The 56,274-nt window shown below is 59.9% G+C and carries 52 protein-coding genes, 1 tRNA gene and 2 pseudogenes (1 of these 55 only partly in view); 23 read left to right on the top strand and 32 right to left on the bottom strand.

Features of this window, described 5'->3' with window-relative positions; all coding sequences use genetic code 11:
• On the top strand, positions 1-20 hold the 3' end of the coding sequence (locus CH339_RS11945; protein ID WP_170138502.1) for an alpha/beta fold hydrolase. The gene continues 952 nt to the left of window position 1, outside the view; the window shows 20 of its 972 coding nt (coding positions 953-972); the start codon falls outside the window, past its left edge; its stop codon occupies positions 18-20.
• 31 nt (positions 21-51) lie between these two features.
• On the opposite strand, the gene CH339_RS11940 is transcribed toward CH339_RS11945, so the two are convergent.
• From CH339_RS11940 to CH339_RS11930, 3 genes are all read right to left on the bottom strand, one after another.
• The gene (locus CH339_RS11940) at positions 52-948 is read right to left on the bottom strand and encodes a helix-hairpin-helix domain-containing protein (protein WP_146610161.1); all 897 of its coding nucleotides are present in this window, start codon (positions 946-948) and stop codon (positions 52-54) included.
• Between the two features lie 127 nt (positions 949-1,075).
• A complete protein-coding gene (locus CH339_RS11935; protein ID WP_111434580.1) occupies positions 1,076-2,875 on the bottom strand; it encodes an OmpA family protein in 1,800 nt (599 codons plus the stop codon).
• 295 nt (positions 2,876-3,170) lie between these two features.
• Positions 3,171-4,439, bottom strand: coding sequence for a porin (locus tag CH339_RS11930; protein WP_111434579.1), 1,269 nt, complete (start codon positions 4,437-4,439; stop codon positions 3,171-3,173).
• Between the two features lie 622 nt (positions 4,440-5,061).
• Between CH339_RS11930 and CH339_RS11925 the strand changes: the two genes are divergently transcribed.
• A complete protein-coding gene (locus CH339_RS11925) occupies positions 5,062-6,045 on the top strand; it encodes a 2-hydroxyacid dehydrogenase (RefSeq protein ID WP_111434578.1) in 984 nt (327 codons plus the stop codon).
• Between the two features lie 175 nt (positions 6,046-6,220).
• Here the strand turns inward: CH339_RS11925 and CH339_RS11920 are convergent, their stop codons facing one another.
• From CH339_RS11920 to CH339_RS11910, 3 genes are all read right to left on the bottom strand, one after another.
• Positions 6,221-6,640 carry a GlcG/HbpS family heme-binding protein gene (locus CH339_RS11920; protein WP_111434577.1) on the bottom strand — a complete coding sequence of 140 codons (420 nt, stop codon included), beginning with the start codon at positions 6,638-6,640 and terminating at the stop codon, positions 6,221-6,223.
• Positions 6,641-6,696: 56 nt separating this feature from the next.
• Entirely contained in the window at positions 6,697-8,862 is a 2,166-nt protein-coding gene (locus CH339_RS11915) for a malate synthase G (RefSeq protein ID WP_111434576.1), read from the bottom strand.
• Between the two features lie 173 nt (positions 8,863-9,035).
• Positions 9,036-9,869: an SDR family oxidoreductase gene (locus tag CH339_RS11910; RefSeq protein WP_244669094.1), complete on the bottom strand. Its 834-nt coding sequence runs from the start codon at positions 9,867-9,869 to the stop codon at positions 9,036-9,038.
• Positions 9,870-10,021: 152 nt separating this feature from the next.
• Here CH339_RS11910 and CH339_RS11905 point away from each other — a divergent pair, with 152 nt between their 5' ends.
• The 6 genes from CH339_RS11905 (at position 10,022) to CH339_RS11880 (ending at position 14,754) form a co-directional block, all read left to right on the top strand.
• Entirely contained in the window at positions 10,022-10,282 is a 261-nt protein-coding gene (locus CH339_RS11905; RefSeq protein WP_184443438.1) for a hypothetical protein, read from the top strand.
• 156 nt (positions 10,283-10,438) lie between these two features.
• On the top strand, positions 10,439-10,897 hold the full coding sequence (locus tag CH339_RS11900; RefSeq protein WP_111434597.1) for a DUF305 domain-containing protein: 459 nt from the start codon (positions 10,439-10,441) through the stop codon (positions 10,895-10,897).
• 24 nt (positions 10,898-10,921) lie between these two features.
• Complete coding sequence (locus tag CH339_RS11895) at positions 10,922-11,437, top strand: MgtC/SapB family protein (RefSeq protein ID WP_306461176.1); 516 nt, start codon at positions 10,922-10,924, stop codon at positions 11,435-11,437.
• Between the two features lie 92 nt (positions 11,438-11,529).
• Positions 11,530-11,778 carry a hypothetical protein gene (locus tag CH339_RS11890; RefSeq protein ID WP_146610160.1) on the top strand — a complete coding sequence of 83 codons (249 nt, stop codon included), beginning with the start codon at positions 11,530-11,532 and terminating at the stop codon, positions 11,776-11,778.
• 216 nt (positions 11,779-11,994) lie between these two features.
• The gene (locus tag CH339_RS11885; RefSeq protein WP_111434574.1) at positions 11,995-12,393 is read left to right on the top strand and encodes a glucose dehydrogenase; all 399 of its coding nucleotides are present in this window, start codon (positions 11,995-11,997) and stop codon (positions 12,391-12,393) included.
• Between the two features lie 51 nt (positions 12,394-12,444).
• Positions 12,445-14,754, top strand: a complete 2,310-nt coding sequence (locus CH339_RS11880) for a pyrroloquinoline quinone-dependent dehydrogenase (RefSeq protein ID WP_201240992.1) — start codon at positions 12,445-12,447, stop codon at positions 14,752-14,754.
• Between the two features lie 91 nt (positions 14,755-14,845).
• Here the strand turns inward: CH339_RS11880 and CH339_RS11875 are convergent, their stop codons facing one another.
• From CH339_RS11875 to CH339_RS11865, 3 genes are read right to left on the bottom strand one after another with little or no spacing between them, the layout of a single operon-like run.
• A complete protein-coding gene (locus CH339_RS11875) occupies positions 14,846-15,967 on the bottom strand; it encodes an ABC transporter permease (RefSeq protein ID WP_111434573.1) in 1,122 nt (373 codons plus the stop codon).
• A gap of 2 nt (positions 15,968-15,969) precedes the next feature.
• On the bottom strand, positions 15,970-18,738 hold the full coding sequence (gene rbbA, locus CH339_RS11870) for a ribosome-associated ATPase/putative transporter RbbA (RefSeq protein WP_111434572.1): 2,769 nt from the start codon (positions 18,736-18,738) through the stop codon (positions 15,970-15,972).
• Complete coding sequence (locus CH339_RS11865; protein WP_111434571.1) at positions 18,728-19,801, bottom strand: HlyD family secretion protein; 1,074 nt, start codon at positions 19,799-19,801, stop codon at positions 18,728-18,730. Before CH339_RS11865 ends, rbbA begins: the two co-directional genes overlap by 11 nt.
• Positions 19,802-20,300: 499 nt before the next feature.
• Here CH339_RS11865 and CH339_RS11860 point away from each other — a divergent pair.
• A tRNA-Ser gene (locus CH339_RS11860) sits at positions 20,301-20,392 on the top strand.
• 544 nt (positions 20,393-20,936) lie between these two features.
• Here CH339_RS11860 and CH339_RS11855 read toward each other — a convergent pair.
• The 5 genes and pseudogenes from CH339_RS11855 to CH339_RS11835 all read right to left on the bottom strand — a co-directional run.
• A pseudogene (locus CH339_RS11855) lies at positions 20,937-21,947 on the bottom strand (recombinase family protein); the annotation flags it as partial.
• Positions 21,940-22,299, bottom strand: a complete 360-nt coding sequence (locus CH339_RS24315) for a hypothetical protein (RefSeq protein ID WP_146610159.1) — start codon at positions 22,297-22,299, stop codon at positions 21,940-21,942. The gene CH339_RS24315 and the pseudogene CH339_RS11855, both read right to left, overlap by 8 nt.
• Positions 22,292-22,729 carry a hypothetical protein gene (locus CH339_RS11845; RefSeq protein WP_111434569.1) on the bottom strand — a complete coding sequence of 146 codons (438 nt, stop codon included), beginning with the start codon at positions 22,727-22,729 and terminating at the stop codon, positions 22,292-22,294. The genes CH339_RS24315 and CH339_RS11845 overlap by 8 nt, the downstream gene beginning before the upstream one ends.
• Entirely contained in the window at positions 22,726-23,412 is a 687-nt protein-coding gene (locus CH339_RS11840) for a hypothetical protein (RefSeq protein ID WP_111434568.1), read from the bottom strand. Before CH339_RS11840 ends, CH339_RS11845 begins: the two co-directional genes overlap by 4 nt.
• Before the next feature lie 117 nt (positions 23,413-23,529).
• Positions 23,530-24,009 (bottom strand): hypothetical protein, encoded by a 480-nt coding sequence (locus tag CH339_RS11835; protein WP_111434567.1) that lies wholly within the window; start codon positions 24,007-24,009, stop codon positions 23,530-23,532.
• A gap of 62 nt (positions 24,010-24,071) precedes the next feature.
• On the opposite strand from CH339_RS11835, the gene CH339_RS11830 reads away from it, so the two are divergent.
• A complete protein-coding gene (locus CH339_RS11830; protein WP_111434566.1) occupies positions 24,072-24,323 on the top strand; it encodes a hypothetical protein in 252 nt (83 codons plus the stop codon).
• Between the two features lie 17 nt (positions 24,324-24,340).
• Here the strand turns inward: CH339_RS11830 and CH339_RS11825 are convergent, their stop codons facing one another.
• The 7 genes from CH339_RS11825 to CH339_RS11795 are packed head-to-tail and all read right to left on the bottom strand — an operon-like array spanning position 24,341 to position 29,392.
• Positions 24,341-24,610: a hypothetical protein gene (locus CH339_RS11825; RefSeq protein WP_111434565.1), complete on the bottom strand. Its 270-nt coding sequence runs from the start codon at positions 24,608-24,610 to the stop codon at positions 24,341-24,343.
• Complete coding sequence (locus CH339_RS11820) at positions 24,607-26,016, bottom strand: type IV secretory system conjugative DNA transfer family protein (RefSeq protein ID WP_111434564.1); 1,410 nt, start codon at positions 26,014-26,016, stop codon at positions 24,607-24,609. Before CH339_RS11820 ends, CH339_RS11825 begins: the two co-directional genes overlap by 4 nt.
• Positions 26,016-26,372, bottom strand: coding sequence for a hypothetical protein (locus tag CH339_RS11815; RefSeq protein WP_111434563.1), 357 nt, complete (start codon positions 26,370-26,372; stop codon positions 26,016-26,018). Before CH339_RS11815 ends, CH339_RS11820 begins: the two co-directional genes overlap by 1 nt.
• A complete protein-coding gene (locus CH339_RS11810) occupies positions 26,369-26,746 on the bottom strand; it encodes a hypothetical protein (protein WP_111434562.1) in 378 nt (125 codons plus the stop codon). The genes CH339_RS11815 and CH339_RS11810 overlap by 4 nt, the downstream gene beginning before the upstream one ends.
• A gap of 4 nt (positions 26,747-26,750) precedes the next feature.
• Positions 26,751-27,287: a hypothetical protein gene (locus CH339_RS11805; RefSeq protein ID WP_111434561.1), complete on the bottom strand. Its 537-nt coding sequence runs from the start codon at positions 27,285-27,287 to the stop codon at positions 26,751-26,753.
• Between the two features lie 14 nt (positions 27,288-27,301).
• On the bottom strand, positions 27,302-28,543 hold the full coding sequence (locus CH339_RS11800; RefSeq protein WP_111434560.1) for a hypothetical protein: 1,242 nt from the start codon (positions 28,541-28,543) through the stop codon (positions 27,302-27,304).
• A gap of 21 nt (positions 28,544-28,564) precedes the next feature.
• Complete coding sequence (locus tag CH339_RS11795; protein WP_111434595.1) at positions 28,565-29,392, bottom strand: SprT family zinc-dependent metalloprotease; 828 nt, start codon at positions 29,390-29,392, stop codon at positions 28,565-28,567.
• Between the two features lie 77 nt (positions 29,393-29,469).
• Between CH339_RS11795 and CH339_RS11790 the strand changes: the two genes are divergently transcribed.
• Entirely contained in the window at positions 29,470-30,546 is a 1,077-nt protein-coding gene (locus tag CH339_RS11790; RefSeq protein ID WP_111434559.1) for a hypothetical protein, read from the top strand.
• Complete coding sequence (locus CH339_RS11785; RefSeq protein WP_111434558.1) at positions 30,543-30,959, top strand: ankyrin repeat domain-containing protein; 417 nt, start codon at positions 30,543-30,545, stop codon at positions 30,957-30,959. Before CH339_RS11790 ends, CH339_RS11785 begins: the two co-directional genes overlap by 4 nt.
• 67 nt (positions 30,960-31,026) lie before the next feature.
• On the opposite strand, the gene CH339_RS11780 is transcribed toward CH339_RS11785, so the two are convergent.
• Positions 31,027-31,320: a type II toxin-antitoxin system RelE/ParE family toxin gene (locus CH339_RS11780; protein ID WP_111434557.1), complete on the bottom strand. Its 294-nt coding sequence runs from the start codon at positions 31,318-31,320 to the stop codon at positions 31,027-31,029.
• Between the two features lie 6 nt (positions 31,321-31,326).
• Positions 31,327-31,566: a type II toxin-antitoxin system ParD family antitoxin gene (locus tag CH339_RS11775; protein ID WP_111434594.1), complete on the bottom strand. Its 240-nt coding sequence runs from the start codon at positions 31,564-31,566 to the stop codon at positions 31,327-31,329.
• Between CH339_RS11775 and CH339_RS24685 the strand changes: the two genes are divergently transcribed.
• On the top strand, positions 31,556-31,702 hold the full coding sequence (locus CH339_RS24685) for a hypothetical protein (protein ID WP_170138501.1): 147 nt from the start codon (positions 31,556-31,558) through the stop codon (positions 31,700-31,702). The genes CH339_RS11775 and CH339_RS24685 overlap by 11 nt on opposite strands.
• Before the next feature lie 129 nt (positions 31,703-31,831).
• Here CH339_RS24685 and CH339_RS11770 read toward each other — a convergent pair whose 3' ends face one another.
• Together CH339_RS11770 and CH339_RS24310 are read right to left on the bottom strand one after the other, a co-directional pair.
• Entirely contained in the window at positions 31,832-32,206 is a 375-nt protein-coding gene (locus tag CH339_RS11770) for a helix-turn-helix domain-containing protein (RefSeq protein WP_170138500.1), read from the bottom strand.
• Positions 32,196-32,603, bottom strand: a complete 408-nt coding sequence (locus tag CH339_RS24310; protein WP_146610158.1) for a hypothetical protein — start codon at positions 32,601-32,603, stop codon at positions 32,196-32,198. The genes CH339_RS11770 and CH339_RS24310 overlap by 11 nt, the downstream gene beginning before the upstream one ends.
• A 146-nt stretch (positions 32,604-32,749) precedes the next feature.
• Here CH339_RS24310 and CH339_RS24960 point away from each other — a divergent pair, with 146 nt between their 5' ends.
• From CH339_RS24960 to CH339_RS11740, 5 genes are all read left to right on the top strand, one after another.
• On the top strand, positions 32,750-33,424 hold the full coding sequence (locus CH339_RS24960; protein WP_184443436.1) for a helix-turn-helix domain-containing protein: 675 nt from the start codon (positions 32,750-32,752) through the stop codon (positions 33,422-33,424).
• Complete coding sequence (locus tag CH339_RS11755) at positions 33,417-34,427, top strand: phosphatidylglycerol lysyltransferase domain-containing protein (protein ID WP_111434554.1); 1,011 nt, start codon at positions 33,417-33,419, stop codon at positions 34,425-34,427. Before CH339_RS24960 ends, CH339_RS11755 begins: the two co-directional genes overlap by 8 nt.
• A gap of 152 nt (positions 34,428-34,579) precedes the next feature.
• Entirely contained in the window at positions 34,580-36,019 is a 1,440-nt protein-coding gene (locus tag CH339_RS11750) for an SIR2 family protein (protein WP_244669093.1), read from the top strand.
• A 91-nt stretch (positions 36,020-36,110) separates the two neighbouring features.
• On the top strand, positions 36,111-37,847 hold the full coding sequence (locus CH339_RS11745) for an ATP-binding protein (protein WP_244669092.1): 1,737 nt from the start codon (positions 36,111-36,113) through the stop codon (positions 37,845-37,847).
• Between the two features lie 9 nt (positions 37,848-37,856).
• Positions 37,857-38,069 (top strand): KTSC domain-containing protein, encoded by a 213-nt coding sequence (locus CH339_RS11740; RefSeq protein WP_111434552.1) that lies wholly within the window; start codon positions 37,857-37,859, stop codon positions 38,067-38,069.
• Between the two features lie 388 nt (positions 38,070-38,457).
• On the opposite strand, the gene CH339_RS11735 is transcribed toward CH339_RS11740, so the two are convergent.
• Positions 38,458-39,012, bottom strand: a complete 555-nt coding sequence (locus CH339_RS11735; RefSeq protein WP_170138498.1) for a recombinase family protein — start codon at positions 39,010-39,012, stop codon at positions 38,458-38,460.
• Between the two features lie 186 nt (positions 39,013-39,198).
• Between CH339_RS11735 and CH339_RS11730 the strand changes: the two genes are divergently transcribed.
• The gene (locus tag CH339_RS11730; RefSeq protein ID WP_111434550.1) at positions 39,199-39,576 is read left to right on the top strand and encodes a hypothetical protein; all 378 of its coding nucleotides are present in this window, start codon (positions 39,199-39,201) and stop codon (positions 39,574-39,576) included.
• Entirely contained in the window at positions 39,576-40,328 is a 753-nt protein-coding gene (locus CH339_RS11725; protein WP_111434549.1) for a hypothetical protein, read from the top strand. The genes CH339_RS11730 and CH339_RS11725 overlap by 1 nt, the downstream gene beginning before the upstream one ends.
• 25 nt (positions 40,329-40,353) lie before the next feature.
• Here the strand turns inward: CH339_RS11725 and CH339_RS24680 are convergent, their stop codons facing one another.
• The 3 genes from CH339_RS24680 to CH339_RS11715 form a co-directional block, all read right to left on the bottom strand.
• Positions 40,354-40,527 carry a hypothetical protein gene (locus CH339_RS24680; RefSeq protein WP_170138497.1) on the bottom strand — a complete coding sequence of 58 codons (174 nt, stop codon included), beginning with the start codon at positions 40,525-40,527 and terminating at the stop codon, positions 40,354-40,356.
• 673 nt (positions 40,528-41,200) lie between these two features.
• On the bottom strand, positions 41,201-44,806 hold the full coding sequence (locus CH339_RS11720; RefSeq protein ID WP_111434548.1) for a YobI family P-loop NTPase: 3,606 nt from the start codon (positions 44,804-44,806) through the stop codon (positions 41,201-41,203).
• A gap of 425 nt (positions 44,807-45,231) precedes the next feature.
• Positions 45,232-45,399, bottom strand: a complete 168-nt coding sequence (locus CH339_RS11715) for a hypothetical protein (protein ID WP_201240991.1) — start codon at positions 45,397-45,399, stop codon at positions 45,232-45,234.
• A 565-nt stretch (positions 45,400-45,964) separates the two neighbouring features.
• Here CH339_RS11715 and CH339_RS11710 point away from each other — a divergent pair.
• The 3 genes from CH339_RS11710 (at position 45,965) to CH339_RS24305 (ending at position 52,305) form a co-directional block, all read left to right on the top strand.
• Positions 45,965-46,894, top strand: a complete 930-nt coding sequence (locus CH339_RS11710) for an ArdC family protein (protein WP_111434547.1) — start codon at positions 45,965-45,967, stop codon at positions 46,892-46,894.
• 62 nt (positions 46,895-46,956) lie between these two features.
• A complete protein-coding gene (locus CH339_RS11705) occupies positions 46,957-48,675 on the top strand; it encodes a ParB/RepB/Spo0J family partition protein (protein ID WP_111434546.1) in 1,719 nt (572 codons plus the stop codon).
• A gap of 213 nt (positions 48,676-48,888) precedes the next feature.
• The gene (locus CH339_RS24305; RefSeq protein WP_146610157.1) at positions 48,889-52,305 is read left to right on the top strand and encodes an ATP-binding protein; all 3,417 of its coding nucleotides are present in this window, start codon (positions 48,889-48,891) and stop codon (positions 52,303-52,305) included.
• Here the strand turns inward: CH339_RS24305 and CH339_RS11695 are convergent.
• From CH339_RS11695 to CH339_RS24675, 3 genes and pseudogenes are all read right to left on the bottom strand, one after another.
• Entirely contained in the window at positions 52,302-54,263 is a 1,962-nt protein-coding gene (locus CH339_RS11695; protein ID WP_111434544.1) for a glycosyltransferase, read from the bottom strand. The genes CH339_RS24305 and CH339_RS11695 overlap by 4 nt on opposite strands.
• A 19-nt stretch (positions 54,264-54,282) precedes the next feature.
• Positions 54,283-55,224, bottom strand: a complete 942-nt coding sequence (locus tag CH339_RS11690; RefSeq protein WP_111434543.1) for a tyrosine-type recombinase/integrase — start codon at positions 55,222-55,224, stop codon at positions 54,283-54,285.
• Positions 55,225-55,470: 246 nt separating this feature from the next.
• Positions 55,471-56,274 (bottom strand): annotated as a pseudogene (locus CH339_RS24675) (relaxase/mobilization nuclease domain-containing protein); the annotation flags it as partial.

The raw sequence follows: 56,274 nt of genomic DNA, 5'->3' as shown, positions 1-56,274 counted from the left end.
CAGAGCCGCCGGCGCCCTGAGGCACCGGCGAAGAAAGTTTCCGTTGGCCGATCAGCCCTTGCTGGACGGCACGTCGCCGTCGTCGACCCGCTTGGAAAAGGCGGTGTCGCCGCCTTCCGCCAGCACCTTGGCCTGGCCGATCCAGTCTTCGCGCTCGATGCGGCCGGCAAAGGCGAGGAATGTGCCGACCCAGCGCACTTCCGGCGCGGTCCACGCGGCGATCTGGCGGAAGTGGTAAATCCCGACGTCGTTGAGCTTCTTCTCGTTGACCTTGCCGATGCCGCGAATCCGCTTCAGGTCGTCGGCACCGCCAGCGTCCGGAGACACCAGCCCGGCCGGACGGGCGCCGACCGCGTCGGCCTTTTGTTCCGGCGTTGCGTCGTCCGGCAGCGCCGCGAGCCGCTCCGCCGCCTCTTCGTCGCTCAGGTCCTTGACTTCCGTCCTGGCGGATTTGGCGACCGCCTGGGCCTCGTCCTTGACCTTTCCGGCCACCGATTTGGCGGCCGCACTGACCTTGTCCCTGGCATCCGCCGCCTTCTTTTTGGTGGCATCGGCCGCCGCCTTGGCCTTTTTGGCGGCATCGTCCTTCGCCTTCCTGGCGTCAGCCTTGGCCTTGTCTGCCGCCGCATTCGCCTTCTTTTCGGCGTCGGCCTTTGCCTTTTCGGCGTCGGCCTTGGCGTCCGCCGCCTTGGTCTTGGCGGTGGCGACCGCGCTCTTTGCGCCCGTCTTGGCGTCAGCCGCCGTCTCGGCAGCCTTTTCCCTGACCGTTTCGGCGCCGGCGCTGATCTTGGCCGCGCCACCGGAAAAGGCGCTCGACAGTCCCTTGAAGACGCCGCGGCGCTCAGCATCCTGCGGTTCCCACCAGGCGCGCAGGCGGCAGCCGATGAAAAGGCCGATGAAGACGGCCACCAGCATCAACAGGAAAAGTTGGACATTGTACCAGGTCATGCCTGCCTCCCTCGCTCAGCTATCGCTTTGCGGGCGGCAGAGCCACCAGCCGATACCGGTGCCGACGACAAGTGCGAAGAACAAAAGCAACCAATGATGGGTGATCATGTACCACATGGGCCTCCCCCTATTCCGGAACGATGCGAAATTCGATGCGGCGGTTGAGCGCCTTGCCCTCTTCCGTGTCGTTTGAGGCGACCGGACGGTCCTCCCCGAAGCCGACGGCCTCCAGACGGTCGGCGTCGACGCCGGCACGGACGAGATAGTCGACGACCGCAGCCGCGCGCCAATCGGACAAACGCAAATTGTCCGCCTCGCTGCCGTCGGAATCGGTGTGGCCTTCGATGACGACCCGGCTCTGTGGGCAGCGCTGGGCAACGAAAACAAGATGATCGAGGATGCCGAAGCTGTCACGGTCTATTCGCGTGCTGCCGGTCTCGAAACGGATCCTGTTGCCCCTCAGGATGCTGGAAAAGAGCTGCTGGCATCTTGAGGCGGACACGGGCGTGCCCGGCGCGCGAATGCGCAAGTCATTGAAATTCCCGGAAAAGCCGGCAGGCAACTCCGACAGGAGCCGGTCGCGAACGCTTTCTGCCGCGGCCGCGTGGTAGGCGGCGCCGGACAGCGTCAATTCGTCCGCGCGAATCTCGATCTGCCCCTCGCCGAGCCGCGCAAGGGCATTGAGGCCGGCGCCGGCCGCGTCCAGGAATCGCTCCGGCATGCCCTCACCGGGACGCTGGCGGTCGATCACCGGCACGGCGCCGAAGCGCTGCGACACCAGTTCGCCCAGAGGCTCCTTGGTTGCGGCATCGGGAATCGCGCCGGCAAGGATGAGCGTGTCTTTCGTGCGCCGGGCGATCCAGGTCGCCGGCGGCACCTCGGCAAGGTCAGCATCGCTTTCCGGCAGCGGCGGCAGCGGGCGCAGGAGGTCGACCGTACCGAGCGTCAGGCCGTCCGGCAGTTCCGACGTCAACGCTTTCAGAAGCGCCTCGTGCTCGGGAATTGTCTTCGCCTCGCCCGATATGGAGAGCGTCGTATCCGTCAGCGACACCGTTCCGTGGTCAAGCACCGAGAGCCGATCGAGCGCAAAGGCGACGAAGCCGTCAAAACCGTCCGGCGCCCCGGAGGCATAGCCGGTCGTGTCGTCGAGGCTCGCCCCCCTCAGAGCGCTTTCCGATTTTTTTACAATGGCTTCCCGCTCTTCCTTCGAGCCGACATAGCCTTCCAGAACGACCGCTTCGCCGGTCTTTTTTGCCGACCAGAGATAGGGTTTTGCGGGCGGCGCCAGGACGTCCGTCCGTTCCAGGGTGTAGCCCAGCGGCAGTTCGGTCTTCAGCGTGCGCAGGAGCCGTTCGTAGGTTCCCGCCGTTGCCGCCGTCCCCGACACGGTCACCGCGCGATCGCGGATCGCCACCTCGCCCGCCGTCATGTCCTTCAGGAGATCGAGCCCGAAGCGGGCGGCATTGTCGAGCCCCGGTGGCGCGCCGCTTGCCAGCGGCAAATCGTAGGTCAGTTTTTCGTCGGCAAAGATCTTGCGCACGTCTTCCAGGATACCGTCCCTTGCGCCGCGGCGCGGAACGTAGCCGGAAACGGAGAGTGCGTCTTCCTTGCGGGTCAGGGTCAGGGGATAGGGCGACTGGCCGGGAAGGATGTCCGTCTTGTCGATGACGATGCGCACGCCCCAGACCCGGTCGACCGATTTCAGGGCGAGCAGCAGCGCTTCCTTGCTGGGGGCCGTGCCGGTAAGGGTCGCGTCACGGCCGGACAGGGAGACGTCGGCCCAGGCCTGGGCATCCTGCATCAGCCGACTTTTTGCCCGTGCCGTCAGATCCTGTTCGACATCGCGGAGCAGGACAAGATCGCCCAACGCCGTCAGGAGGGCCGCCGCGCCGATCCCGACAAGGGCGAGTTTCCACGGGTTTGCCATTCCCTCTTCACGCTCCTCTTCGCCCTGGCGAGACCGCCTTGGCCTGGCGCCTCACCGAGCGCTGCCGCGAATGCACGGGCATTGCCACCGCATCCGTCCGGCCGGGGCCGGAAAACCGCCATTCCCGGGAATTCACACTAGTGACTCGGTGAAGGGCCGGCAAGGAAGGCGAGCCTTGAAAAAGCCCGCAAATCGCCGCGCTGGAAGCCGCAAGCAGAGGAAACAGGCGTACCGGCAAAAAAAAGAACCCGGTGGATTGCTCCACCGGGTTCCCAACGATCGGATGATCGTCTGATTAGAAGGTGCGCTGGAAGCGCAGCAGGCCGACGACGTCGTCATGCTCATCGCCCACATCCGGCTCAACGTACTCGTAGTCAACTTCGACGCCGATTTCGAAACCGGAAGCCGGCGACCAAACGAGGTTGCCCTGGATGTCCCACTCGTCGAAGTCGCCGCAGCCACGACGCGGGGCGACGCAGATGCCATCCCACTGGTCGATGTTGGCGTAGGTGACGGTCAGACCGGACGACAGGTTCGGCATCCAGTAGTGGGTGAAGCCACCACCGATCGACCAAGCCTCCGTGGTGACGAAGTCACCGCCGAGACGACGGGCCGCATCATAAGCGGTGCGCCAGCCGTTGGTCGACGGGGTCACGTAGGAGGTGGCACCGTCCGCATAGGCGGCCTGCAGGGCGATCGTGTCACCAGCCGCAATCATCGGCAGGTTGAAGATCACGCCGGCGCCGACTGCCCAGCCGAGCTCGGAGTCGTCACGACCACCGATGCCGTCACGCACGTCGTGCAGAGCGGCCATCACCTGAGCCGAACCCCAGCCCTGGCTGACGTTCAGGTTGGCGACGAGATCCGGCCACCAATGACCGCCGTAGGCGTCCATCGGAACACCAGCCGGGATAGCGCCGGTGGCGGACACGAAGCGCGACCAACGACCATTGAGGACGCCCATACGCGAGTAGGTGCCGTCTTCGATCGAGACCGAGGCCGAGAAGCCGTTGCCGAAGGCAGCGGTGTAGGCCAGCACGTTGGTGTCGGAATCCTGAAGCGAGTTGTCGAGCTTCTCGTAGGTAGCGCCAGTCCAGAACTGGAAGAAGCTGTCCGTACGACCGGCCGTCAGACCGCCCCACTGGATGAAGCCGTAGTCCATGGTGGTGTTGGTGCCGCCGTAGGAGTCAGCGGTCCAGTAAACCTGGGCGTAGGTGCGCAGCAGGCCGAACTCGGTGTTGGTGCGGCTATCCAGACGCAGATAGGCGCGAGCGCGGGTCGAGCTGTAGTTGGCATTGCGGCCACGGGACGAGCCGAACGAGCCAAGAGCGTTGGCCGAACGATCGTAGGTGACCTCGTTGCCCCACACATAGTAGTCGGCGCGGATACGGCCGCCGACGCGCAAGCAGGTCTCGGTGCCCGGGATGTAGAAGAAACCGGTGCCGAACGCGTCGCAGACACGAACGTAGTCAACCGGCTCCGGGGCGACCGGAAGATCCGCCGCCTGGGCCCCAGTGATGGCGAGCGCGCCCGCAGCACCGAGGAGAAGGCTTTTGATTTTCATTTCCTGACCTCCAAAGTCAAAGTTACCGGGAAGAGGTTGATGTCTGTCGACCGAAACCTGTCCCTATTTCCCCGCGAAACTGCCGCCCGCGGTCCACCTGTTCGGTTTATAAGCGTAACGGCACCCAACGCTCATTCGCGTCAGTCGCAGGGTCAACATATCTGAACGTTCTTTCCGATCAACACACAACAGGGCCGGTTTACGGCTTTTGGACCCCTATGTTGCAGGAATGTCACGAGGCGGGGGATGACCTACGTCATTCTGCGTAGGCTTTTACCCTGTTCCGGCGAAAAGCCCCGGAAATTCAATGCCTCAGGACGCTCATTCCCTAACAAAATCCTAACGGAGGAACCACCCGCGGAGCGTAAATTCCGGCTCGAGGCCGGCCGGAAAGGCTTGCTGTTGCCGAATCGCAACATGGGCGGCGCGGGCGGGTTGCCCGCCGTTAAGGAATCGGGGTTGCGACGGGATGGAATCGGACCCGCGACCAGTGCCGGGCATGGGAATCAGGTCCGGGCCCTGCCGCGGCGTCAGCGGGGATCGATTTCCGGGCCGGGCTCGGTCAAGATGCCGTCCGCGCTCCCGGAGTGCCCATATGCCCATCCCGAAAAAGAGGTTGACCATGTCGTCCAGCGCGCCCGCGTCCAAATCTCCCGCCATTCTCGTCACCCGCAGGCTGCCCGACAATGTCCGCTCGCGGCTCGCACGGGATTATTCCGCGGACCTCAACGAGGATGACGGCGTGCTGTCCCGCGACGAGCTGCTTCGGCGGGCGCGGGACGCCGACGCGCTCCTCATCTGCCCGACGGAAAAGATGAGCGCTGAGGTGATCGCCGCCCTGCCGGAGCGGGTGAAGATGGTGTCCTGCTTTTCCGTCGGCGTCGATCACGTCGACCTTGCCGCGGCGGCCGAACGCGGCCTCATCGTCACCAACACGCCCGACGTGCTGTCCGATGCGACGGCTGAGATCGCGATTCTCCTGATGCTCGGCGCGGCCAGGCGGGCCGGCGAAGGCGAACGCCTGGTCCGGGCCGACCGCTGGCACACCTGGAGCCCGACCTTCCATCTCGGCACGGAAATCACCGGCAAACGACTCGGCCTCGTCGGCATGGGGCGCATCGGCCAGATCACCGCGCGCCGCGCGCGCGGCTTCGACATGGAGATCCACTACCACAATCGCCGCCCGCTCGATGCGGAGCTTGCCGGCGATGCCGTCTATCACGAGAGCCTGGAGGAGATGCTGCCGCTCTGCGACGTGCTCTCGATCCATTGCCCGCTGACCGCGGAGACGACCGGGCTCCTCAATGCGGAACGGCTGGCGCTGTTGCCGGACGGGGCGATCGTCGTCAACACCGCACGCGGCGGCGTCGTCGACGACGAGGCGCTGATCGCCGCGCTGAAATCCGGCAAGCTGGCGGCGGCGGGCCTCGACGTCTTCAACAACGAGCCGAACATCCATCCCGGCTACCGGGAGCTGGAGAACGCCTTCCTGTTACCCCATCTCGGCAGCGCCACGGTGGAGACGCGCGACGCCATGGGCTTTCGCGCCGTCGACAATCTCGATGCCTTCTTTGCCGGCAAGGAGCCGCCCGACCGGGTGGCTTGAAGACCGGGGCGCTGCGATGAGGTCAGATTGTCGTCATTGCGAGTGAGCGAAGCGAGCGCGGCAATCCAGGGGCCACGCGCTCCGAGCAAGCGGCTTCTGGATCGCCGCGTCGGCCTAGCGGCCTCCTCGCGATGACGCAGACAGATCGTTCGGGTCTGATTCCAGGCGTCCCGCCCTAAGCCGACGCGAACGCGGCCAGGCCGGCCTCGGCGCATTCCATGTCCTGCTGGGGCGTGCCGGAGGAGAGGCCGATGCCGCCGACCACCTCGCCGTCGACGACGACCGGAAAACCGCCGCCGACCACGGAGATGCGGCCGCCGAGGGCGGTATGGATGCCGAAGACGAGGCTGCCCGGCGTGCAGGCGGCGTTGTATTCGTGCGTCGCCTTCCTTGCGGACGCCGCCGTGAAGGCCTTGTCCATGGAGAGCTGGATGGAATGGACCTTGCCGCCGTCCATGCGCTCAAAGGCGATCAGGTTACCGCTCTCGTCGACAATGGAAATGCACATCGGCACGCCGATCTGCATGGCCTTGTCCCGCGCACCGGCGATGAGGATCTGGGCCTCGGCGTGCGACAGCCGTTTGATGGTCTGCATTTTTCATTCTCCCCTCCCCGGATCGGCGTCCGGATGTTCGATCGCGTTCGGACGGTTCAGCCCTGTTCGGCCTTCTTCTCGCGGCGGCGGGCGTGGAGAATCGGCTCGGTGTAGCCGGACGGCTGCTCGCGTCCCTTGAAGACGAGGTCGCAGGCCGCCTTGAAGGCGACGCCGTCGAAGCCCGGCGCCATCGCCTCATAGGCCGGATCGCCGGCGTTCTGCCGGTCGACGACCTCGGCCATCCGCTTCATGGTCTCCAGCACCTTGTCCTTGTCGACGACGCCGTGGTGCAGCCAGTTGGCCATGTGCTGGCTGGAAATGCGCAGGGTCGCCCGGTCCTCCATCAGGCCGACATCGTGGATGTCCGGCACCTTGGAACAGCCGACGCCCTGGTCGATCCAGCGCACCACATAGCCGAGAATGCCTTGCGCGTTGTTGTCGAGTTCGGCCTTGATCTCATCGTCGGACCAGTTCGGCCGGTCGGCGAGCGGGATGGTGAGGAGGTCGTCGAGCGTTGCCCGGCGCCCGCCCGTGGCGATTTCCTCCTGGCGGGCGGCAACGTCGATGCGGTGATAGTGGGTGGCGTGCAGGGTGGCGGCCGTCGGCGACGGCACCCAGGCGGTGTTGGCACCGGCCTTCGGGTGGCCGACCTTCTGCTCCAGCATCGCCGCCATCAGATCCGGCATCGCCCACATGCCCTTGCCGATCTGGGCCTTGCCGCGCAGGCCGCAGGTGAGCCCGACATCGACGTTCCAGTCCTCATAGGCGGAAATCCAGGTCGAGGCCTTCATCTCGCCCTTGCGGATCATGGGGCCGGCTTCCATGGAGGTGTGCATCTCGTCGCCGGTGCGGTCGAGGAAGCCGGTGTTGATGAAGAACACCCGGTCCTTCGCCGCGCGGATGCACTCCATCAGATTGACCGTGGTGCGGCGCTCCTCGTCCATGATGCCGACCTTGATCGTGTTCGCCGGCAGGCCGAGCACCTCCTCGATGCGCGCGAAGCACGCGCAGGCGAATGCAACCTCGTCGGCGCCGTGCATCTTCGGCTTGACGATATAGACCGAGCCGCGGCGCGAATTGCGCATCGCCGCATCGGGCGACTTGTTCAGGTCGTGCATGGCGATCAGCGTCGTCATCACCCCGTCGAGGAGGCCTTCCGGGATCTCCGCGCCGTCCGCATCGACGACGGCCGGAGTCGTCATCAGGTGTCCGACATTGCGCACCAGCATCAGGCTGCGGCCCTGCAGGCGCACCTCGCCGCCGTCCGGCGCCACATAGGACCGGTCCGGATTGAGCTTGCGCTCGACGGTCCTGCCGCCCTTCTCAAATGTGTCGACGAGATCGCCGCGCATCAGGCCGAGCCAGTTGCGATAGGCGACGGCCTTGTCCTCGGCATCGACGGCGGCGACCGAATCCTCGCAGTCCATGATGGTGGAGAGCGCGGCCTCCAAGACGATGTCGGCAACGCCCGCCGGATCGTCCTTGCCGATCGGGTGGCCGCGGTCGATGGCGATCTCGATGTGGAGGCCGTTGTTCTTGAGGAGAATCGCATCGGGAGACGCGGCATCGCCCCGGTGGCCGGCGAATTTTTCCGGCGCCTTGAGGCCGGTCTCGCCGCCGGGCGTCGTAACGACGAGGGCGCCGCCCTCCACCCGGTAGCCAGTGGCGTCCTTGTGGGAGCCTTTTGCAAGCGATGCGGCGTCGTCCAAAAAACTCTTGGCCCAGGCGATGACCTCGGTGCCGCGCTCTGGGTCGTAGCCGGAGCCTATCTCGCCGGGGATGGCGTCGGTGCCGTAGAGCGCGTCGTAGAGGCTGCCCCAGCGGGAGTTGGCGGCGTTCAGCGCATAACGGGCGTTCATCACCGGCACGACGAGCTGCGGGCCGGCGACCTCGGCGATCTCGCTGTCGGTGTCGGCCGTCTCGACCGAGAACGGCGCGCCTTCCGGCTTCAGGTAGCCGATCTCTTCCAGGAAGGTCTTGTAGGCGGCCGCGTCGTGCTCCTTGCCGCGGCCGCCGGTGTGCCAGGCGTCGATCTCGGCCTGCAAGCGCTCGCGAACCTCGAGGAGTTCGCGGTTCTGCGGGGCGAAGTCGCGGACGAGGCCGACCAGTCCCTGCCAGAATTTTTCCGGTGCAACGCCCGTTTCCGGCAGGGCCTCGTTCTCGATAAAGGCGTGCAGCTCCGGCGCCACCTGGAGGCCGCCGATATCGATCCGTTCGCTCATGTATTCGTCCCGCTTCTCATCATGCCTGCGGCGAAATCCCCGTGTGACGGGAAACCGCGCATCAGCGCTGGTTCAATGATTTTTGCCGGATTGTCAAACCTGAATGCGTGGCGGCGGCACTCGTCGGATGCCGCCGTCCTCGGTTCAAATCGCGCTTTTCGGACCCGCCATGGCTAGCTGGAAACCGGCTCGCCGCCGTTCGGATGCAGCACCTGGCCGCTCATGTAGCTGCCGTCCTCGCAGGCGAGGAACAGGTAGGCCGGCGCCACCTCGTTGGGCTGGCCGGGGCGGCCGAGTGGCGTGTTCTGGCCGAAGGTCTCCACCTTTTCCGGCGGGAAGGAGGCCGGGATCAGCGGCGTCCAGATCGGCCCGGGGGCAACGCCGTTGACCCGGATGCCGCGGTCGGCAAGCTTGGACGCAAGGCCGCGCACCAGGGACAGGATCGCACCCTTGGTCGAGGCGTAGTCGAGAAGAAGGTCCTGGCCGCGATAGGCGGTGACGGAGGTGGTCAGGATGATCGAGGAGCCTTCTGCCAGATACGGCAGCGCCGCCTGGACGAGGAAGAAATTGCCGAAGATGTTGGTATCGAACGTCCGGCGCAGTTGCTCCTCGGAGATATCTTCAACGTGCTCGCGGGCGTGCTGCTCGGCGGCGTTGCCGATGACCACGTCGAGGCGGCCATAGGTCTCCACGGTTTCTTCCACGATCCGCTCGCAGCAAGCCTTGTCGCCGACGTCGCCGCGAAGGAGGATTGCCGTCGACCCCTCCTTTTCCACCAGCTTGCGGGTTTCCTCCGCGTCGCGCCGCTCGTCCTTGTAGGACAGCGCGAGCCTTGCGCCTTCGCGGGCAAAGAGCACCGCGACCGCGCGTCCGATGCCGGAATCGCCGCCGGTGACCAGCGCCACCTTTTCCTTAAGCCGGCCTGCCCCGGCGTAACGGGGCCGGTAGTCGGGCAGCGGATCCATCGAATATTCGTAGCCGGGCTGGCGGGCTTGTGCCGTTCTCATGTTGTTTTCCCTCCCTTTGCAAGGCGGTATTCACCAAACAATTCAGCGGGAAAACGGGCGTTGCCCGGCATTTGTTCCGGGTTTTGGCGGAACCGCCGTTAACTTTGTTGCGTTGACCCAGGGAGACAGCCGGAAGACGAAAGGAATCCGAGATGAGACAACACACCTATCTGACGCTCGCACTGGCGCTGGCCGTGAATGCGGTGTTGGTCGGGATCGCCGTCGTCCTTCTCCACAGCGTTCCGGCGCTGGAGGCGTTTGCCGCCTATCTGCTGCCGATCGGTATCATCGTGGCGATCGCCGCAACGCCGCCGCTGGCCTGGCGCATTGCGCCCTACCTGCAATCCGACAGAGACGAGGACGACCACCACAGATCGTCAGACCACATGCACGCCCATCGCGGCGCCCGATGACGCTGCGGCCGGCGTGCATGCCGTGAGCACCCGGCGGCGCCGGTCCGTCATCGCAGCGACCCGTCGGCCCCTGGCTTCACCCGGCGGGGCGGGCTTTTGGTCTCCAAAGCAACGCCTCTCCTCGCCACAGTCCTTCCCCGCGCAGGAATGCCCGACATGACCAAGTATCTGCGTTTCGCCGCTATGATCGCCACGTCGACAGCGGTCATGCTGGTGCTCATGTATCTCAACACCTACGCCCTCGACCACGTGTTCTGGAGCGAGACGCGGGCCTATATGGCGCTGGTGATGGGGGCGGCGATGGCCATCGTCATGCTCGGCTTCATGCGCGGCATGTATCCGAACACAGGGATCAACATAGGCATCGTCGTCGCGGCGATCGTTGTTTTTGCCGGCGCGCTCTATCTGGTGCGCAGCCAGGACACTGTGGCCGATGTTAGCTGGATGAAGGCGATGATTCCGCACCACTCCATCGCCATACTGACCAGCGAGCGGGCGAACATTTCCGATCCGCGGGTGCGTGAGCTCGCCGACGGCATCATCGAGACCCAACGGCGCGAGATTGCCGAAATGAAGGCGCTGATCGGAGATATTGAGAGCAAAGAAGGCCGCTGACGTCCAAACGACGGAGCGCGCGATGTGATCGATACCATCCCGGCCATATTGAGCAACGGCTTTGCCTCGGCCATTCCGCCGGTCGAAATGGTGGTGCGTCTCGTCGTTGCCGCAGCCCTTGCAGCCGTTATCGGGTTCGAGCGCGAATGGCACGATCGGCCGGCCGGGCTCAGGACCCACCTCCTGGTGGCCATCGCCAGCGCCACCTTTGCGATGATCACGGTCGAGATCGTTCAGTTGCCGCTGTTTTCCGGCGACACCATGCGCACCGATCCGCTGCGCCTCGTCGAAGCGATCACCTCCGGCGTCGCGTTTCTGGCCGCCGGCTTCATCATCTTCCATAAGGGCGAGGTGCACGGCGTGACGACCGGCGCCGGCATGTGGCTTGCGGCCTGCATCGGGCTCGCCTCAGGGCTCGGCCTCTTTGCCCTTGCCTTTCTGGCCTGTATTGCCGGCGCGATCGTGGTCATGCTGTTGCGCCGTCTCGAGGTGCGCCTGAAGTTCAAGGGCCGGCGCTCCAGGAAGACCACCGACGAATAGCCGCCCGTCTCCCGAGGAACGATTTCGGCGTCGGCTCGTTTTTCCCCCGAAGCCGGCACGACATGCGGCCGGGCAATCAGGAGGAGGTTCACATGAGCGAACAGGCCAAAAAGTCCGACCGGACCGAGACGATCAGCGAGACCGATCTTGCCAACGAGCGCATGGGCAACAACCAGCTCCAGGGCAACGACCAGGAAAGCGTGCGCAACCAGCGCCACAGCCAGCCCGACGTGAAGACCGAGACCGACGGCGTCATCGAATCCTTCGAGAAGCTCGACAAGGAAACGCGCGCCCGCCGCGACCTCGGCAAGGGCAACCGCAAGAGCGACGCCGATAGCTGATCGCGGGCATGACCTTCGCGCATCAAGCCGGGCCGACGCCAACGCTTGCGCCGGCCCGATGCCGTCCAGAGACGGTCAAACGTTACAGACAATTCACATTTTCTTCAGGAACATTGCCCGGTCGGGCGCGTTGGCCCTCGCAAGAGCGCTCTTGCTTGGTCGTCCGACTCATTCCTGCGAAGCGCTCCTCCCAATAATCAGAGGCGGGAGAGCCCCATGACCCACGATCCCCACATCCACGTCTATCGAAAGCCATCGCCGGTGGCGAAATGGGCGACCATCGTCCTGGGCGCCGTCCTTGCCCTTTGCGGCGCGATCCTCCTCATCGGCGGCATCTGGCTCGCCAGCCTCGGCGGCTCCTGGTACTACGTCGTTGCCGGTATCGGCCTCCTCCTTTCCGCTTATTTCCTGTTCCGTTTGTCGATCACCGGCGTGTGGATCTACGCCGCCGTGTGGTGCGGCACGGTGCTGTGGGCGTTCTGGGAGGTCGGGACCGACTGGTGGGCGCAGGTTCCCCGCATCATCGCCCCGACGGTGCTGCTGGTGCTCGTCCTGCTGACGATCCCGGCGCTCATCCGCAGGCCCTACCAGCCGCCGGCCGAGACCACGCTCTGACGCGACCGCAAAAAACAATCCGAACCGAACGACCGACCTGAAAGGTGACCCATGTTACCGCTTTCCAATATCTCCCGGATTCTGATCGCCGGCACGCTGTTCGTCGGCGCCGCGGCCGGGGCGGCAAAGTCGCAGACGCCCGAACAGCCGCAATCCCAGACCCAGATGCAGGAGTCCGAGGCACCGGCAACGCCGTCGAGCCCGGATTCGGCTGAGATGCGGCCCGATGAGACCGCGGACACCCCGCCGGTCCCCGCCCCGACCTCCGATGTCGTCGATCCGGCGTCAGGCGACACGACAACCGAAGATGCTACGCCGCCGACCGATGCCGCCGCCCCAGAGGCGAGTGAGACCGGCACGGAACAGCAGGACGCCTCCGATACGCAAAGCGAAGAGACGTCTGCCCCGCAAAGCCTTGCCCGCAGCGCACCGGCAACGCTTCCCGAGGCCGGCGCCGACTGGCCGTTCTATGGCGGCGGTCCGGGCGCCACGCGCTATTCGCCGCTCGACCAGATCACCCCGGACAACGTCTCCAAGCTGAAGCGCGCCTTCGTCTACCGCACCGGCGACATGCCGACCAAGGAGACCAAGGGCAAGTATTCGCCGGAAAACACGCCGCTGAAGATCGGCGGCACGCTCTATATGTGCACGGCCATGAACAAGATGGTCGCCTTCGACGCCGCCACCGGTAAGGAGACGTGGCGCTACGACCCGAAAGTCTCGCCCGACGCCATTCCCTATGGCGCGAGTTGCCGGGGCGTTTCCGCCTATACCAATCCTGATGCGGCCGAGGGCGATGCCTGCGCCACCCGCATCATCGAGGGCACGCTCGATGCGCGCCTGATCGCGGTTGACGCCAGGACCGGCGAACCCTGCGAGGACTTCGGCGAGAACGGTTCCGTCGACCTGTGGGCCGGCATCGGCGAGAAGGTGCCCGGCTGGTACGCCGTCACCGCGCCGCCGGCGATCGTGCGCGGCATCGTCGTCACCGGGGCGCAGGTCAAGGACGGCCAGGCGGAGAATGCGCCGTCCGGCGTCATCCGCGGTTACGATGCGGTCACGGGCGAGCTCGCCTGGGCCTGGGATCTCGGCAATCCGGAGCTGACCGGCCTGCCGCCGGAGGGCGAGACCTACACCCGCGGCACGCCGAACATGTGGACCGCGCCGGTCGGCGACGAGGAACTCGGCTATGTCTACCTGCCGCTCGGCAACTCCGCCGTCGACTACTATGGCGGCAATCGCTCGGACGCGGAGAACGAATACGCCACCTCGCTGGTCGCGCTGGACGTGACCACCGGCAAGCCGGTCTGGCACTTCCAGACCGTCCATTACGATCTGTGGGACTACGACCTCGGCTCCCAGCCGACGCTGGTCGACGTGCCGGTCGGCGGCGAAAAGGTGCCGGCGGTGATCCTGCCGTCCAAGCAGGGCGACATCTACGTGCTGAACCGGAAAACCGGCGACTCGCTGTTCCCGGTCAAGGCGATGAAGGCGCCGAAGGGCGGCGTGGAGACGAGCAGCCTCGCCGACACCCAGCCGGTCTCCGGCTACCACGTGCTGCCGCGCGAGCGCCTTACGGAAAAGGACATGTGGGGGTTCAGCCCCATCGATCAGCTCTGGTGCCGGATCCAGTATCGCCAGGCGACCTATGACGGGCTCTACACGCCGCCGACCGTCGACAAGCACTGGATCCAGTATCCGGGCTACAATGGCGGCTCCGACTGGGGCTCGATCGCCGTCGATCCGAAGCGCGGCGTCATCATCGCCAACTACAACCACGTCCCGAACCACAATCGCCTCCTGACCCGCGACGAGGCCGACAAGCGCAACCTGCGCCCGATCTACGAGGACCAGGAGCAGAGCTCCGGCAGCAATGCGGAAGGCGACGGCGACCCGCAGACCGGCTCGCCCTACGCCATCGAGGTCAATGCCGGCTGGCGCGTGCCGTTCACGGGCGTGCCCTGCACCAAGCCGCCCTATGGCGGCATCCAGGCGATCGACCTCGCCACCGGCAAGACGCTGTGGGACGAGCCCATCGGCACGGCACGGCGCAACGGCCCGTTCGGCATCTCCAGCATGCTGCCGTTCAAGATCGGCACGCCGAACAATGGCGGCCCGGTCGTCACCGCGGGCGGCCTCGTCTTCATCGGCGCGGCGACCGACAATCTGTTCCGCGCCATCGACATCAAGACCGGCAAGGTGGTCTGGAGCGACGTGCTGCCGGCCGGCGGCCAGGCCAACCCGATCGTCTACGAACAGGACGGCCGGGAATACGTGATGATCATGGCCGGCGGCCACCACTTCATGGAAACGCCGATCGGCGACTACGTCATCGCCTACGCCCTGCCGAAGGGCGACTGACCCAACGGCACTGCCAGCGGAAAACCGCGGCCCGCACGGAAGAACGATATCGGTCGTTTCGTGCGGGCCGTTTGCTTTTGCCCTCCCCCGCTCAGGCCATCGTCACGATGGCCTTGCGGAAGCGGGCGAGCGCGAACAGGAACAGTGCCGTCCCGATCGCCGCAAGGGCCAGCAGTTGCGGCCAGATCACCGAGCCGTCGGCGCCGCGGAACAGCACCGCCTGGGCGATGATGACGAAATGGGTGTTCGGCGCCCCCATCATGATCATCTGCACGAATTCCGGCATGCTCTCGCGCGGCGTCGTGCTGCCGGAGAGCATCTGCAGCGGCAAAAGGATCAACAGCATCAAAAGCCCGAACTGGGGCATGGAGCGCGCCACCGTGCCGAGGAATATGCCGAGCGAGGTGGTGGCGAAGAGGTGCAGGGCCGTGCCGAGCAGGAACAGCGGCATCGAGCCCTCCACCGGCACCCGCAGAATACCCTGGACAATGACGAGGATGGCGAAATAGCAGGCAACGAGGACGACGAGCCCCATCGCCCAGACCTTGCTGGTCATGATCTCCAGGGGCGTTACCGGCATGACGAGGAGATGCTCGATGGTGCCGTGCTCGCGCTCGCGGATCAGCGCCGCGCCGGTCAGGATGATCGCCAGCAGCGTCACATTGTCGATGACATGCATGACGCCGAGGAACCGCTCGTTGTCCAGCGTCGGATTGAAGCGGGCCCGGGTGACCAGATTGACGGTCGTATCGGGGACGTCGCGGTAGCGCTTGAGAAAGGCGTTCACTTCGCCCGTGACGATGTTCTGGATCACCGCGTTGCCGGTGAAGGCCTGCGTCATGCGCGTTGCGTCGACCGAGAGCATGATGGTCGGCTTCTTGCCGGCGAGGAGGTCGCGCTGGAAATCGGGAGGGATGTCGAGGGCGAAGGTGTCGAGGCCGATATCCATGCGGCGGTCGAGTTCCTGCGGCTTGATCATTTCCGGCGGCAGGAAGTCGGGCGGATAGAAGGCGCCGGCGATACGGGCCGCGAGCGGCGAGTTGTCCTCGTCGACGATGGCGATAGGCGCGCGGTGCAGGGTCTCCTTCATCGCCGTTGCCGCGGTGTAGACGGAAAACGAGAAGGCGTAGACGATCAGCACCAGCATGATCGGATCGCGGGCAAGGCTGCGCAGTTCCTTGATGCCGAGGTGGAGGACGTTGGCAAATCGCATGGTCAGCGCTCCTGCTTGGTCAGCGCCGCCGCCGCCAGCGCAAGCAGCACCGGTACGGTCAGGATGAGGAACAGGAAGGGCTGGGCCAGATCGGCAAAGCCGAGCGCCTTGGAAAAGGTGCCGCGGGCAATGAGGATGAAGTGGGATGCCGGGAACACCTCGCCGATCACCCTGCCCGCCCCGCTTAGCGAAGAGACCGGGTTGATCATGCCGGAAAACTGCACGGCCGGGATCATGGTGATCACCGCCGTTCCGAAAATGGCGGCGATCTGGCTTTTCATGAAGGCGGACACCAGAAGCCCGAGGGCGGTCGCCGCGCCGATGTAGAGAAGCGCGCCGGCGGCAAGCGCCAGGAAACTGCCCTTCACCGGGACGCCGAACACGGTCACGGCAAAAAACGCCAGAAGCAGGAACGATCCGAAGCCGAGCGCGACATAGGGGAGTTGCTTGCCGAGCAGGAATTCCAGCCGCGTCGTCGGCGTGACGTAGAAATTGGTGATCGAGCCGAGTTCCTTTTCGCGCACGACGCTGAGTGCCGTGAGCATCGCCGGGATCATCAGCAGGAGGATAGGGATCACCGCCGGCACCATGGCAACGAGGCTCTCCACATCCGGGTTATAGCGGTAACGGGTGTTGATGGTGATCGCCGGCTCGGCCGCCGCGCCGCGCCCCATCTCGCGGGCCTTGGCGAGCAGCCAGGTGCCGTGCATGCCTTCCACATAGCCCTTCACCGTTTCGGCCCGTTGCGGCATGGCGCCGTCGATCCAGACGGCCACCTCCACGGATTTGCCGCGGGCGACATCGCGGGCGAAATTCGGCGGGATTTCCACGGCAAGCGCGATCTCGCCGGCCCGCATGCGCCTGTCGAGGTCGGCATGGCTGGCAAGCGGCGGCTTTTCGATGAAATAGCGCGAGCCGGAGATGTTGAGGGCGTAGTCGCGGCTGAGTGTGGTATCGTCGCGGTCGAGGACGGCAAAGGTCAGGTCCTCCACGTCGAGCGTGATGCCGTAACCCATGACGAACATCAGGATGACGCTGCCGAGGACCGCCAGCATCAAGCGGACCGGGTCGCGCCGCAGTTCCAGTCGCTCGCGCCGGGCATAGCTGGCGAGACGGCGCAGGTCGAAGCGGCGCTGGGCGGCGGCCGTCGCGCCGGCCGTCTCCTGCAGGGGCACGGCCGGGACCTCGCCTGCCGCCGGCTCCTCGCCGGAGGCTTCCTCCAGATAGGCGATGAAGGCGGCCTCAAGGTCCCTGGCGTTGCGGCGTTCGACGATCGCTTCCGGCGTATCGGTAACCAGCACCGTGCCGGCATGCATCAGGGAGATGCGGTCGCAGCGCTCCGCCTCGTTCATGAAGTGTGTGGAGACGAAGATGGTGACGCCGTCGCGGCGCGAGAGTTCGCCCAGAATCCGCCAGAAGCCGTCGCGGGCGACCGGATCGACGCCCGACGTCGGCTCGTCGAGGATCAGCATTTCCGGCTTGTGGACCATGGCGACGGCCAGCGACAGGCGCTGGCGATGGCCGAGCGGCAGGCTGTCCGGCAGCGCATCGGCGAATTCGGCAAGGTCGAAGCGTTCGAGCATTTCGGCGACGCGGGCCGGGGTCTCCGCCGCCGGGACCCGGAACAGGCGGGCGTGCAGGTCGAGGTTCTGGCGCACCGTCAGTTCTGTGTAGAGCGAGAAGGCCTGGGACATATAGCCGACGCGCCGGCGGGTCGCCATGTCGTCCGCCTCCACCGGGTGGCCGAACAGCCAGGCCTCGCCCTCGCTCGGCGGCAACAGCCCGGTCAGCATCTTCATGGTCGTCGTCTTGCCGCAGCCGTTGGAGCCGAGGAAGCCGAAGATCTCGCCGCGCGTGATGCTGAGGCTGACATCGTTGACGGCGGTGAAGTCGCCGAAGCGGCGTGTCAGGCCGCGCGCCTCGATGGCGATCGCGTCGCCGGCGCCTTCGGGCCGCGGCGGCATCACCACCGGCGAGTGCGCGGCGCGCTTTTCCTCGGGAAGAAGGGCGATGAAGGCGGCTTCCAGCGTCTTTGTGCCGGTGCGCTCGCGGATGCCCTCCGGCGTGCCGGTGGCCAGTACGGCGCCGGCATCGAGCGCGACCAGCCAGTCGAACCGCTCCGCCTCCTCCATATACGCCGTGGCGACGACGACGGTCATGCCCGGCCGGCCGCGGCGGATGTCGTCGATCAGCGCCCAGAACTGGCGCCGCGACAGCGGATCGACGCCGGTCGTCGGCTCGTCGAGGATCAGCAGGTCCGGATCGTGAATGAGCGCGCAGCACAGGCCGAGCTTCTGCTTCATGCCGCCGGAGAGCTTTCCCGCCGGCCGGTCGAGGAAGGGCTTCAGGCCCGTCGCCTCGGTCAGCTCGTCGATGCGGCGCAGGCGCTCCTCGCGGTCGTGGCCGAAGAGACGCGCGAAGAAGTCGATGTTCTCGAACACCGACAGCGTCGCATAGAGGTTCTTGCCGAGCCCCTGGGGCATATAGGCGATGCGCGGGCAGACCTCGTGGCGGTGGCGGATCGAGGCCATGTCGCCGCCGAGGACGCTGAGCGTTCCCGTCTGCAGCGCGCGGGCGCCGGAGACGAGCGCCAGGAGGCTCGACTTGCCGACGCCGTCCGGGCCGATGAGCCCGGTCATCGTTCCCGCCGGAATGTCGAGGTCGACGGCGTCCAGCGCCACCGTCCTGCCGTAGCGCAGGCCGACGCCCCTCAGCCGGGCGATGGGCTCCGGCCCCTCGCCTGCCCCGGGCGGTGGGCTTTTACCGGACATCGGGCAGCCTGACGGCCAGATGCTCCGGCCACTCCGCTTGCCGGTCGAGCCGCACATAGGCCATGCCGGGCAGCCCGGTCTTCACGAAGCGGATGTACTTCTGCAGGGTCGCGGCATCGACCTTGGCCTTGACGCGAAAGGTCAGCTTCTGGCGCTCCTCCTCCGTTTCGACCGTCTTCGGCGTGAACTGGGCGACGTCGGCGACATAGGAGATTTCGGCCGGAATGATGTATTGCGGCGCCGCGTCCAGCACGATGCGGGCTTCGGCGCCGATGGCGATGCGGCCGGCCTCGGAGGTCGGCAGGAAGAAGGTCATGTAGACGTCGGCAAGGTCGACGATGTTGACGACGGTGCCGCCGGCCGCGATCACCTCGCCCGGCTGGGCGACGCGGTACTGGACGCGGCCGTCGCGCGGCGCCGTCAGGGTGGTATCGGCAAGGTCCGTGCGGATGCGGTCGAGCGTCGCCGTTCCGGCCTCGACCTGGGCCTCCGCGGAGACCACCTGGGCCCTCGCATAGCCGATCGCGGCGTCGGTGCCGGCGAGCGTTGCCTCGGCGGCGCTGACGGCGGCCCTGGCGCCCTCAAAGCTGGCGCGGTCGTCGTCGCGCTTCTGCAGGGTCGCGGTGCCGCGCGTCGCCAGCTCTTCGGTGCGGGTCAACTGCTTGGTGGCGGCATCGAGCTCGGCCTGGCGCTGGGCGACCGTCGCCTTTGCCGCCGCGTTCTCTGCCTGGCGCTGGACGACGAGGCTTTTTGCCGTCTCCACCCCGATCCGCGCCTGTTTCAGGGCCGCCTCGGCCTCGCGCAGCCGGGCCTTCAGTGATGCGGTCTCCATCTGCGCGACGGTCTCGCCCGCTGTGACGAAATCGCCGTCATTGACGGAGATCTCCTCCACCCGGCCGGCGGTCTTGGTAGCGATGTCGATCTCCACCGCCTCGATGCGGCCATTGGAGGCGGCGAATCCGTCCGGCACCTCGTCCCGTTGCAGGTAGTTCCAGCCGACGAAGGCGAGCGCGCCGCCGACGATGACAACGAGGAGCCCGACGGCAAACCCCGGCTTCTTCATGATCTCTCGCCCCCTTTTTATGGCCGGCCGAACACCCTGCAACGCGAAATAGTACGCGATTCGCAACAATTGCCCGCATGTGGCTTATCTGGGGAGCGGTGCCGGGTCGACCAAGAGCGATGGCCTGCGTTCAAATGACGCCCGCGGCCGCGGGCAGAAACAGCCAGTGACCGCTACCGTGCGGCACGCGGTCGGCACGCTCGCGGCTTTGCCGGCGTACGAGGGTTTGAACGGAGGCAGGCCGGGGCCTTCGGCATTGCATCAGAAGCGAACCGATCGAGACCGTCGATGAAAACCAACGCGACGGCGGCCGACGCGGATGGATGGCGATGGCGACTGGCACGGACGGATCGTGCCCGACGCATGCCCCCATTGGCGGGAAACCTAACCCGTCCGCGCCAAATCAAAGGGATCGGTACAAAAAAACGGGGGTCCTAAAACGCCCTCACCGGTCAATGTCTTGCATTGTGCTTGGCGCTCGGGCATATCTCGGCGAACCGGAGACGTGGCCGAGTGGCTGAAGGCGCTCCCCTGCTAAGGGAGTATACGCTGAACCGCGTATCGTGGGTTCGAATCCCACCGTCTCCGCCATTTCACATTTTCCCATATGGATATCTCCTAACAGTTTGAATGGTAAGGTGGTTTTTGGGGTTCGAAATCCCTGGTTCCGGTCATATGCAGGACGCTCGGCAAAAGCCAGTTTCAGCACCATCCTGCGCCCGTTGATGGGGCCCCTTTCCCAAATATTCCAAGGGCTTGACAGGAATTCGCAGGCGAGTTCGAACATTTCGTCGAAGGGGCGCTGCGGACCGGGCTTTTGGGCGAGCTTCTCGGACGTCAGCAGCTTGTCCCTTTCAAGCTTGGCGACCCGCCGTTCGTAGGCCGAGATTGATGCCGTCGACGTCGCATCGACAATTCGGTCCAGCAATTGCTCGATCTGCCGGTCACGTTTCACGATTTCCGATTTCAATGCCGTCGTTGCTTGCTTGGCCTGCGCCAGCCGCATATCCCAGGCCTGCTTGAACATTGCGCGGGCAATCTGAAACGTCCGCTCGCTCGGCGTCAGGTGTTTGAGGAGGGTCTCGAAATCGGCTTCCAATCGGTCGCGCGGAATCGATTTGCGATGGCTGTCGCAGGTCTTGTTGAAGCAGAGATAATAGGGGTGCTTCTTGCCGGTCTTCGACTTCGACCAGCACGCCGTAAGCGGCTTGCCGCAATCGCCGCAGACAACGAAACCGCGCAAGGGGAAATCGGTATTGATGTCCTTGCGTGCCGGCGCTTTGGCGGCGTCCCTGATACGGGTTTGAATGAGGTCATACTGCTCGAGTGCGATCAGGCCTTTGTGATGGCCCTTGCGCAGGCTGACGCCCCATTCCGGCTTTTCGATGTAGCCGGCATAATGGGGCCGGGTCAGAAAGCGGATCACGTCTTCGTAGCGCAGCTCGCGGTTTTTCCTACCCGCCATGAAATCGGGCCGGGATTCCAGAAAACGCTTCAGCTCGCCCTGGGTCTCGATTCGTCCCGAGGCAAACCCTTCAAGCCCCTCCTGAATGATTGAGGCCATCGGTTCGTCGCGCACCAGCAGATTGCCGTGCCCGGCGACCTTCTTGAATTTGTAGCCGGGTGGCGCGTGGAACGGCCAATAGCCGTTCATGGCGCGGGCGCGCATTCTGTGTTTGGTTTGTTCGGCGTTCTTTCGGCGGAAATACTCTGCGCCAAGTGCCTGCATGCCTTCGACATAAAGGCCATCTGAGTCCTGGCGGAACTCGACCGACGGGCAATCGATCCGCGCGCCGGTGGCGAAAATCGCATCGCGCAGGTCGAGATGAATTCGGATGTCACGAGCAAGCCGGGAGATATCGTCGAAGACGACGACATATTGCTCAGCATGCTTTTCGCGCTTCAGGAATTGCAGCAATTCCTTGATGCCGGGACGGTCCAGAAGCCCGCCGGACTGCGCACGGTCGAAGACCGTCTTGACGACATCATAACCCTTGTAGGCCGCATATTCGCGGCACCTTGTTTCCTGGGACGCAAGGCCGTCCCCTTTCTTGGCTTGGGCGACAGAGGAAATTCGACAGTACAGGATCGCTTTCAGCGGCCAACCGTCTTTTTCCTGTCTGTTCCGCCCATAGAACTCATTCATGGCTCCTCCCTTTCCGCGCAGACGCCTTTTCTTCGGCCCGCAGGTGTTGCGTTGCTTTTCCGGTATTGGTTTCTGCTTCAAGGGTAGCGGACTCGGAGGTTTGACCGCACGAGGTTTCGGGATTCTGCCCACAGGCGAGCCCGACCGGATCGATCCCGAAGCCGAGATCGACGAAGCCGACGATGATCGACCAGAGGGTCTCGAGGAACTCACGCTTCTGGTCCTCGGTGAGATCGCTGTCGGCGAGCATATGCTCGTAGAGCGCCACGTCGAGGGCCAGAACGGGCCGGTTTGACGTTTCGGATTCCGACGTGACGGTGTCGGTCCGTTCGCTGGAAGAAACGCTACGCATCGGCATCCTCCGTTTCCGCCTCCCACTCCAGCCGTTTCTTTCGCTTGCTTTCCTCGTCCTGCCAGATGATGAACTCCATCATCATGCACCAGCGGGCGCACACGTCGTGCGGAAAGCCGGTTTCGAGATGCAAGAACTTGAGGGCCGGTCCCAATTCAAAGCGACCGATCTTGAACGAAATGCCATCGCGCTCATGCAGAAACTCGATGTGATCCCGATCGCTCCTTGCACGGATGTCGTCGCGACTATCGGGAAGAACCTCATTGAATAGGCCGCACGCCGCGAGATAGCGTTTGTAGGCAAGGGCAAGGTTGTCAGCCAGATCGACCGGGATACAAAACCAGTCGAGATCAAGCTCCTGCACCATCAAATCGTCGGTGTAGCAAAGCTCGGCCCGTCTGATCTTGTATCCGAGGCTGAAGGTACTCATCGGCGCATCTCCGGACCACGCGGGCGGGAAGATGTGCGGGCAGTGCTCCGCGTTTCCGTCCCACCTCGGTCGGACGAACGGCTGCGAGATTTCTCCTGACTGCGCTGGGCCTCCCGTTCGGCCTTTTCCGCCTCGATCTGCGGGCGGTAGAAGCGCTCGTCGAGTTCCTTGCCCCACTCGAAGAGTTCGGCGTTTTCCACGGCACGGAACTCCTCGATCATCAGCGACTTGGCGTAAGCATCGGTGATGCTGAGTTCCTGGCCGAGGGTCTGGGACTGATGGGCAAAGGCGCGGTTGAAGCTCAGCTTGTCGCCGTTCTCCACCATGACGCCGATATCGACGGCGTATTGGTACGCACCCTGCCTTTGCTCGTCGGTGAGCTTTTCCGCGCGCTCGGCGAACTCCTTGCGCATGTCGTTCATGCTCTGCCCGGTGCGCTCCTTGAACAGATCGCGCAGGACCGTCTCGGCCTTGGCCGTATCGAACCGTTCGGAGCGGGCAAAGGCATAGGAATAGTCGCCGAGCTTATCCTTGAAGGCGCCCGACTTGACGATTTCCCGCTCGATGATGCCGGTGATCGCCATCGCCTCGTCGAACTGGCGGTCGGTCAGCAAGCGGCCTGAGAAGCTCTCGCGGGCGCTTGCCACGCGTTCGTTTTCTTTCGGATCATAGAAGTAATTCACGGTTCTCTCTCCTTTCGTTGTTTGAGAACATTTAGCGAACATAGTATGATTATATTCCTAGTATTGCCAAGCAAAACCGGCGCAAGATTGTTGCGTTTTATTTTCCGTAAGCTTGGGTCATCGCGCCGGACCTTTGCGTCGGTCTTTGCCGGAGCGGCGGTTCGTTGAACGCCGGAAGGCGAGACGCAGGTCACCGCGAAGATTGTTTTCGCGCATCGACTGCTTGACGATCTTGCCGAGCTCGCGGGCCTCGAAGTCACGGATTTTGTCGAGCCGGGCGTGATGGGCGGCCCTGACTTCCCGTTCGGCCTGCCGAAGCGTATCGGCCGGTGAGAAGCGGTCATGGATGGCCCAAGGGTGCCGCAGGGTTCTCTTGGGTGCGCCGGCCTCGTTGATGATCCGGCGCCGGGCGACCTCGACACGGGTCGCATAGTTGGTCCGGAACAGATGTTCTTCCCTCGCGACTGCCTTGTCGCAACGCTGCATGAGGTCATCGGCGCGCCGCCATTGATGAGGCGACTGGATGCCGTGCGCCTCATGGCGTAAGGCCACCCGGTCGAAGGTGCGGCGCAATTCCTCGCTCAGCGTCAAAGCCATGGTGAGCCTCGCTTTGCCGGTGCAATTTGCATGTCGAGCGGCAAATCCGGCAGACTTTCCAGATGTGTTATTTTGAAGATCAACAGGATGTGCGCGATTGGCTCGAACCGCTGGGCTATGAGGAATTCTGGCGTGAGGTCTCGACCTTCGATCTGCGTCTGCAATCGAAAGAAAGCTGCGACCAGCAGATATCGAGTGGTTCGGTCGACGAAGCGACGGTGCTGCGCGTATTGAAGGGCATGGTGCGCATGCAGGTCATCGATCAGCAGAACCTGCCGCCGCGCGATTACGTCGCGCCGCTCTCGATGCACTGAGCGGACGACTTGAGCGCTCATCGCTTTCCCTCCGCTTTGTGGGCGAAGCGGAGCCAGTCGCATGTGCCGTCAGTCGGATATTCGGTGATCGCACCGTAAGGGCCGAGATAGGTGCATCGCGTGTAGTGGCGTTTTGAGAAGTCCGCGTAGCTGTTCGGTCCGGTCGGACGCCACTCGTAGGACCAGATGACATGTGGCAGGCCGTAGAGTTGGTAGATGCCAATCATCAGGATCGGCACGACGATCCAGAGGAAGAACGAAGGACCGCTCAGGCGCGTAGTCTTCATGACATGTCTCCCCCATCGTCTTCCGGGTCGGTGTTCTGAGGCGTCGGATCGAGCGTGATCTTCGGGTCGGCCGGCAAAATGCCGCCTTCGAGCGGGTTCCGCTGGAGATCGAAGCAGTAGGGCGCGATCTGGTGCTGGCCGATCTTTTTGGCGTGTATCCAGCCGACATCCTTGACGTGGATGATCTGCTCGTCGGTTGGCAGGCGCATCAGTTCGTCGGGCGTGAACAGGCGCTCCTTCGAGATATTGATGGTGCCGGAGAACGCATCCCGGTCGGAATTCACCCCGATCGACCGGGAGACGGCGAGCGCTTCGCCCATGGCGCGGGAGACGTGTTCCGCTTCCTTGATCGAGGAGAAACCGAACCACTGCTTGATGACGGCGTTCTCGTCGATGGTGGCGGTTTCCTTGTCGCCGTATTTGCGTTCGATCTCGGAGCGCGACTGGGCAATCAGATGGCAGGTGCCGCCATAGCCGCGCATGGTGGTCAGTTGCGAGATGAGCGCCTTCAAGGGCGCGTTGGTGAACTCGTCGAGGATGAAGCTCACCGGAGGGGCATTGCCCGACAGCACCACCTCCACGAAGGATTGCAGTTGCAGGGCGTAGTCGGCACCAAGCCGCTCCATGTGGCGAACGGGACCGGCGAGGAAAATGACGAACTTCTCGCGCAGCAGCCGTTCATGGGAATGGGTTGCCGCAACGCCGACCGTGTGGAGCGCGCTTCCCGCACCATAGATGCGGACGGATTTGAGGGCGGCGGTCCTGTGCTGGGGGAAGTGCTCTTCGTTCGCGCCCATGCCGATGACGTCACGGGCGAGCGCCTGTAGCGCTTCGTCGCCTTCCTCGGCCTCGATCCTGGCCATGGCGAGAAGCATCTCTGGGTCGGAGAGCAGCGACCAGACGCCGCCGGGCGTCGCAAGCCGCGGGTTGCGCACGAGCAGCGTAGAGAGCGCGAACTCGATCAGGCTGCGGGGACAGTCCCTCCAATAGGCGTTTCTCTGGTCCCGTGGCGGCTCCTCGATGAGGGCCTGCGTCGCGTTCTCGGTGGAGAAAATCAGCTCGCCGTTTTCCTTGACGTGGGAGGCAATGACGGCGCCAAAGCGGTTGAGCGAGATACGGTGCGGATTGTCGAGCCCGAGCACCCCGAAATCGTCGACAATCGCGACTTTGCGGCCATGTTTGACGCACATCCCCGCACACTGTGCGGCGATCTCGCCTTCCTTGGAATCCGCGATCACGATGGCGCGGGCATGATCGGCGATCAGCGACTGCAGCCACGGCACGGCCCCGCAGGTGGTCTTGCCCCCGCCGGCGGCGGACAGAAGCAGTGAGTGCGCGTGCTTCGGGGCGTAGATCGGCTGGCTGTCATGGCTCAGCCCGATGATGCGGCGGACGATCTGGGCCATCAGCGCATCCCCGCCCGTCTTTGGGCGTCGTCATCGGCAAGCGCAGAGCCTTTCGGCTTACCGCCGATACGGTCGAGTTCGGTCAGCACGCCTTCGCGTTCTTGCAGATTCAATGCCGCCTTGATCGCATCGATCAGGGTGAGGAACGCGCCAAACCCCGTGATGACGCTGAACAGCCGGAACTGCCACCACGTGTACCCGTCCTCCGGCCACATGACCCAGGCGATGAAGCCGAAGAGGAAAGCGCCGAGGAACTTGACGTTGATCCTAACGATCGCCCCGACCTGCCGGCGAAACGCCGCCGAGGCCGGCTTTGCAGTGGGCTCGGGGACTCTTGTGGGGCGGGACCGGATCATGACGCGGCCCTCCGATGTACGCCGATGGCACGGACGATTTCGCCGCGCACGCGGTTGAGATCGGCGTAGCGGCCCCAGACCACGCCAGAGAGTTCCGAGCCACGCAAATCGCGTGACAGGAGCTTCAACTGTCCCGTCTGCCACCCGGCGGCGAGCGCCAGTGCCGCGCAGCCAAAGACCGTCGCGATCTCTCCGGTATGAAGCAGGTCGCCGAAGACGCCGGCAAAGCCCATGAAGCCGCCGCCGAACAGGAGCCCACCCGCCAGGAACGGGCGCCGCACCGAAACCACCGTCAGGGTTTCCAGGAGATAGGAGTCCCGGTGTGTGTTGACGCTCGCATTCTCCGCATCCACGTCGACAAAGCCGAAGATCATCGTCTTAGCTCCCCTTCGCGGCGCACTCAGGAGAGTTGAGCGCGGATTTGAGCTCGCTCTGCAGCGCCTTCACCGACCGGGGAACGACAAGCCGGAGTGTTCCGGCGTAGAGCGCGAAGTCGGTGCGGCGCTTTTCCAGCGTCATCGTTACCGCGCAGTCGCAACGCGATCCCGCGTGCGCGGCCGCGTAGTCCATGCGCTTCTTGCGGGCCGCCCGCTTGGCCTTCTGCGCCGCCTCCAGCGTCTGCGTCAGGATGTTGTTGTCGAAGTGATGCCCGTGCACGCGGCAATACTCTTGCCCCGCCCGGCCATAGAGGCCGAAGATGGCGTTGCAACCGAGTTTCGGGATGTGCGGCGCCTCCGGCTCGTCCGCCTTGATCTCGGCCCGGATGAAGCCATCACACCGCGCCGCCCAGTTGGACTTCTCGATAGTCCGCTCAGCAATCACCGGCCCGGTGACGAAGAGGCTCACGCCTCCATAGAGCACCATCGCCATCAATGCCCCGCCGGCAATCGGCAAACCGCCCGTGTCCTGGAACATTTTGGTCTCCTCCCCTAGCGGCGGTGCTGATTGTCGCGGCGGCTGCGCGACCGCCGACGGGGTGGCGCGAGCGGCGTGACATTGTCGCCGTCGTCGCGGTTGCGGATCAGGCCGTCGTCAAAGAGAGCGCTATCGTCGTCTTCGGCGGGGGCCGCCGGCTCGGGCGGGGCGATCTTGTACCGGGCCCACAGAAGCGCGAGCAGCGTGTAGAGCCAGAGCGCGAGCGGAAAGACCAGTTCCGCGACGGCGGTAATCGCCGCGATCGGCGCAAAATGGCCGAGATAGCGGAAGGTGTCCGAGACGCCGGTGCGCCTTGGAAAGCTCGGCGGCTCATTACTGCTGCGCTTGACCGTTGACGCGACCGCCTTAAGGCTCTGACCATGCTTGTCGAGGATGGCGTTGAGTCGCCTTGTGACGACCGGACGACCTGCGATCTCCGTCCCCAGCTGAAGTTCTTTGCCGTAGGCGGTGATCAGGGCGACCGGAACCGCCTCATCGAGTTCGGTGGCGGCCTGCTGAATCTCCGCATCGATCTTCTGCAGAGCGGTGCGGCGGTCCCAGATTTCCCTACCGCTATCGCCGATCACATCCTGATAGGCGCCAAGCAGCCGGTTCAGTTCTGCGAGCGCATCCCGGCGGGCCTTTTCGCCGGCATCCAACTGATGGACGATCGCCGATGCGCGACCGGCCTTGTCTTCAAGGGCCCGCGCCACCGGACCGCGGCCACCATTGCCGCGCCCCGACACACAGGACGAGCGCAACTCGCAGGCCCGTTTCTGATCCAGGTCTTGGGCGACGGCGCGAACGGCCGGCGCGACCCGTCCGGCCTGCTGGGCCGCGCGCGAGCGGTTGCCCACATAGTGGGAAAGCTCCGTGCCATATTCCTGAAGCTGTAGTTCGGCGACATCCTTGAAGGTGAGCCCCGCATAGGTTCCGGCAAAGAGGCCGCCACCGACCACCAGGATGGACCCGACACTGACGATGCCCGCACTGACATAGCCGATGGTCGCAAGCGGTGCGCCGCGTTCCACGGCCATCCGGTTGATGCCATAGGCGACCGCCGTCGCGCTTGCCGCAAGCAGCGCCGCCTTCGAAAAGGCAACGATCCCCGTTCCGCTGATGAGGTTCGGAACCGCCATCATCAGCATCCCGCCCGACGAGGCGGCAAGCGCCAACAGCGTCACCTTGACGAAGGGCTGCTTCTTGCGCTTCGGCAGGCGGATCGGTTTATCGGGCGTGTCGGATTTTGCAGCCATGGTCTGTCCTTTCCGGTCGGCTTATCGGGCAACGGGGAGACTGCTTCCAGCGGCCAGCATCAGCCGCTCGCAGTCGGCGCATTCGAGGAGCGCCGAGGGCTTCGCCCAGGCGTTCAATCCGCATTCGGGGCAGCTGAACTTGATGCGGTCTTTCTTCTGGGGGTCCGGCTGGTCGCCATCATCGTCACCACCCGCGTGGAGGCCGGTGAGGTTCACCCGGTCGTGCCAGTTGATCTGAAAGCCGGTGTCGAGGAGCGCGCGCCAGGCGATGTCGAACGGGCTGCCGTCGATGATGACGTGGCTCATCCGGTGACCGGTCTTCTTGCCACCCGGCAGCCCGGTGTCCGATGGGGAAAGGCCGATGCTCTCCATCTTCTCGGCCCAGACCTGGTCGTGGTAGCCGTTGGAACCGCGCCCGCCGCGTCGGTTCAGCGGACCGAAGTCATGCCGCCAGACATGGTATTGCTCGTGAACGAGGGTCGAAAGCGAATCCCGGAGCGGGCGGAGCCCAAGGAAAAGCGGGTTCAGCGCCACCTCGTGGCAGAGCGTTCCGTCCGAGCGCTCGAAGCGTTTGGGAAAAAAATGTCCGAGGACGTTCTTTTGGCGCGTGTAGCTGATCAGAACGTCGGGAAGCTTGCCGCCGAACAGCGCGTCATTGAAATAACTGAAGGCGTAGTAGACTTCCGCGCTCGCCTCCAGCGTCGGCGGTAGGTGGCGGTTCGTTGCTTCCTCGCTGCCCCGCGAATTGGATCGTACGATCAGTTTCAGTCCGGTATCGGAATTGAAACGCCGCTCCTTGCCTGGCCGCGCGGGAATCTGCGAGTTTGGATTTTCTACTTTCGCGTTCATGATCGCTTCCACCGAAATCAGTCTCGGCGAAAAGATCATTTGCGTTTGGGGAAGTCTGTAACGGCGGTGTTACAAGAATGGCGCGACCAAAGGACTCCAAGTACGACAGCTACGCCTACCGTCGCATCCTGCATCGCGTTCTGGACCTGCTGCCAAAATACGAAACCTGGTCGGCGATGGCTAATGCCATATCAGACTATCGCGGCGCGGATTTTGCCCGGAACAATCTCAATCGCTTGCGGGACGGAGAACTTGGCGACGTCCTACTGGATGTTCTGGTCGGCTGGCTCGAAACACACGATCCCGAGTTCCGATTGTCGCTAAAGCCGGAGGCGATCTTCTCCGAAGTCGGCGTTTCGGCGCGGGACTACTATTTCCACCTGTTCAGCATGGCCGATCTGGAGGAATGGGACGAGTCACTCCTTGGCGAGTTCGAAGGGGTCTATTTGTGCGCTCCCGAAAATGATGCCCATAGCTATTTGCCGTCCAACCGCGTGCGCGAGGAGCTGGAAGGCAAACTCATCGTACCGGAGCAATGGCGAAAAAATCGCGGAAACGAGATCAAGCGCTATATCGCCCAGCGTAGCTTTCTGATCCTGAAACGCACGGACGCGCACTACTACCACGCTGCGGAAGTGCCAATGGGTGCGCTGTTCCCACCTGAATTCGAAACCCTCGACATCAAGAGTTTTTATGAGGGCGTCGGCATTGCCTCGTCCAACACCATCCACGTCTTCTTGCGCGAGTGCCTCACCCGCGTGCCGAAACTTCACTCGATCATCATCAAGGACAAGGCCGCCTATAACGTCGCGAACATCAATGGAATCGAAATCTACGCCGATGTCGGCATTCGCTATCTGCGCGATGAATGGAAAAGCCTGAGTGGTGAACACCTCGACCAAATGCGGACGGAATTTGCCGAGCAGATCGCTTCCGATGTGTTCTTGCGCGGGACCAGCCAGATCAATGTCTCGCCGCTCCCCTGGACGAAAAACCGCGTCGATCTCGTCTACGGCACCGAGCAGGTCTACCATCGAAAGCCGCGAAATTTCCTGCGTGATCCCCACGTGCACTTCATCAAACCCGATCTGAACATCGATCCACAACTCGACAGGCTGATCGACAACCCTCTCGTCATCGGAGAAATGCTGTGAGCCTCGCGCCTCGTCCGGTTTCCCCGATCCGGCGATCCATTTTCTCCGACAGCGGTGAACGCACGGCCAAGCTATCCCTGATCTCCGCCGTCTACTACGACCGAACGACGCAGGCGTCGGACATCATCGAAAGCGATCCCGATCAAATTAACCTGCAAGACCCGTTTGCCGGCCTGACGGCGCTTCATATTGCCATCTTTCGGCAAAACGCGACCATCGTCGAACGGATTGCCAAACACCCTGTCACCAGGATCGAATTGGAGGATAAGTTTGGCCGCAGGGCGATCGACATGTGCGTCTACACGCAAAACGAAGCGATCTTTCGGGCGGTATTCGAGCGAACTTTCCGCACGGAAATGATTGCGCTCGACGTCGGCGATAGCGGTCCGATCATTCCGTTTAGACCGGAGTGACCATCGCCGACAACAGCCAGCTTCCGACCCTACAATTTGAACGTTGCGGCACGGTGACGAGTCATTTTCAAACCGGATCACTCTCCCAATCCTCGTGGCCGTGGCGTACGCGGACGATCAGAACGTTACCGTTGTCCTCGACGAGATAGACGATCAGATGCGCCTTGTGGGGGTGGATGCGGACCGGAGGGGAAATCTCGGTGCGCTCGCGGGCGAGCTTCGGATTGTCGGCAATGAGCTGGAACAGGGCTTCGAGTTCGAAGTGATAGCGTTCGGCCTGATTGGCTCCGAACAGGATCACGCCTTCGCGGTAGATACGGATGATGTCTTCTTCGGCCTTTTGCGTCAGACGATAGCCCACGCCCGCCTACCGCTTGGCCTCGGCCTGTGCCGTCCGCAGCAGGTCGGCCATGGAGCGAGAGCCGGCACCGCTTTCGAGCCCCTCGTCGACGAGCGCCTGCATCCGGGCAATCTTTTCCGCGCGTTCCTGGTCCTTGCGGATCAGGTCGCGGACATAGTCGCTTGAATTGCTGTAGCGCCCGGATCTTGCCTGCGCCTCGACCCAATCCTTCATCGGGTCCGGCAGGGAAACATTCATGGTGGCCATCGACTTCTCCATACCTTCAGTATGGCAGATATTGGCAAATACTGTCAAAACAAAGAAAGAGGCCGCTGCTTTCTACGACAACGGCCTCCGTGGGGAAGGTACGATCTTACTCGCACTTCACGTTGAGGATAGCTGAGCCGTAAAACCGTTCAATATATATTCGGTTTCGGCCAATCACCCTTGGGTTGAGCGTGGAGGCGAGAAGCCAGGGCCGTCCCGGCATAAGCGGACGGCCCTGACTAAACCGATCTGATACGCGGCGCGGCTAAGCGTTTTTCGTCTCCCACGCCGTATTGATCGCTGCGACGAGCCGCCCAACCGATTTGGCGATCCGTGCATCCGGTAAGCCGTAAATTTCGGCGGCAAGCTGCAGCGTTTTGCCGGAGGGATAGAACGTGTCGTCCTTGTCCCCCTCTGGTCGTTCGTCGAAGAAGAAGCCGGCCGGCATGTTTAGCTGCTTGCTGATGCGGTTCAGCCGCTCCGCCGATATGCGGTTCTCCCCTCTCTCGTTCTTCTGGATTTGTTGAGAGCTCACCCCGGCAATCCTGCCCAATTCCTCTTGCGTCAAGCCACGGAGCAGCCGGGCCTTGCGAATGCGGTGTCCGAGCAAGCGATCGAACTCGGTTGTCTTACGTGTCATGGCGGCCTCCTTCCTTCGAAGGGTTGCCGTTTGCCGCGGCATCGTCGCTGACGGAGCGCATCAAGAGATGCGTCAGATCGGCATGGTCGCGCCGGGCATCGAGATAGATCGAGGTCATCGCCCGGGCATGGGCTCGAAGATGTGTGCCTTCCCGGTCGTCGAAGACACCGAACAGCCCGCGAACCGCCTTCTTCAGCTTCCACGCCTTGTAGGTGACGATCGCCTGCTTCGCGTTGTATCGGTAGTCATCGACCCGTTGTTCGGCCTCCTTCAGTGTGAAGAAGTCGACGTCTTTGAAAGTACCGCCCCGTTTCAAAGTGCGGATGGCATCGTTGGCCGCGCTCGCCGGCAGGCGATTGAGAAAACGATCCCATAAAGTTTCGTATGTTTTGGTCATTGTAATCCCCTTTGTTAAATGAATTCCCACAAACAATGCGGGGATTATTAGACATAATTTGTTAATTAATCGTTAAATTCAGTGAATATATTTGACTTTTGCAAGATTATAACTTAGTTTTTCAGTATATTTCTTTTTGATACGATATGACATTTGAAAATACAGATATCCTCACACCCGCCCAATGCCGTGCCGCCCGCGCGTTGCTCGAAGTTGGTCAGACCGAACTGGCAGAGCTCGCAGGCGTTGCCGCATCCACTGTCAGTATCCTGGAAGGCGGCAGACAGGCCGTCAGCCTTCAATCGCTGAAGAAAATCCGCCGTGCTCTCGAACAGGCCGGGACAGAGTTCCTGGAGGGCGACGGCGTTCGTCGGCGCGAAGAGAAGATCGTCCAGATCGTCAAGGGCGAGGACGCCAATCTCCGTGTCCATGATGACATCTATCACACGCTGAAAAGACGCGGCGGCGAGGTTCTTTGTGCAGGCGTCACCGAACTCGACGAAAGCGCCGGAGAACGCTTCGCGCTCCTGAAGCGCCATATCGAGCGGCTGCGGGATGTGGGTATCACCGAGCGCATCCTCCTGAGGGAAGGCGATACGAACCTCGTCGCGCCGCGCGAATGGTACCGCTGGATCAAGGCCGACTACTTCGGCAGGAGCCCGTTCCAAATTTACGGCGACAAGATTGCGCTGAAGGACCTCGCCAACAATCAGATTTTAATCATTCGACACGCGCTCTTTGCGCAAAGCCAGACAGCGGCCTTCAACGCCTTGTGGGACATCGCCAGGCCCGTCGATACCGGAGCTCTCGGCGATGACTAGCCTGGCTCCGATATATGCGGAACGGACCAATGCCCCGCACCTGACCAAGATCGGACCGGAGCACTTGCCCGTCCTGTCGTCCATTTTGCGGAACGTACAACGGGACGACCCGTTCAGTCGATCCGCAGCCTACTATGCGATGACGGGCCGCAAGGGGCTTTGGGCGTATGGTGACGACGAGACCATGATGCTGGTCGCCCGCCATCCCAATCGGGACGATATCCTGTTGCTGTTCCCGCCGATGGGGCGCGATCCGGCCGGACTGCTGGCAAAAGCCGTCGACGACCCGCTCTCCCTACCATCCGGCAGGCTGGAACTTGCCCGCTTCTCCGCCAAGGACCAGGCACTGGCCTCTCGACTTCGGACGATGGGGGCAAAGGAACCCCACCAGGAAAAGGTCCTGGACTGGGCTTATCCCGTCCACGTCGTCAGCCCGAAGCGTATCGTCGAGCGGGAGGGCAAACCCTTCGTCTCCTTTCGCGGCCATATCAACCGCGCAATCCGGGCCGGATACCGGGCGGAACCGATCGATCTTGACCAGAACCGGGACGACATTCTCCGCATCATAGAGCAATGGGCCGACAGCCGCGGCGACAGCGACTTCAGCCACGACGATCTCACCGGGCCAACCCACTCGGTCCTCAATCTCATGGACCGGACCGACCTCGATATCGGCGGAACCATCTCCTACGACAGCGACGATGCTCCGATCGGCTTCTGGCTCTGGGAGCAAGTGGGAACCACCGCCATGTCGCTCGTCCGCGCCTATCTCCGCCACCCCGGCAATGCCGAATACGGCATCCTATCGATGGCCGAGCAACTCTCTAACGCCAACATCCCGGAAATGTGCCTCGGTGGCTCCGAGACCGCCGACCTCGACGCCTTCAAGCGCAAAATGCAGCCGGTCCGCTCCATCGCCCTCTCGACCGTCGCTCTCCCCGACCGCCACCTCGCAGCCGCGATGCGCCGATATCCAGTCGCGCCGTTTCCTGCGAGGGCGTGAGGTTGCCTATCTCGGATGGCAGAATTTGGCTCATTCCTGTCTTTGTTACTCTCCTTCGTCAATGACCGCTTCGCGCCATATCCCGGTCGTTGGAACCCAAGCGTCAGGAGCTCGGAAGCAGACATCAGTTTCTTTCTACCAGCAGAGCTGCAATGTTGGACATTCTGGATATTCTTCTATCGGGAGTGATGATCACCGACCTCGTCGTTCGCTCAACCGCCAGCAAGCTCCACAACTCGATGCCCTTTATTTGGGCATTCACATCTTCTTTCACCGATGTCAGAAAGGGACATTTAGCTGTTGTCGCTCGGAGAAGCGGGCAATGGCGCTATAGGAACGAGCCGCCAATGACCGATACGACAATACACAATCCAGACCGCTTTATGGCCGATTTGCGACAGATATTGTCGCAAGGGAAGAAGCGAATAGGCCTACTTTTGGGTGCTGGCGCACCCGTTTCCGTTCGGGTGAACGCCGAAGGCAAGCTTGATGCGGTCGGAGACCCACTCATTCCCGATGTTGCCCGTCTAACCAAAATTGTAGTTGGCGACTTGGCTGCGGAGGATCGAGAGGCCATAGAAAAACTTTTGCCTGAGCTGGGCGACAATCCCAACATCGAAATAATTCTCACACGCGTCAGACGTTTGTCACAGGCGATCGGAGCCGCCGAGGTTCACGGACTCAACGGCACTGCGTATGAAGGGCTTGCTCAGCGGATATGCCAAAAGATCGGAGCGATTGTTGCGAGTTCGCTTCCAGAAGAACCGAACGCTTTCACGGAACTGGTTGCCTGGATTGGCGGAACCCAGCGTGACCATCCGATCGAGATATTTACGCCGAACTACGATCTATTGCTTGAAGAGGCATTCGAGCGCGCGAGATTGCCTTACTTTGATGGCTTCACGGGCTCGCACAAGCCGTTCTTCGATCCCACTAGCATTTCGGATGATTCACTGCCACCTCGATGGTCGCGGATGTGGAAGATACATGGCTCACTCGGTTGGGAGGTGAAGCCGGATGCGATTATCAGAACAGGTAGTCGCGAAGCTACACAGCTCATCTATCCCGATCATCTCAAGTACGAGCAGATTGCGCGGCAGCCATATTCCGCTTTGTTCGAGCGCTTACGGGATTTTCTAACGACGCCGGACACAATCCTGATCTGCTCGGGCTTCTCATTCTTCGATGCACATATATGCGCGGTGTTGGACGAAGCGCTATCTTCGAACACGCATACCGCAGTGCTGGCGTTTCAGTTCAAACCCCTTGAGGAAGAGGAGCTGGCGGTCAAACTTGCTCTTCGTAGGCCGAACCTGAGTGTATATGCGCGAGATGGGGCTGTGATCTTCGGCATAAAAGGCAAGTGGAGGCCCGGAGAGCCCCCGACGGAAGAATGGAAAAGCATTCGCCGAACATTCTGGCAGTCGGACGCAGGAGGTGATGGGCAGTTCGTTTTAGGAGATTTTGCCCGACTTGCACGCTTTTTCGCCTTGGCTCAGGCGACGGACATTCTTTCAAGACCCGCGGTAAGTGCGGGAGATGACGCCAAAGAAACTGAAGCACTGCTAGCGGCTGGTACCGAAAGTGCTTAGTCGCGACCCTACATATCTGGGCAGCGTCGCATCGGTTTCCGGTTCTGCTGTAAGCGTTCATCTCGCTCAGTCTGTCGCGTCAGGTCTCTCAATGATCGAGGGGCGGGCCTACCGGATCGGACAGGTTGGCAGCTTCGTCAGGATTCCGCAGGGATATCAGGAACTGTACGGGGTCGTGTCAGGCGTGGGGGCCAAGGCCGCACCTCAGACTGGCGTTGTCCCCGAAGCCGACACTGGCCGATGGATTGAAGTGCAGCTTGTCGGAGAGGCGATAAGCGGAGTCTTCGAGCGAGGTATCAGCCAATATCCCAATGTCGGGGATGGCGTGCACATCACAACCGAGAGCAGCCTCGCCAAGATATACGGCGCGAGCGAACGGGGTCAGGTTGTCATCGGTTCCTTGTCCAGCGCCGAGAGCATCCCCGCCAAACTTGCCTTGAACGAGTTGGTCACTCGTCATTCGGCGATCTTGGGCTCAACGGGTTCGGGCAAATCGACAACTATCGCGAGCCTATTGCGCTCAATTTCTAGCTCAGAAGAAGGGGTGGAAGCTTACCCAAGCGCTCGCATTCTCATGCTCGACATACACGGCGAGTATTCGGCTGCACTCTCCGATATCGCCACTATTTTTTCGGTCGATCCACAAGCCGGTGAACAGGAACTGCTGATGCCCTATTGGGCGTTGGACGCATCCGATTTGCTCGACTTTCTTACGGGTGGCGTTGATGGTGCGCGCGAGACCGCATTCACTGACAAGATTTTCCAGCTCAAGGTCGCTTCGCACACGGCTCAGAGCTTTCCAGGTGTTCTTGAAAGCTCGATCACAGTCGATACGCCTCTCCCGTTCAGTCTCAAGCAGCTCTGGTATGATCTTATCAATTTCGAAGTTGCGACGTTTGAGGGGCCGAACCGCGACCAGCCCACGCTGCAAAATCCAGGCGATGCAGACCAGCTCGTCGCTCCGACTTACAAGCCTCACGCAATGCGAGCCCAAGGTCCGTTTTTGAACCAACAGGCCATCGGCATCCGTAGGCAGCTCAACCAGCTTCGTTCTTTGCTGCTTGATCGGCGCTACAATTTTCTCCTCCACCCAGGCAACTGGGAACCCGAACTCGACGGTACAATCAACAAGGACCTTGATGAGCTATTGGCCGGATGGATCGGCGGTCCCAAGCCGATCACAATCCTTGATCTTTCGGGTGTTCCCAGCCTCGTTCTTGAACGGCTAGTGGGCTCAATTCTCAAAGTCGTTTACGAGTCGATGTTCTGGAGCAGAGAGAAATCGGAAGGCGGCGCTGAGCGCCCGCTTTTAGTCGTGATGGAGGAAGCACATCGATATCTGTCCAGCAGCGCGAACGGGTTAGCTTCCCAGACAGTGCAAAAGATCGCCAAGGAAGGCAGAAAATACGGCGTAGGTGCAATGGTCATCAGTCAGCGGCCTTCGGAGGTCGACGAGACGATCCTCTCCCAGTGCGGGACCTACTTCGCCTTGCGTCTTTCCAATCCTCAAGATCGGGCAAGGGTGCAGGGCACATTGCCTGATGGACTTGTTAGCCTGCTTGACGTGCTACCCGTTCTGAGAACTGGCGAGGCCATTATCATGGGAGAGGCCGCAAAGCTTCCAATGCGCTGCCGGATCACCCTGCCGGCCAAAGAGCATCAACCCAGAAGCAGTGATCCCAAGGTTAGCGAACGGTGGTCGATACCTCGCCGAGAGGAAGGGTACGATCGGGTTGTAGCCTCGTGGCGCGCCCAGCGTGCTCGGGCAGTCATCAATACCATCGAGATTCAGCGTCAACCTGTCGATGACGAATCAGAGGGAGATTAGGAGGAATTCATGGAGAGATACTCCGTCGCGTCATCAAATATTGCTTCCATCGGGTACGATGCGCCATCACAAATTCTGGAAGTCGAATTCCTGAGTGGAACGATCTACCAATACTATGGCGTACCCGAAAATATGTACGACCAGCTCATGCAGGCTGGTTCAAAAGGACGTTTCCTGAGTTCATATATTAAGAATGCCTACGGGTACTCTAGGGTTGGATAGAAATATCCTGAATGCATTGAGGGCAATATGTGGTTAACGAAGACGAAATTCATGCGACGCCTGAATTGCCCGAAGTCTATTTGGCTACTTCTCCATGCGTCCGATGAATACCCGTCAGAATGGAAGCCTTGAGCGGCAGCTAACCCACCTGACAATCAGAATGCAGCCAGTCTTCTCTCGGCCCCATTCCGGTCATTTGAACGAAGCGCAGCGAAAGTCGGTTCTCCGCCCAATTGTGATGCTCGGCGCAATGCGAAGACTGTCCGGCTCGAGTTTCCGCAACCAGATTGGCACGGAGCGTTTGGTTCCGGCTTGAGCGGGACGTCAGCATTCGATTAACCGGAGGACATTTGAAGTGCGTCTGCGCAGTCAGCCTTCCCCCTTCCGTCTATTGCCTGGAGACCCCCACACCTTCCCGCGTTATAGCTCGTGAGAGCGTCCAACCCGAAACGCCGTAGCGCTTTCCAACGGTCTCGTAGCTCTCGCCAGTGTTTGCCAGCCGCCGCGCTGCATTGCGCAATTGTCGCTTGCTCAGGATCGGCGGCCGACCAAGCCGCTTGCCGCGTTTGCGAGCGGCTGCAAGACCTTCCTTCGTCCGTTGGGAAAGGAGATCGCGTTCGAACTCGGCCAAAGCGCTGATGAAGATATAGAGCAGCCTGCCGAAGGGAGACGTGGTGTCGATGCTCATGCTGGCAATGTGAATGCCGATTCCGCGCTTGTTGAGCTTATCGATCTCGTTCAGCGCGTCCTGCGTCGACCGGTAAGCCCGGTCCAAATCCCAGATCACGAACACGTCGCCGCGCCGAAGGCGCCGCATAATCTGCGTGTAGACCGGACGGCGTTTGCTGATAGCCGACAATGTCTCCAGATGCAGTTCGTCATAATATCCCTTGAGACCGTCAATTTGACGGTCCGGTCGCTGCTCGCTGGTGGACACACGCATGTATGCTATTCTTTTCATTTAATATCAGTGTGTTAAGTGACTTCTCGCTTTCCTCCTCCCGTCACACAATCGACCCTTTCCGCGTAGTTGGGGGAACCGCGGCATCTTTGCCGCTTATCCCTTGATATTCTTCAATTTTACCAAATTTCGAAGATCAACTTCAAATATCCGCAAAATCGGTCGGTTATGAGCGGTGTTCCTCATGCCAATACGATCAAGAAACTTGCGGTCGCCGGGGCACTTGTTCTCGGCATCAATACGGCGTTCGCCAGCGACAATGCGGGTTCGCCGATGACGGCGGGGCTCGTCATGGAAAAGATGCCGTTGCGCGAACGCTTCAGCTATGTTGCCGGGATCGTCGAAGGCTTGGCCTATGCCCGGTTCCGCAAGGATACCGCCGCAAAAGGCGGTAACGACACCAGCGGCATGAACTGCATCTATGGCTGGTTCTACACCGACAACACGGCAACGATGGACACTGTGGAGGCGGCATTCCGCAAATATGCCGACCGCTATCCGGCCACCTTGCTGGCGGTTCTGATCAAGAGAAAGTGCGGTGAGTGATGGAACTGGTCGTCGCAGGAGCATTGGGACGGAGTTTTCGAAGGGGCGCGAATGAAGAGGCGCACCGCCGTGTCCTGTGGCAGCTTCGCGAGCAGAAGGACCGGGACCGCCGACAGAGGGAGGAGCAGGTCGACCAAAGCGAGTCCGAGTTCATCGACCTCGCGACGACGATCATCACCGCCGAGCAGGCCGAGCTGTTTCAGTCGGAACTCAACATCTATCACGAGGCGACCTACGAAGCCCTGCGGGACAACAACGAACGGCTGGAAAACGTCGAAGCCCATATCGAGCGGATGTTGTCACATGCGCATGTGCTGGAAGACGGACGCCGTGTCTTCAAGACGGAAGACGGCACGCGGGTGTTCGACGAGTTCGGCAGGGAACTGGATGCGGAAACGATCTCGCCCGACGACATCGACGATGATCGGCCGCGATGGGAAAGCTACCGCGATGCGATGGAAGAACGGGAACGGCTCCTCCAAGAGCGTGAAAAACTCATCGAATTCCAGTCCGACCTCGACGAGGCGCAGGAGCTACTCGATAGCGGAAAGATGACGCAAGCGGAGTTCGAAGAACGGCGCCAATACCTGCGCGACCATGCGCCGGATGCGGTGAAAGTCCATGCTAAAGGCATCGACTTCGAAAACGACGCCAAGCGCACCGCCGCCACCAACGCCGAACCGAACATCGATCTGGACGACGAGCTTGCAGACATGCCGATGCCCGAGCCTTCCGTACCCGGTCTCGGATGATCCCGGCGGACCTCCGGTCTGTCTCTTATCTCTCGTCCACGGGCAGCCCGGCCAATGTCGTCAGCCCAAGCTGTTCGGCGGCCTTTTCGTTCTCGATATCCTGGTCGATGAGAAACCGGGCGCGTCCCAGTTGCCCCATCGCCCTGGCCGCATCCTCCATGGCCTGGTCGATCAGTTTCAAAATCTCCGGATTGGTCATAACAAAATTCCTTTCGGCAAAAAGCTGGTGAGCCGGATCCTGAAAACCGTTGCACGCAACGTGCGCCTTATTCGAGCAAAGCCTTATATCGACGCGATCCGGCCCGTAGAGCCGATATGCGTGCAAGCGGGTTTCCAGACCGCACCGGGCCAAAACAACCCGGCACAAACATCGTACAGAAAAACATTGGCCAGTTAAATAAATAAACGACGAAATCAAATCGTCCGACAGAAATTAGATAGACGATCGATCAGACCTTCGTGACATCGCGGTCCGGAAACCGACGCCCTTTCATTCAACGAAATAACGTGAAAAGCCGAACGTCGTGAAACGCACCTGAACCTCGAATTGAAACCACCTGATCTGAAACCGACATTGTCCGTCACGCGCCGTACCGGAATTGGAACGGGGAACTGCGCTTCCGCAAGATGTGCGTGTACTACACGCGATCTTGCCAAAGGGGGCTCAAAGGCCGCCCCCTGTTGGATACCCCGGCTGGGCTGACGCGAAGCAGATCCAACTTCCGCACCCGCCCCATTTAGGACGTTCTGACCATTGTCGCGAACATCCAAAAGCGGCCGATCGGCTATCAGCCCCAGCACATGCATCCGCCGAATGTCGAAACGCGGGTGCAAGAGGGCGCGCGAAAGAGTCGAAGGCATGGGTGATCACGTTATGACCGATATAGATTAACCATGATATCGTTCGACCAGAACGGCTTTCCTACCGAAGAGATGATGTCGCGCTCATCCAACCAACTCACAAGTTCGCTGTTTTCATTCGTTCTCTTGAGCGTGGGGCGTGCATATCCGGTTTGGATTTTCGAATATGGGTAAGGAAGCTCTCCCAAGACCTCACGAACATCGTTCTTATCGAGCGTTTCGTGGAGGAGATTGAGTAACTGGACCCGTGTGCTTAATGGCTTAGCGTTCACGATAATTGCCTTGACGATGTCAGGTGTGAGTGAAGGCAGAGCGCCATTTGTCCGCAACAGGATCGGCCCGACAATGCCGGCACGCTCGGGAAGGCCGGGAAGACCGCTCAAGTCCATCAAATCAATGATAGCACGCTTCTCGCCGTTCGTGATATCGGTGGCAAGCAATCGCTCGCGGAAGTCATCGTCGATCGAGAAAGAGCTGGGGTCGCGAAGATAGGAGGCGATGTTCTGGGCGACGAATACCGTTTGAAGGTCGACCTCGCCGTCGAGCGCAGCCAAATTCTGGGCATTGAACGTGACACGCCGCTCATCGATAAGTATCCGACGCTTTCGAGCGCTTAAAGATTCGGGAAATTTCTCGAATTGTTTGGGTAGGGCCCGCGCATATGCGCGATATGCCTCATCTTCAAGATCATCTGCTTCGATCAGGAATTGACGGAGAGGAAATGTTTCTTTTGTTACCGGAATCGGCGTTTCCAGAAGAGTGGCGCGGACCTCGTCATCATCAAGGAAGGTGATAAGAGCGTCGCTATCGAAAGTCTCTGATCGGAAATAAGCGAGGCAATTAGACCAAGTGGGAGCGATCTGGGCCCCGCGGACCACAATGGCCCGATACCGCTCGGGTACTTCTTCGAGCGATGGCAAAAGTTTCGTTTGGCGCAGGACGAAGGTTTCTATCTCTTCGGCATTGAGTTCATCGCGGGACATCACAGCCAGTATTGCGTCGATATCCTCCTCATCGTCATCGTCCATATCCTGCAGTACGTTCGCGAAGTACGCTTCGAAATCGCTTTCCACCCGGTCGAGGAGGGGTTCGGCTCCGGAGTTTCGCACCCTCGAGTAATATCGCTTACGCAAGGCCGGGCCGGTATCTTCTCCGAGGATTGAGCCGAAAATGTAGCCTAAGTTCGCTTCGCTCAGGCGATAATGGCCGAGCTCGTACAGTTTACGAACGACGTTCGGATATCCATCGATCGCAGCAAGGTCCTTCGTCTCGATACACAACTCTTCAAGCTTGACCGGATCAACCCCCTCCAAGAGGTCGAGAATGTCCCGGAGGTTGCCGGCCGCGAATGTCCGTAGCTCGGGGTGTTCCTCGCGCTCGCGAGCCAGCATGGCCGGCGGAAGATGTTCGATGAGCCTCGCGATATGCAAGACCGCGGAGGAGCTCTCAATGGCCGCGGGTACGAAGTTGCGCCAAGCGTCAACGAGCTGCCTCAAAAACTCGCCAACGTGCGATCCCGTCGCGTAATAGGCTTCGAAGAATTCCTGCTGGTTTGGAAACTCGTTCGAAAGATATGTGAAGACCTTCCCGAGCCGCCCCTTGTGCTCCTCGCTCTCCAGGAGCGCGTCGACGAGCCGGACGTTCAGCGCATAATCGAGGCCAAAATCATCCTCCCTCATTCCCGCGATGACTTCACTCGGGTTGTCGATTGGGAAAAGGGGCTCAGGAGTGAGGAAAGCCCTTATTTGTATCAGGAACTTGTTGTCGTTTGGCGAAAGCCGTCCAGAATGGAACAAGGACGTATACTGGTAGTAGCTATCATCGAGATAGCCCTCTAAGAGCAGGAACCGGGCGAGTTCACCGCCGTCGCCGAGATTTTCGAAAAGGCCTTCGACTTCTTGCGTACTGGACCGCAGCAAGACATTGAACTTGCAAGTCCGGATCGCTTTGACCTCACTTCTCAGATGGGCGATCCTCCGATGCGCAGCCTTCTTATGCTCGTCGGCCTTGTGCTCGATGCTTCGCGCCCGTTCGGCATAACTTGCTTCGGGATCGACACTTTTTTGGAAGGCAGCATCCTGGAACTGACGCTGTCCACCATTAAGAGTGTTGTAGTAAAGGGCTGGCGCCGTAATGAATTGTTCGAAATCTTTGTGCTCGGATAATTTAGCGGGCGTTACATAGGACTGTCCCGGCAGGCTTAACCCTGCGATATTGGGCGGCATCTTTTCGAGAAGGGCCATCGCATAAATGCGTTTGAGTTCTCTCAAATTCTTCGCGATCTCCTGTTCGGTCCTTTCGACATCGCGTTCGAGTTCGGCGATCTCGGATCGATAGCTCCGTTCACGCGCAGCGATGAGCTCGTCTTTGCGCCCTAAAATTTTGGCAAGATGACCTTCGCCGCGATGGAGCCGTTCGAAATCCCTAGGATAGACATTCTTATAGATCAGCACGGAGAGAAGCTTCGTGGCGTCGAGTACGTTCTCGCCATCGGTTTCCAAATTTGCGACATAGATTGCGTACTCGTTGAAGATGTTGTGGATCAGCCGGAGATCGCTTAGGTAACGAGACACTTCGCGCAGAAACTGCTGATCGAGCCTTCCGTCCAGTTCCAGCCGCTTGCCCTGCGCGAGCACCATGTCAATCGAGTTAGAGCTGTTAATAATCGGGATGACGGGGATGATAAATTCGAAGAACTTGGTCCGGTCAGTGTTGACGAACATGTCGTCGCGTAGCGCGTAGAGGAATCTGACCTGGCGTCTCACACCCACATTGCCGTTCACGAGACTGTTGATCTCGCGAAGGGTGACGAAGATGTCGGAATCCTCGAAGCGATCGAGATCCTCCACGATAACGAGATCGTAACGCGTCGACTGGAAGAAGTAGACTATCTCGTCCAGGTGACGATTAAGGATCGAATCCTGGTCGTCCGACGACGGCCGTATCTCGATGTCCTTCAGCGAAATGCTTTTAAGTGACACGCCGAAGCTGGCGACGTAGAAGTGATGAATCGCAGACCAGAGAAAGATCAGCGCGAAAGCGGCTACGGAGATATCGAGCCAGTTCGTGAGATCGAAGGGTTCGAAATATGAACCCTCAAAAATCGCTGCACGATTATGGAATACATGCCAGAGAGCGAGCAACCCAGTAAGAATGTAGAGTGATAGGAAAATCGACCAAAATCCTGGCGATTGGATACGCTTGAAACGCGAGAGCGGCAGTTTGTTTGCATCTGCGCCATAGAGCAGTTGCTGGAGGATACTCCGCTCAATCTCCTGTTTGGTCACCGTGCGTCGCTCATCGCCTGCTTCCGGTAAGAAGGCGGCGAGAGAGATGTGCAGGGCTTGGCGGGGATAGGACTTCAAGAACGATCGGATGATGCTGCTCTTGCCAGAGCCATAAGGCCCGGTGAGCGCGATGTTAGATACGTCCGGACTGTCGGTCGCGAACTTCAATGCAGCCGAATACACCCCTCCTTGGTCAGCCTCATCGGTTGGGGCGAGATCGACGAATTTCGCTGGCCCCACGGGCGAAGCGAATCTCAGGCGCAACGCTTCCGCTATTTGGATGAGCTTATCGGAGATCCAATGGCCGACTTTAGTAAGACTGGTATTCATACCGGGCTTCTTACCATGTTCTAAATTTTGTCCCAGCCGCGTGCAGAATTTAGGCGACCACGCGCGTCAAGGCCAGAAGGTCCGCTGTGGCGCCGGATGCTTACTTTTAGTAGACAACCGGCTTCTGAGCTTCGAAGTAGCCGTTTGCCACAACCGAAGCAAACGCTCAATTCCTACCCGGTTTACCGGAAGTCTGTGTAAGCTCTGGGCCGCTTGCAGTCATTGGCCTCTACGATGCCGGAAGCAAGTTTTGTCCGGCGAAGCGGTCGTCGGCCCCGTGCGCAGCGAATGTGGGCTCTCCGCCCATTTCAGGCTTTGAGTTTGCGCAACAAATGCTCTGCTTGGAGCATCTCGTTCTCGACCCCCCCAAGAGATAGCACACCGGGCGGATATCCAAATTGGAGAGCAACGGCTCCACGTCGCTGTCACTGAGCCTCGCGCCCTCGATGCGAGTGGAAGAGCTGATGCTTTCGATGGTCGCCACGTGGCGCCAGCGTTCCGATCGCTCGCAACGCGGCCTTGAATTCGTCGATCTCGGCAATGAGAGCGAAGATTTCCGGGGTGGTGGCCAACGTGTCGATGCGGAAGGTCATATCCAATAACTTACCCATAAATACCCGAAAATGGTGATGATTTCGGACTAAGATCCAAATTCATACCCAGAAAGCCCTACATTCACGGTGTTTGGCTGTCTTGCGGGCTCTATTGCGCTTCGCTCCACCGAACCCGCCCTTCGGCACGCCGGCGGGCGGTTTCGGCCCATGCGGGTGACGATCCCGGACAGGAAGAGACGCGGCGGCAGGTCGCCGCCACTTGTTTTTTGCTCGCGCGTTGCACGCGCTTGGACCCCATCTGCCAGCTTACACCGCCGCAGGGTCGCCTGATCCAATAGCCTTGGTCCGGGCTGGCCCGCTCCATTCGGCACCATGTGCCTCCCGTGTGGCCCGGACCGCCTTCGGCGCCGCAAGCGGCAAGGCTTTGGGGCGCCCTGCTTGCGGTCATAGCGTCCGTTGCGGTCGCCGCCGTCGGTTCTCCGGCGGCGGCTTTTTTGTTTCCGGGATTTCGGACGCTCGGCGCTGGCCAAGGGTTCATGCGCGGCGGGTTTTCTCTCCTGAGAGCTTCGCCGGATTTGAACCCCAGACCCCAAGCGAGGACACCATGGCCAAGAAAGATATCTATCAGGAGGTCACCAGCAAGATCATTGCCGTTCTGGAGACGGTAGACCTTGCCGACTACCAGCCGCCCTTTGCGGCACTGGCAGCGCAAGGACTGCCGCTCAACCCGATCACCGAACATCGATACCAGGGCATCAATATCCCCTCCCTCTGGTTCGACCAGCAGGACAAGGGTTTTTCGTCCAGCCATTGGGCGACCTTCAACCAGTGGAAGGAGCGCGGCGCGAGCGTACGCAAGGGCGAAAAGGGAAGCCCGATCATCTTCTATAAGACGCTGCTCCGGGAAGAGCAGACCGACAGCGGCGAAACGGAAGAACGCGCCGTTCCCATGCTCAAGACCTATACCGTTTTCAATGCCGATCAGGTTGACGGATACGACCGCGCCAACCTCGTCAACCGTAGCGATATCGACCTTGTGACCCGCATCCAAGCGGCGGACCACTTCTGCGCCAATACCGGAGCCGATATCCGTCACGGCGGCGCCAAGGCGTTCTACCACCGGGTGGAGGATTTCATTCAAATCCCGGACACCAAGGCCTTTGTGGAGACCAAACAGGCAAGCGCCACGGAGAACTACTACGCAACGCTGCTGCACGAGCTGACCCACTGGACGGGAGCGGCGCACCGCCTTGACCGCGACAAGGCAAAAACCGGGGCCGAGCGGGACAAGTACGCATTCGAGGAACTGGTCGCCGAGCTTGGTGCAGCCTTCCTGTGTTCGGCCATCGGCATCGTGCAGACGCCGCGTGACGACCATGCCCTCTACATCAAGGGCTGGCTGACCGCGCTCCGGAACGACAAGAAGTATGTCTTCAAGGCGGCAGCACAAGCCGCGAAAGCCGCCGAGTTCCTGCACGGCTTGCAAACCGAACCCCGCAAAGCATCCGAGCCTGCCCCAGAGCGGCCCCGCTAGGGCCGTTCACGGGTGCGCTTGTGCACCGTTCATTTCAACCCAAAGCAATAAGGAGAAACCCCATGAAACTCACCCATTTGACCCTCGACCAACTGAAACCCGCCAAGGTCAACGTCCGCAAGAAGGGCGGCAAGGATGTCGCCGATCTCGTGCCGAGCATCCGCTCGCTCGGCCTGTTGCAGCCGCTTCTGGTGCGGCCCAACTGCGAAGGCTTTGAGATCGTCGCGGGACAGCGCCGCTATCACGCCTTGACCAAACTGGCCGAGGAAGCCGAGGCACAGCCCGTGCCCTGCATCGTCATGGAGGACGGCGACGATGCGAAAGCCATTGAGGCCTCGCTTGCGGAAAATGTCGCCCGCCTGCCGATGGACGAGATCGACCAGTACAAGGCCTTCGCCGCGCTGGTAGGGGAAGGCAAGGACGTTGCCGACATTGCCAGCGAGTTCGGCGTGACCGAGCGGCTCGTCAAACAACGCTTGGCCATTGCCAACATCATCGGGCCGATCCTGACCGCCTTTCGCAGGGGCGACATCGGAGCCGAGACGCTGCGGACGATGACCCTTGCCACAAAGCGCCAGCAACAGGACTGGTGGGCGCTGTTCAAGGACGAGGACGCATACGCGCCGCACGGCTACGCGCTGCGCCAGTGGCTCTTCGGCGGCCAGCAAATCCCGGTCGAGAACGCCTTGTTCGAGATCGAAGAGTATGTCGGCGCGATCGTTGCCGATCTCTTCGGTGACGAGCGGTATTTCGACGACACGGACGCCTTCTGGTCTTTGCAGAACGAGGCCATTGCCAAGCTCAAAGACGACATCCTCGCCAAGGGCTGGCAGGATGTGGAAATCACGGAAGTCGGCGCGTTCTTCGCCAGTTGGGAGTACCGCAAGGCGACAAAGAAGGACGGAGGCCGCGTCTATATCCAGATCGCCAAGGACGGCGAGATCACGGTCCACGAGGGCTACATAACCGAGAAGGAAGCCAAGCGCCGCGACAAGGCGGAAGCAGACAACACCGACGAGCAGGCTTGCGAACGGCCCGAACTCACCAAGGCCATGCAGAACTATCTCGACCTGCACCGCCATGCCGCCGTGCGGCTCGATCTCCTGAGCGATCCCGCGCTTGCGCTTCGGGTGGCCACGGCGCAGATCATTGCCGGATCGGCCCTATGGACGGTCTGCGCCGAACCGCAAAAGGCGAACAGCGAGGCCATTGGCGAAAGCCTCGCCGCCAGCACGGCTGAGGCGGCATCCGCTGCCGAACGCGAGGCGGTGCGGCAATTGCTTGGTATCGAACAGGACGACAGCGACACGCTCGTCTACCGCCAGCACGACTACGGTCGGTCGCATGATCTTGTGTCCGTCTTTGCTAAGCTCGTGGACCTCGACGACGACAGCGTCCGGCGCATCCTGACGTTCGTCGTCGCCGAAACCCTGTCGAGTGGCAGCGCGCTCGTCGAAGCGCTCGGCATTCTCCGGTCAACCGATATGGCCGCGCACTGGACGCCGGATGACACCTTTTTCGATCTGTGGAAGGACAAGGAAGCGATCAACGCCGCTGTGAAGGAAGTCGCCGGAAAGGCCACCGCCGATGCTCACGTCACCTCAACGGCGAAGGTGCAAAAGAAGATCATCCGCGATCACATCGACGGCACCCGCAAGCCGCATACGCCCGACTGGCAGCCGCGCTACATGGCGTTTCCCATGAGCGGATACACCAAGCGCAGCGGCATCGACGCCGTAGAGCGCGGTAAGGACCTAAAAAAGCGCTTCAAAGCTGCATAGCGTCCGGTAACGCCAAAAAAAAGCGCCCGGCGGCAAGACCGCCGGGCGTTTGCGCGCAAAGCCGCGCCCAACCACTCGAAAGCGTAGCGCCACCGTTTTCCGCACAGAGAGGCGCGTGTCAGGCATCGCGATTTGTCTCAACTTGTGCTAACCGTACCTTCCGGCCACGTGCCGATTTCACAAATGCATATCAACAAACGATAACTTGGAATTATGCGCCATCTTAAAGAAGAGCATTGGCAGAGGTTCGTAAACACCGCCGGTCGAGACGGGCTATATTTCGAAGAACTCGTTTCCCAGATTCTTCAAAAGATGGAGGGGGGGCGTTGGGTTAAGACGCCTCATTCCTGGGATAGGGGTAGAGATTTCTTCCGCTTGGACCGTAGGGATGTTGCTGCAGAGGCAAAAAACCACAGCGCTCCGCTGTCAATAAGAACACTTAGCCCTTCACTTGTCATGGCGGTTGCCGACAATTTGTCCGAAATACTCTTCTTCTCGTATAGCCGGATCAACTCTAACGCAATTGAGCATCTCGCGTCGTTCGAGGACCAAACAAACATTAGAGTCCGAATTTTTCATGATGACAGCCTGGAAGCGATCATATTACGTTTCCCTTCATTGTTGAGGGAGTTCTTTCCTACTTTTACTTCTCGTCGAGCACGATATGCAGGAAATGTTGCCGTCACCTCAAGACTCACTCGCGATCCGGAAACTTATCTAACGGACCGTGGCATGAGTGAGTCCTTATTCGAAGATTCTGACAAGCGATGCGACGAAATTGGGCTGCTGAACGTCTTGGAAACCTTCGCTCTTGACTTCTACCTCTACAATTCAACGCACCACCGCGTTGAGAGAGTCATCGTTCGATTTGCAAGTAATACGATTTTGCGCCATTTCGAGCTTCTCGACGAGCAAATTGAAAAGAATGATTATTCATTTGAAGTGACGCTTTCTGCTGGCGAGGTAATCCGGCGACGCGTGCATTTTCGCACCTTTGCTGCCGGTAAGAAAATTCAACTGCCACGCTGGACGGTCAATGGCGCGGGTCGTAACGTTTCGTGTTGTTATCTACCGTCTTCGGTCTCCGTTAGTTCACTTTTTCGTTCACCGCTGGTTGGTAATTCTTACATTTCGAGCCTGAGAAAGTTTGAGCGTATCGTTTCTTTCCGCGATAGGCCGATCTTGCACACCGTCTACGGTCGGAGTGGAAGTGGAAAGTCACGAATGCTCTATGAGTTAAGGAACCGTCTCTACAAACTGGGATATCGCATTATCTATCTCCGTGGAGAGCTAGCCCGGATGACTAGCTTTGATGAGTTCTTTCGTAGGTACTTGTCCGCACGATATGGCCTTCCACGCCAAGCTCCTGACGAGGCCGACAACGAATTGAATGCACCATGGAGAGAAAAAGTAGAAACTCGTCGTGTCATAGACCGACTTTTGTACGATCCTTCCTGGCCGCCTTCAGCAAACATTCGCGAATGCGAAGATGCCTTTTTAGCTTCGCTGGCGGGGCAACGGTTGGGCATAATATTAGATGATATTCAAGGCTTAGATTCGACAACGATACAGTTTTTTAACGGTTTGACGACCAAGCTGCTCGATAGTAATCACCAGATTGTTGTTGTGCAGGCACTCAATACAGATCTTGTTGTGCCTGGCTCTTTGTCTAGTCTGTATCTTCGGCGGTTACTTGACTTAGGCAGCACTCATCCAGAGCAGGTGTCATCTATCGAACTTGGTGAGCTGTCCAATTCTGAGGCGCGGGAATTTCTCAACAATTGTCTACGCGTTGGTGATGGCAGCGCGCTCGAGAGTTTCACGAAAATTTACTCGGGGTTGGCTGAATCATTGCTGAAAGAGCTAGAGTTGACTCCGCTCTTTGTAGAGCAGTTTATTTTGCTCCTTGAACAACGCGGTGCCATATCACATGACAATATTGGGTATTATGTCTCGGACTACAAGCTGGTCAAGCGAGAAGTTGCTTCACTAGTTACTGGCAACAACACTCGCCGATTGGACGTCCTGCTTTCCCGGCGATTTGAGGCATTCGAGCACACACTGAGCTCTAAGCAATGGCTCATCGTTGATCTGTTGAGTAAGCTCCTGTTGATTCCGAGTATGGCCTTCGATGCTTTAGGAATTGAGCTGCCTGACGTTTCTAGGCTCATTGAGCTTGGACTAGTTGTGGAAGATGCCGGTCGAGCAATCGAGTTCCGCCATCAGACTCTGCTGCGCCTCATGCGGGCAAAACGTCCAGCGTCAAAAGAAGTAGACAGTGACCTGGAAGTGTTCTTCAGAGACAGTCGCTGGCAGATGCTTTATCTTCCTCAATTTACCTTGCAGGAGATCAGATTCAATCGACTAGCCAAGTCACAAATATCAACGCTTTTTGACCACTTGGATCAAGGCAGAGTAGATGCATCCGACTTGCTTCCATTGATAGAACCCTTGGTACGCTTAGAGCTTGATCGCCTTCTTTCTTGGTTCTCAGCTGGCTACGTCATACGCATATTCGATCATACTGCGTATCGATTGCGACCCGTTCTCGGGTATGAACGGGCAGCGGAATTGTACCAACTTATCCATTCTGAATTGCATGTTAGAACTAAACAATTGAGGGATGCCGGCTCGGAATACGTGATGCTGTGTGTTCGCTTTGGTTCATTATTGTTGGGCATGCGCCAAGATCAAAAGGCAATGCGCGTACTTAAGGCTGCGTTTTCTTCGGTAGAAGACCTGCAGTTTTTGACAGAAAATTCGAAACAAGAGGCTATTGGGCTTATTGCTAATCGCCTTTGCGCTGCGCTGCTAGGACATAGGAGAAGTCTTGAAGCAAGGAAAGTCGGCTTAGTCGCAATGAAGGCGGCCCGCGCTGGCAAGTGTCAATACATTGAATTCCAACAGCATATAGATAACGGCTATATTCATTATGGCTTTGCCGCCGAAACTCCACAGCTTTTGGCAGAGTGGCAAAATGCTTTATCAATGTTCGATGAAATGTTTCTCCCAGCTCACGAACTAATAACCAATCGCGCGGTGGCTAAGCTGCATCATTCCCACATTCTGATTTTAGAGGGAAAGAGGGAGGAAGCGCTCGAATTGATCAGGCGAGAAATCCTCAATTGCCAGATTAGTCTAGATCCTTTTCATGAGGCCAAATTATCGATCCTGGGTGCCATTATCTTTATGTTGGAGGGTGAGGATCTGCTTGCTGCTGAAGAGGCACTTGAGTTCGTTGCACATGCGAAGGATATTTCCAGCCGTTTCGATCTTGGACAGGTATATTGGGTGGCATTTCACGCTGGAGCAAAGATTTGGCAAATCCTCGAAGAAAAGGAAAAGGCGATCGGAGAACTAAGCAGAGCGTTCGAGGAGCTTGTTTCTGTGGTCGAGAACGCAGAGATCGAGGATCGGTTTGATTGGTTTTTTGAAGATTATGCCGTCACTTTGCGCCTCTTCCAGGCTCAGTCTCTTGCGAGGGATAAATCTCTAATTAGGCGGAACAAAAGGCGAGAAGCTGTATCGACCATATTAGCAATGGCCGACATCGAATTCAGCCTTTTTCATTCGCAATATGTACCGCAAAGCACCTATTCTAGGGAGCGTTTAAATTTTCCATGCCCTTAGAACTGTCTTTTTAGAAAAACCCGGTTGTGTCCAACGTTGAAGAGGTTTTCAAACTGTTGACTGTCGATGGCTTTCAAAGCCTTTGTAACCGATGGAATGCCCTTCCAGAAAGCGTTCCCTTGCATGTCGCAGCCGGCGTCATCGATTATTAAGTACCCGTTATCGTTAACGAGGTTTTGATAATATTCAATGTCTGATTTCACGCATTTGTACCGATGATCGCCATCAATATAGATTATGTCAAATTTCTTTCCTAAAATCTTAGACTTCACGGTTGGGTCCTGCGAGTATCCTCGTATCAATTCATTCCGGTCGATATCTAATCTGAAATCTGAAAATATCCGGCGTATGTCATCAATATAGTCGGAATCTGGGTAGAAACTTTTCGCTTTCTTGAGAGAACCGGCCGTCGAATTTGTGCCCTTTTCTTCGTTCGTTCCAGCAAGCGGCGTAATCCCAATGGAGTGCAGCTGTATCCCAAGCAAATCGGCGATTAGGTGCCAAAGAGAGATTATTTGGCCCCTAAAAACACCTATTTCGAGCGCGGTGATCGGTTTTTCGCTCATGGAAAGCTCGTTAATTATATTTAACCACATCATGTGAAAAGCCCGGTCGCCGAAGCCCCATTCGTTCGCTTCGACGTAATCTCGATGGGCTCGGAGCGCTGGGATGGAGTTTACTAAGTGGGTAAACGCTCTAAAGGTTTTATCATTTCCAGCGCTTGTGTTTGAATATTCCTTCAGAACAGATTTTGCCTCATCAAGACTTTTCTGGAGTGTAGGTTTTACAGCAACTTCGTCATTCGATTTTGCCGAAGTTCGGCAGAGCTCATCCGTCGACCATTCTTGCTCTTTTAGAAGAATTTCAACAGGAAAAACATTCCCATTTCTGTCAAAAATTACATCAGAATTGCTTACTCTGTTACCAAACCAGTATGCGTTTTCTTTGAGGCTTTTGTATCTATCAACAAAATATATTAATGGAGAATTTTTGTGAACAAAATTACTACCAAGAAATTTCATTAATGATAAACTGGCGTTATCACGTTGATAAGTCGGTAGATCATATATCGAATTTATGGAGAAGTATTTTGAAATAATATTATGATACCATTTGGGGTTCATCACGTTTGCTAGACTGACGAGAGAAAATTCGGTGTTGCGCATAAGATCTTGCAGGCCTTCCGCCTTGATAAAAAGTTTGTAGTAATTATCTAGGTCGGTTTCAATTAAATGGCCAAACTCTTTAAAAAAACCAGCCTTTGCATCACATTTAATCTCTCCACTTTTGTAAGCAGCGCGCTCGTCTGTCACATAACTACTTTTATGATAACAGGTTACGTCACCCAACACCCAAATTTGTTTTTGCTTTTGCTTTATCTTGAGACACAATTCTAAATCCGAATAATGAGACTGATTAGGCACCGAAAACCCGCCAACTTCGGCGAATAGCTCTTTGTCTATCATCATTAGTGCGGAGCAAGCAGCTTGTACTCGTCGTCGGATAAGCGTTAGAGGATGACTCGGCAGCACGTCTTGAAACAGATGTGGCGCATTATACTCCGTGAATGCTATTCCGAAATCCACCACGCGGCCCGTAGACGGACTAATGAGCTTAACAGCGGTCGCGCCTATTCGTGAGGAGCTCAAATGAAACTCGAGCATGTTCTCAAACCAGCCGGGGGTAACGATAACGTCGTCGTCGCAAAATATTAGAATTTTACCGCTGGCTTTTTCGGCACCTAGATTTACCGCTCCAGAGTACCCTAGGTTTTCTTCGACCTTTATCACTTTTGCGAACTCTGTGGCCGCTTCCGCTGCTGTTTCTGATATCCGGCTATTATTAGCCACCACAAGAATCTCCGTACCTTTGGGTACGGTGTTTCTGATGGACCTAAGGCAATGGTCCAATGCCGCCCTATTGCTGTGATGAGGCACAATGATCGAGATCGTATGCATAATTCCAAGTTATCGATATTCAGAATCCGATTTTCTCCATAGCGTTGGCCGTTTCGATCGCCGTGCGCAGTGAGCGGTCGTTGACGTGGGTATAAAGCTCGGTCGTCGCAATGCTTGAGTGGCCGAGAAGCCGCTGAACGAAACGAATGTCGACACCTTCCTCGATGAGCGTCGTGGCAGCGGTGTGTCGAAATCGATGCGGCGTTACGTGGGGTGAGATGCCAAGGTCGGAGGAGAGGCGGCGCAGTCGTAGTCGGAGCGTTTGGGGAGAAAGGCGTCCGCCTCGATTGTTGAGCACGAGAGGGGCATTGTGGTCGCCGCAGTCCAGCTCGGCGATATGGCGTCGAATGTCATCGGCAAGGGTCTTGCTTCCGACGAACACGGTCCGTTCCCGTGACCCCTTGCCAAAAATCCGGATACTTTTGGCGTCAGCCGACACATCTCCGACATTGATACGCGACAGTTCGCTGACCCGAATGCCTGTCGCGAGCATCAGCTTGATCGACAGGGCCGTTGTTCGATCGACCAGGCTGCCTAAATGGCGGGTGGCTGGTGTTCCACTGCTAGGATTGTCGGGAATATGCCGGGCAATGCGCGTGATTTGATCGCGGCCGAGCGCCCTCGGAAGTTGCTTTGGAACCCTGAGTTTCAGGTCCATTCTGGGAAATGGTGACTCGCTGATCAGCTCTTCTTTTTCAAGCCATCTGGCAAATGTCCGAACGCAGGCAAGGCGTCGTCGGATGGTCGACGGCTTTAGGTTTCGCGACTCCCTGAGATACTCGATGTAGACATAAATGGAGTCTGGGCAGAAGAATTCCCGGATCGAGCACGAATTTGCATATCGGATAAGTTCATCTAAATCCTGTCGATACGCCGACATGCTGAGGTCCGAGAGATTTTTGGAGTTCCTGCAAAATTTTAAGTAGCAGTCCGCTCGCGTGGACCATTCTTGGTTTGTCATCGTTGCTTTCCGTCGCTGGAGAGCCGATGTGGTAAGTGAAATCCATTAAATATCGGATACTGTGTATAACTAAGCTTGGATTACAGCGCTCAATTATTAGGGGAATGAGTGCGACACAGGCAATTTCCGATTTGCAGATTCTAGTCCCAATCCACATAGTGCGTTTGCAACGCCAGCTTGGTTTATGCGTCACCCCGAAGTGCCAAACGGCCCCGGTGCGCATCTTTTTACGAGACACAAGATCGACTAACCGAACCGTCTTGTCCGCCGTCGTTTCCTTTCAATTTCTCGGTGTTCACGCATTTCGTCATAGGCCCGGATATCGTCGCGGATGTTCCGCCACCTCGACGTGAAGTCGCGGGCAAGTTCGGCCCGCATATCGACAAGCCGCCGTCGTTCGGCGAGTTGTGCGAAGACCAGCGCGTCCAGTTCTTCCCGGTCCCGTAGAGCGCAGGCTTTTGCTTCCGCCTCGTTCCGTCGCTGAATGCGCTTTGCCTCGCCGCGCGCCCAATCCCACAGCCCTTTCAGGCCAGAGCGGAAGCGAGATTGGCGGGTGCGGGCCTCTTCCCATTTGCGGCGCTCGATGGTCTCGATCAGCTTTCGTCGTGTGGCGCGGTGGCGGTGAACCATGGCCCGGCGCTGTTTGTGCAATTGGCTGTTGCGCGGCTGAAGATCGCTTAGCAACTGGCCCTTATGCCGCCGCATAGCCTCCTGCATTTCCTCGGCGATCTTTGCCTTTGTGGTTGCCACATCCGGCAGGTCGTCTTCGTTCTCCAGCCGCTGGCGGACAGCCTTCGTCCTGACGCCAATCCATGTCGGAACGGCGTAGACCTCGCCATGCATGTCGAGAGCAACAAAACTTCTGCGGTCGCCTTTGGCTAGCCAGTAGCCGCGCTCCTCCAGCGCATGGATGAAGGACGCCTTCGTATCGGAGATCGCCCAGGCATCCTGCAGAACTGCCTTGATGGCACGAGGGTCTTTGCCCTGGCGCTTCGCCTGTTGCCATTCGGCGAGCGAAAAGTTACGGGGGTCGCGAGCCTCGCTTTGGGC

It is taken from the genome of Rhodobium orientis (assembly GCF_003258835.1).
GTDB lineage: Bacteria > Pseudomonadota > Alphaproteobacteria > Rhizobiales > Rhodobiaceae > Rhodobium > Rhodobium orientis.
Note: the sequence above shows the minus strand (reverse complement) of the source record. Positions and strands in the feature narration are given on the sequence as shown.

Bases quoted from the DNA above. Each gene is read 5' to 3' on its own strand.
- CH339_RS11940 (WP_146610161.1), bottom strand. From the start codon at position 948: ATGACCTGGTACAATGTCCAACTTTTCCTGTTGATGCTGGTGGCCGTC.
- CH339_RS11935 (WP_111434580.1), bottom strand. From the start codon at position 2,875: ATGGCAAACCCGTGGAAACTCGCCCTTGTCGGGATCGGCGCGGCGGCC.
- CH339_RS11930 (WP_111434579.1), bottom strand. From the start codon at position 4,439: ATGAAAATCAAAAGCCTTCTCCTCGGTGCTGCGGGCGCGCTCGCCATC.
- CH339_RS11925 (WP_111434578.1), top strand. From the start codon at position 5,062: ATGTCGTCCAGCGCGCCCGCGTCCAAATCTCCCGCCATTCTCGTCACC.
- CH339_RS11920 (WP_111434577.1), bottom strand. From the start codon at position 6,640: ATGCAGACCATCAAACGGCTGTCGCACGCCGAGGCCCAGATCCTCATC.
- CH339_RS11915 (WP_111434576.1), bottom strand. From the start codon at position 8,862: ATGAGCGAACGGATCGATATCGGCGGCCTCCAGGTGGCGCCGGAGCTG.
- CH339_RS11910 (WP_244669094.1), bottom strand. From the start codon at position 9,869: ATGAGAACGGCACAAGCCCGCCAGCCCGGCTACGAATATTCGATGGAT.
- CH339_RS11905 (WP_184443438.1), top strand. From the start codon at position 10,022: ATGAGACAACACACCTATCTGACGCTCGCACTGGCGCTGGCCGTGAAT.
- CH339_RS11900 (WP_111434597.1), top strand. From the start codon at position 10,439: ATGACCAAGTATCTGCGTTTCGCCGCTATGATCGCCACGTCGACAGCG.
- CH339_RS11890 (WP_146610160.1), top strand. From the start codon at position 11,530: ATGAGCGAACAGGCCAAAAAGTCCGACCGGACCGAGACGATCAGCGAG.
- CH339_RS11885 (WP_111434574.1), top strand. From the start codon at position 11,995: ATGACCCACGATCCCCACATCCACGTCTATCGAAAGCCATCGCCGGTG.
- CH339_RS11880 (WP_201240992.1), top strand. From the start codon at position 12,445: ATGTTACCGCTTTCCAATATCTCCCGGATTCTGATCGCCGGCACGCTG.
- CH339_RS11875 (WP_111434573.1), bottom strand. From the start codon at position 15,967: ATGCGATTTGCCAACGTCCTCCACCTCGGCATCAAGGAACTGCGCAGC.
- rbbA (WP_111434572.1), bottom strand. From the start codon at position 18,738: ATGTCCGGTAAAAGCCCACCGCCCGGGGCAGGCGAGGGGCCGGAGCCC.
- CH339_RS11865 (WP_111434571.1), bottom strand. From the start codon at position 19,801: ATGAAGAAGCCGGGGTTTGCCGTCGGGCTCCTCGTTGTCATCGTCGGC.
- CH339_RS24315 (WP_146610159.1), bottom strand. From the start codon at position 22,299: ATGCGTAGCGTTTCTTCCAGCGAACGGACCGACACCGTCACGTCGGAA.
- CH339_RS11845 (WP_111434569.1), bottom strand. From the start codon at position 22,729: ATGAGTACCTTCAGCCTCGGATACAAGATCAGACGGGCCGAGCTTTGC.
- CH339_RS11835 (WP_111434567.1), bottom strand. From the start codon at position 24,009: ATGGCTTTGACGCTGAGCGAGGAATTGCGCCGCACCTTCGACCGGGTG.
- CH339_RS11830 (WP_111434566.1), top strand. From the start codon at position 24,072: ATGTGTTATTTTGAAGATCAACAGGATGTGCGCGATTGGCTCGAACCG.
- CH339_RS11825 (WP_111434565.1), bottom strand. From the start codon at position 24,610: ATGAAGACTACGCGCCTGAGCGGTCCTTCGTTCTTCCTCTGGATCGTC.
- CH339_RS11820 (WP_111434564.1), bottom strand. From the start codon at position 26,016: ATGGCCCAGATCGTCCGCCGCATCATCGGGCTGAGCCATGACAGCCAG.
- CH339_RS11815 (WP_111434563.1), bottom strand. From the start codon at position 26,372: ATGATCCGGTCCCGCCCCACAAGAGTCCCCGAGCCCACTGCAAAGCCG.
- CH339_RS11810 (WP_111434562.1), bottom strand. From the start codon at position 26,746: ATGATCTTCGGCTTTGTCGACGTGGATGCGGAGAATGCGAGCGTCAAC.
- CH339_RS11805 (WP_111434561.1), bottom strand. From the start codon at position 27,287: ATGTTCCAGGACACGGGCGGTTTGCCGATTGCCGGCGGGGCATTGATG.
- CH339_RS11800 (WP_111434560.1), bottom strand. From the start codon at position 28,543: ATGGCTGCAAAATCCGACACGCCCGATAAACCGATCCGCCTGCCGAAG.
- CH339_RS11795 (WP_111434595.1), bottom strand. From the start codon at position 29,392: ATGAACGCGAAAGTAGAAAATCCAAACTCGCAGATTCCCGCGCGGCCA.
- CH339_RS11790 (WP_111434559.1), top strand. From the start codon at position 29,470: ATGGCGCGACCAAAGGACTCCAAGTACGACAGCTACGCCTACCGTCGC.
- CH339_RS24685 (WP_170138501.1), top strand. From the start codon at position 31,556: ATGGTGGCCATCGACTTCTCCATACCTTCAGTATGGCAGATATTGGCA.
- CH339_RS11775 (WP_111434594.1), bottom strand. From the start codon at position 31,566: ATGGCCACCATGAATGTTTCCCTGCCGGACCCGATGAAGGATTGGGTC.
- CH339_RS11770 (WP_170138500.1), bottom strand. From the start codon at position 32,206: ATGACACGTAAGACAACCGAGTTCGATCGCTTGCTCGGACACCGCATT.
- CH339_RS24310 (WP_146610158.1), bottom strand. From the start codon at position 32,603: ATGACCAAAACATACGAAACTTTATGGGATCGTTTTCTCAATCGCCTG.
- CH339_RS24960 (WP_184443436.1), top strand. From the start codon at position 32,750: ATGACATTTGAAAATACAGATATCCTCACACCCGCCCAATGCCGTGCC.
- CH339_RS11755 (WP_111434554.1), top strand. From the start codon at position 33,417: ATGACTAGCCTGGCTCCGATATATGCGGAACGGACCAATGCCCCGCAC.
- CH339_RS11750 (WP_244669093.1), top strand. From the start codon at position 34,580: ATGTTGGACATTCTGGATATTCTTCTATCGGGAGTGATGATCACCGAC.
- CH339_RS11745 (WP_244669092.1), top strand. From the start codon at position 36,111: ATGATCGAGGGGCGGGCCTACCGGATCGGACAGGTTGGCAGCTTCGTC.
- CH339_RS11740 (WP_111434552.1), top strand. From the start codon at position 37,857: ATGGAGAGATACTCCGTCGCGTCATCAAATATTGCTTCCATCGGGTAC.
- CH339_RS11735 (WP_170138498.1), bottom strand. From the start codon at position 39,012: ATGCGTGTGTCCACCAGCGAGCAGCGACCGGACCGTCAAATTGACGGT.
- CH339_RS11730 (WP_111434550.1), top strand. From the start codon at position 39,199: ATGAGCGGTGTTCCTCATGCCAATACGATCAAGAAACTTGCGGTCGCC.
- CH339_RS11725 (WP_111434549.1), top strand. From the start codon at position 39,576: ATGGAACTGGTCGTCGCAGGAGCATTGGGACGGAGTTTTCGAAGGGGC.
- CH339_RS24680 (WP_170138497.1), bottom strand. From the start codon at position 40,527: ATGACCAATCCGGAGATTTTGAAACTGATCGACCAGGCCATGGAGGAT.
- CH339_RS11720 (WP_111434548.1), bottom strand. From the start codon at position 44,806: ATGAATACCAGTCTTACTAAAGTCGGCCATTGGATCTCCGATAAGCTC.
- CH339_RS11715 (WP_201240991.1), bottom strand. From the start codon at position 45,399: ATGACCTTCCGCATCGACACGTTGGCCACCACCCCGGAAATCTTCGCT.
- CH339_RS11710 (WP_111434547.1), top strand. From the start codon at position 45,965: ATGGCCAAGAAAGATATCTATCAGGAGGTCACCAGCAAGATCATTGCC.
- CH339_RS11705 (WP_111434546.1), top strand. From the start codon at position 46,957: ATGAAACTCACCCATTTGACCCTCGACCAACTGAAACCCGCCAAGGTC.
- CH339_RS24305 (WP_146610157.1), top strand. From the start codon at position 48,889: ATGCGCCATCTTAAAGAAGAGCATTGGCAGAGGTTCGTAAACACCGCC.
- CH339_RS11695 (WP_111434544.1), bottom strand. From the start codon at position 54,263: ATGCATACGATCTCGATCATTGTGCCTCATCACAGCAATAGGGCGGCA.
- CH339_RS11690 (WP_111434543.1), bottom strand. From the start codon at position 55,224: ATGACAAACCAAGAATGGTCCACGCGAGCGGACTGCTACTTAAAATTT.